The sequence below is a fragment of the Rhizobium binxianense genome (assembly GCF_028994275.1).
Classification (GTDB): Bacteria; Pseudomonadota; Alphaproteobacteria; order Rhizobiales; family Rhizobiaceae; genus Rhizobium; species Rhizobium binxianense.
In genome coordinates, this window is sequence record NZ_CP118713.1 from 4,392,654 (window position 1) to 4,449,025 (window position 56,372).

Sequence of the window (56,372 nt, forward strand, 5' to 3'; positions counted from 1 at the left end):
CCGGTGCCGGCAAGGCCTCTCTCAGGAGCCAGAACAACCGCTCGGTCCGCCAGATCGTTGAGCGCTTCAACCTGCGCAAGGCGCTTGTCGACGACAATACGGTCAACAAGCTGCGTGCCGCCGGATTCCGCTCGGAGAATGCGCTGAATACCTTCCTTGTCGCGCGTTTCCTGCTGCCCTTTCTCTTCCTGGCGCTCGCCGCCTTCTGGGTCTTCGGCCTCGGCAATCTCGCCGAAAGGGGCATGCCCATTCGCCTTTTCGCCGTCATCGGCATCGGTTACCTCGGCTTCTACGCGCCGAACATCTATATTTCGAACCGCATGAGCAAGCGTCAGCACTCGATCAAGCGCGCCTGGCCGGATGCGCTTGATCTGATGCTGATCTGCGTCGAATCCGGCATTTCGATCGAAGCCGCGATGCGTCGCGTGTCGGAAGAGCTCGGCGAGCAGTCGCCGGCGCTGGCCGAAGAGATGGTGCTGACCACGGCCGAACTCTCCTTCCTGCCGGACCGCCGCGCCGCGCTCGAAAATCTTGCCACGCGCACCCAGATCGAGCTGGTGCGCTCGGTCACCCAGGCGCTGATCCAGGCCGATCGCTACGGCACGCCGGTCGCCCAGGCGCTGCGCGTTCTCGCCCAGGAAGGACGCGACGAGCGCATGAACGAAGCGGAAAAGAAGGCGGCCGCCCTGCCGCCGAAACTGACGGTGCCGATGATCCTGTTCTTCCTGCCGGTGCTGATCGCCGTCATTCTCGGTCCGGCCGGCATCCAGGTGGCAGACAAGTTCTGAGGCTTGCCGCCGTTAAATCGATTCCGATTTCAGGAATTATGCAGTAGCCTTCGATCGCAAACGAGGGTTCCCGGATGTCTTCTGCAGGCGTTTTCATCAGTATCATGGCAGCCCTGGCGGTCGGTGCCATCAGTCCCGGCCCGAGCTTCGTGGTCGTCTCCAGGATTGCTATTTCGCGGTCACGGCTGGACGGTCTTGCGGCGGCACTCGGCATGGGCGCCGGCGGTGTGGTTTTTGCCGTGCCGGCGCTCGCCGGTCTGACGGCACTGCTGTCGCAGTTCGAATGGCTCTATATCTCACTGAAGGTCGCAGGCGGTGCCTATCTCCTCTATATCGCCGTCAACATCTGGAGAGGCGCGGCGCAGCCGCTCGAGGTTTCCGACGCCGTCCATAGCCACCGCGCACCGATGCGCAGCTTCACGACCGCGTTGCTGACCCAGCTCAGCAACCCGAAGACCATCATCGTCTATGCCAGCCTCTTTGCCGCGCTTCTGCCAAGGACGATACCGCTTGATCTGATGATTGCGCTGCCGCTCGGCGTCTTTGCGGTGGAAGCGGGGTGGTATTCGATCGTGGCATTCGTTTTCTCGGCCCGCCACCCGCGGCGGCTCTATCTCGCAGCGAAGAGCTGGATAGACCGGGCCGCCGGTGCCGTCATGGGCGGCCTTGGCCTGCGTCTCATTCTTTCGGGCCTGAGTGCCCGTTAAGTGAGCGCTCGTTAAAGTGAGTGGCCGTTAAGAAGGCCGGACTGTTGACGACACAATCCGGATCATTCGGTCAGTTGGTATTGCTGCCGTCCGTCGCTCCCGGCGTCTTGTCCTTGGCGGCGAGTTTTTGCCAGGAATTCTGCTGGGAGAGCATGCTTCTGAGATAGGCGACATTGGCATCGGCCTGCTGTGGCGAAAGCTCACGCCGCGCGATCTGCTCGGCTTCCGGAAAGCGTCCCTGCAGGCCGACGACGAGGGCAAGATTCTGCCTGACGCGGCTGTCGGCTGTGGGTTGGCTGGCGGCCGAGCGCAGGTAGGTTTCGGCGGTGCGAAGATCGCCGGTCAGCACGTAGGACATGCCAAGGTTGGAAAGGATGGAGGGTTCGTTCGGCTGGATGTCGAGTGCATCACGATAGCGCTGTCTGGCGTCGCTTGCCTTGCCCATCTGGTCGAGGATCGCACCTTCGGCCGAGATCAGCTTCCAATCCGGACGGTCCGGCGTCTGGGCGCGGCCGATCGTGTCGAGCGCCTGCTGGAACTGGCCGGCCGCCGCCTGCGCCTTGCCGTAGGCGGCCAGCACATTACGGTCGCTGGGGTTGGCGATCGCCACCTGCTGCATGACGGCGAGCGCCTGCGTGTCGCGGCCGTTCATGCGCAGCAGATTGGCATAGCTGACGCCGGTGACGGGATCGCGCGGGTTCTTTTCATAGGCCTGGCCGAGCCGGTCCGTCGCCGCGCGCAGCTCGGTCGCGTCCATCTCTTCAACAGGTTTGGTGAGCTTCGGTACCGAGCCCGTCGTCATCCGGTCCTTGGTGGTCGAGCAACCGGCAAGTGCGAGCACGATCAGCGATGCCGCGGCACTCTGCAGGATACGATGGGTGAATGTGATGGTGAGCGAGGCAGGCATGGCGCGTTCCTGGATTCGGAAAATCGGCGCCTGACCTCGAACGCGGAACAGGGAAAGGTTTGACGCAATCTTCGCTCCAGCAATAGTCTGTTAACCCTAACAGACCGTTAAGGAACGATTCCTTACGACCGCCGAAGGACAATCATGGCCCCCTATCAGTTCATCGAGAGACCGACCCCTTTCAACACCAAGGGCGGTTCGACGCTGCCGATCTTTGCCGTCACGCCTGCCCATATCGAGACCGGCACGATCGATCCGATCGCGCTCGATTGGGCGAAAAGGGCGGGCTACAAGGCCGAAAGCGGGTCGCTGCTGTTGATCCCGACGGCCGAAGGCCATCTCGGCGGCGCGCTTTTCGGCCTCGGCACCAATCCATCCGAGCAGCCTTACATCACCGGCAGGCTCGCCCGTGCGCTGCCGGCCGGTGACTGGCACATCGAGACGGCGCCGCTGACGGCCAATCGCCTGGCCCTCGGCTTCGGGCTCGGCAGCTACCGGTTCGACCGTTACAAATCAGAAAAATCGCCGGCGGCGACGCTGATGATCCCCCGCGATGCCGACGGTGCCGATATCAAGCGCCAGCTCGCCGGCGTTTTCCTCGCCCGCGACCTCATCAATACGCCGACGAACGACATGGGGCCGAACCAGCTCGAGGCCATCTTCCGCGGCCTGGCCTCACATTACAAGGCGGAGGTGTCGGTTATATCGGGCGACGACCTGCTTACGCAGAACTTCCCGCTGGTCCATACCGTCGGCCGCGCCAGCGCCGATGCGCCGCGCCTCCTCGAACTGCGGTGGGGCAAGAAGGGCCATCGCAAGGTGACGCTCGTCGGCAAGGGCGTCTGCTTCGATACCGGCGGTCTCGACATCAAGCCTGCCGCCTCGATGCTGCTGATGAAAAAGGACATGGGCGGCGCGGCGAATGTCATGGGGCTTGCCCTGATGATCATGGACGCCAAGCTGAAGGTCGATCTGCGCGTCATCGTCCCCGTCGTCGAAAACGCCATCTCGTCCAATGCCTTCCGCCCCGGCGACATCTACCGCAGCCGCAAGGGCCTGACCGTGCAGATCGACAATACCGACGCCGAAGGCCGCCTGATCCTGGCCGATGCGCTGGCCTATGCCGACGAGGAAGAGCCTGAACTCTTGATCGACATGGCGACGCTGACGGGGGCAGCCCGCGTGGCCCTCGGTCCGGATCTGCCGCCTTTCTTCACCGATGACGGCAATCTGGCGCATGACCTGACCGAAGCGAGCCTGGAAACCGACGATCCGATCTGGCGCCTGCCGCTATATTCCGGCTATGAAAAGGATATCCGCACCAAGTTTGCCGACCTCACCAACGCGCCGGCCGGCGGCATGGCCGGGGCGATCACCGCGGCCCTCTTCCTCAAGCGTTTCGTCAGCAAGACGAAGAGTTGGGCGCATTTCGACATTTACGGCTGGGCCCAGTCCGAACGGCCGCATTCGCCGGGCGGTGGTGAGGCACAGGCGATCCGCGCACTCTTCCATCATATCCGCGAGAGCCTGCGCTAAAGCCATGCGCGAAACGCGGTGAGGCGTTGCGTGGTCACGCGCTGCGCCTCGCTGCCGATCGTTAAAATTTTATTCACCTTGCCGGGCGGCAATTCCCCACGGCCCTTGCATGTCCGCGGCAACTGCCGGAAAATGGAACGCTAGCGTAACGATCTTCCGGAGGGGCCGTGCCGATCGAACTGACCGCCTCGCAGGCTCTGGGGCTCTGGCATGGCGTGGCGCTCGATCAGGTCCGCCATGACGACCGCGATTTGACGTTGCGCCAGATGGCGATCCTGCTGCATATTTATCTGGTGCCGCCGCCGCATACGGTGCGCGGGCTTGCCGCGACGCTTGACGTCACCAAGCCGGTCATCACCCGGGCCTTGGACACGATGGGCGAGATGGGCCTGGTCGACCGGGTGCGCGACCAGGCCGACCGGCGCAATGTGCTTATCAAGCGCACCGTCGACGGGGCGCTTTACCTGGAAAAGCTCGGCGATCTCGTCCGCGATCAGGGCCGCCGGCTACTGATCTGAAGGGCGATCTGAAAGGAATGCCGATGACGATGCTCGACCGCCGCCTGCATGCCTACAGGCCCGATCTCGCGGAAGCGGGGCTCGAAGGCAAGGTCGAGGCTTTGCGCTTCGTCGAAGGTGCGGCGGCCCGCGTCGCCGTTCCGGTCGTGGGCTTGCGCCCTGAACCGGATCTTGCGCGCGGCATCGATACCGAACTGCTTCTCGGCGAAGATGTGACGGTTTTCGATCGCGCCGACGGCTGGTGCTGGGTGAAAGCCGCCTTGGACGGTTATGTCGGGTATCTCCGGCAAGCGGCGCTGTCGGAAGGCAGGCCGGCGCCGACCCATATCGTCGCCGTTCAGCGCAGCTTTCTCTATCCGGAACCGGAACTGCGCAAACCCCACCAGGCGATCCTGTCGATGGGAAGCCGCGTCCATGTCGCCGGCGAGGCGGAAGCGCGCGGCAATCGCTATGTCGTGCTCGAGGACGGAACGGCGATCTTCGCCAGGCACGTCCAGCCGATCGGCGCGCTGGATGGCGCCGATTACGTCGACATCGCAGCTCGTTTTCTGGAGACGCCCTATCTCTGGGGCGGACGTTCCGGCCTCGGCATCGATTGCTCCGGTCTCGTCCAGCTGGCGATGCTGATGACCGGCAGAGCTGCGCCCCGCGATACCGACATGCAGGCAGCCGGCCTCGGTGAGCCGATCGACCGCTCCGACATCCGCCGCGGCGACCTGGTGTTCTGGAAGGGCCATGTCGCCGTCTTCGAGGATCCGGAAACCATCCTCCACGCCAACGGCCACAGCATGACGGTGGCGCGCGAGAATTTCGAGGCCGCCGTCAAGCGCATCGGCTGGCTCTACGATCAGCCCACAGGCTATCGCCGCCCGATCAGCTGACTGCATAATTCCTTAAATCGGAATCGATTTAAGGATAAAATTATGCAGCAATTTAAAGTCTTACAGCGTGCTTTGCGCGTCTGAAAAGACGCGCGGCGCCGTAACCGGCCGCGGCCAGGATCGCACCCCGCCCGTCCAGTCCTCGAAGGCTTTCGATAGTCTCAGAACCCGCATGTCGTCGAAGCGCGGCCCGACGATTTGCAGGCCGATGGGCATGCCCGATCGGGAGAAGCCGCAATTGATCGAGGCGGCCGGCTGCTCCGACATGTTCCACGGCACCGTGAAACCGATATGCTCGAACGGCAGGGCCGGATCGTTGGTCGGCGATGCCCATTCGGCCGGATAGGAGACAATCGGATTGGTCGGCGACAGCACGGCGTCGACTTGCGTGAACAGCCGTCCGCAGCTTTTGCGCATCTCGATCGTCTGGTTGAAGCCCTTGACCGCATCGACGCCTGAGATGTCGGCGCCGCCTTTTGCCCAATCCCCGATATAGGGCAGGATGCTGTCGCGTCTGTTGTCGTCGAGCTCGGCGATATCGCCCCAGAGCCGGCACCGCCAGAAAGTGTCGAGCCCATCCAGCATCGCGCGTGTCAGTACCGGCTGGACGGATACGATGGTTGCGCCGGCCTTCTCGAAATGTTTCGACGCCGATTCGACCGCGACCCTGATCTCGTCCTCCACCGCAAGCCCGCAGCCGGCATCGAGCATCAGCCCGATCCTCATGCCCGACATGTCGATGTCGAGATCCATCCAGTTGAAATCGTTCGGCGGCAGGCTGGTGCCGTCGCGCCAGTCCGGCCGGGACAGCGTCGCCATCGAAAAGGCCGCATCCTCGACGGTGCGGGCCATCGGCCCGACGCAGCGCCCGACATAATAGGGATCGGCAGGAATGCGCCCATGGCTCGGTTTGAAGCCGAAGATGCCGGTCCAGCCGGCGGGAAGGCGCACCGAGCCGCCGATATCGGTGCCGATATGCAGCGGCCCGTAACCGGCCGCAGCCGCAGCCGCAGCCCCGGCACTCGATCCGCCGGGATTCTGCGTGGCGTCCCAGGGATTGCGGCTGAGAGGATGAAAGCTCGAAAGCCCGGAGGACAGCATGCCGTAATCCGGGCAGGTGGTCTTGGCGAAGATCACCGCGCCATCCTCCCGCAGCCTGGCGGCGGCTGGCGCATCGGCGTCAGCCGGTATCAGCTCCATCGCCTTCGTGCCGAGCGGCACCGGCTGGCCCTTCGTGGCGATCAGCTCTTTCAGCGTCACCGGGATGCCGTCGAGGGCGCCGAGCGTTTCTCCCTTCGCCCAGCGCTCAGCCGATGCCTTCGCCTGCGCGCGCGCCGCTTCCGGGTCGTAGAGGTAGAGTGCCGCAATCGAAGGCTCCCAGGCGGCGATATGGTCTTCCAGGGAAAGCCAGTATTCGAGTGGGGAGAGGCTTTTATCGGCGAAGCGCTCCCTGAGTTCGCGGATGTTGAGGTTGGTTTCGGTCATGGTCTTTCGGGCTTTCGTCTTGGGAGGACATCAGCGGCTCGCCTCGCGCGGGTCGAGCAGATCGCGCAAACCGTCGCCGAGCATGTTGAAGCCGAAGACGGTGAGCGCGATGGCAAGGCCCGGCAGGACCGCCAGCCAGGGGGCGAGCGCCAGATAGGTCTGCGCATCGGCAAGCATCCGGCCCCAGCTCGGCGCCGGCGGCGCCATGCCGAGCCCGAGGAAGCTGAGACCCGCTTCGGTGAGGATCGCCAGCCCCAGTTGGATCGCCCCATGGACGATGATCTGGCTGACGATATTCGGCAGCACATGGCGCAGTGAAATCGTCAGGCGCGTATTGCCGATCGCCCGCGCCGCCGTCACATAATCGCGGCTCCAGGCCTGCAGTGAGGTCGCAAGCGTCACCCGGGCAAAGACCGGGATCATGAAGACGGCGATCGCGGTGATCGCGGTGAACCGTCCCGGCCCGAGAAAGGCGCCGAGCACCATGGCCGACAGGATCGGCGGAAGCGCGAAGATAACGTCGCAGATGCGCATCAGCAGCGCTTCGAAGGGACCGCGGATGGCTGCTGCCGAAATGCCTGATATCGAACCTAGCGTTCCGCCGATCGCAACTGCGGTGATGGCGATTGACAGCGAATTCCAGCACCCCGCCATCAGCATCGACAGCACGTCGCGGCCAAACTGGTCGGTGCCGAGCAGGCCGAAGGCAAGCGGTGGCTGCAGTTTGTGGATGATCTGCATTTTCGCCGGCGGCAGCGGCGTCCAGACGAGCGACAGCAATGCCACGCCAACCAGTAGGCCGATGATGACAGCCCCGGAGATCAAGTTCATTCGCCGGCTAAGTCTAAAGCTCCGGCGGCGACTGGGGATGGCGGTAGAAACGATCGGTACCATGCCTCAGGCCGCCTTTCTCATCCTGGGATCGATGACGAGATAGGAGAGGTCGACGATGAAATTCACCACGATGACCAAGCCTGCGAAGAACAGGACGACGTCCTGCATGACGATGATGTCGCGCTGCGAGAGCGCCTGAACGGCTAGCCGCCCGAGGCCGGGAAGGTTAAAGACGTTTTCCACCAGCACCGCGCCGGCGACAAGAAAAGTGAATTGCAGGCCAATCATCGTGAGGATCGGGATCAGCGCGTTCGGCACGATATGCCGCCACAGCACCGCAGCACGAGAGAGCCCTTTAGCCACGGCGGTGCGGGCAAAATCCTCATGCATCGTGTCGAGCACTGCTGAGCGCGCTACCCGCGTCAACACGCCCGCCTGCGGCATCGCCAGTGCGACGGCGGGCATAACAAGCGCCTGCAATGCCGGCAGAATACCGGCGCTCCAGCCCGGAAAACCGCCGGCCGGCATCAGTCCGAGCATCGTCGAAAAAAGGATGATCAACAGCAGCGCCACCCAGAAGGCGGGCACGGCGATGCTGATCTGCGAAAACAGCGTTGCGACGATGTCGAAGACACCGCCGCGGCGCGAGGCGGCCAGCACACCGAGCGGCAAGGCAATCGCCAGCGAAAACATGATCGCCATCAGCGCCAGCGGCAGCGTCACCGCCAGCCGCTCGACGATCAAACCCGCGACCGGGACGCCGTAGGTCAGAGAAGTGCCGAGATCGCCGGAGAACACGCCGGTCAGCCAGTACCCGTAACGCAGCAGCAGCGGTTGGTCGAGCCCGAGATCGTGGCGCAGCGCCGCCAGCGTTTCCGGCGTCGCCGAGGTGCCGAGCATGATCGAGGCCGGGTCGCCGGGCAGAAGATCCATGACGGCGAAGATCAGCAGCGATACGATGAGAAGCGTGACGAGGAGACCGGCAAAGCGGCGGGCGAGGAGTGGGATCATGCGCGCCACGCTTTCGATGTGGCCCGGCGGCTCCCCCGCCCTCCCTCATTCCTGTGCTCGTCACAGGAATCCAGCCACGGCGCGTCTGCACCGTGAATAACTCTTGTCCAGGCACACAAGTCTCGCGCGCCCAAGGACTTGGGCGCGCTGGATTCCTGTGACGAGCACAGGAATGATGGACGGAGAGGGCTGCGACCGGCATTGAGCGTTTCGCTATGCGGCTTCCCTTCGCTCATCCCATGCCTCTCAATCCGCCCGAACCCGCCGCCTACTCGTCCCAAGAAACCCCAGAGAGCACATTCGAGGGGATCGGCTCGTTTTCCCACAGCCCCTTCAGCTTTTTGTCCCAGACGCCAAGTTTCGGCATGACGAAGAGGTAAAGCGCCGGCACGTCCTCGGCGAGGATCTTCTGCGCCTCGCCATAGATCGCATTCTGCGCGGCGGGATCGGTGGTCTCCTGGACCTTCTTCATCAACGCGTTGAAAGCGGGGTTCTTATAATTGAAATAATAGGGATCACGGGCATAGATGTCGATGTCGAGCGGTTCGGCATGGGCGACGATCGTCATATCGAAGTTGCGGTCCTTCATGATGTCTTGGACCCATTTCGCCGGAAATTCGGTCGGTTCGATATTCATCGTCACACCGATCTCGGCAAGCATCGCCTGCATCACCTCCGCGCTGCGCGGCGCATAGGCCATCTGCGGCGATTTGATCGTGAAGGTGAAGCCGTTGGGATAGCCGGCCTCAGTAAGCAGCGCCTTCGCCTTTTCGACGTTATAGGGCAGCACGCCTGTCATGTCCTGATAACCCGGATCGTTCGGCGTGTAGTGGCTGCCGATCGCTGTGCCGAGGCCGGACCATGCGCCGTCGATTACCGTCTTGCGGTCGATCGCCAGCATCAGTGCCTGGCGCACACGTTTGTCGTCGAACGGCTTCTTGGCATTGTTCATGCCGGCAACGACCTTGAGCTCGGTATTGCCGATCCGGGTGACGAGCCTGGCATCGCCGTCGAAAGAACTCATCAGTTCGGGTGCTGCAAATTCCGGAAAGGCGTCGAGATCGCCGGATTTCAGCGCCGCCGCCTGCGCCTGCGGATCGGCGATGAAGCGGAAGGTCACCTTGTCGAGCTTGGCGGCGGCATCCTTGTTCCAGTAATCGGCATTCCTGGCGAGTTCGACCTTGTCGCCCTTCGCCCAGCCGGTGAATTTGAAGGGACCGGTGCCGATCGGCGTCGTCTTGTCGTCGGCCGCCGTCTTCGGGGCGACCATCACCGAGGCCGGCCAGCCGAGCCAGTAGATCAGGCTGCCGGTCGGCGCCGAGAGATGCAGCACGAGCGTTTCGGCATCGGGCGTATCGATCGAGGCGATCGAAGCGAAGAAGCGCTTCTGCGGATTGACCGAATCCGCGCCGCGGGCGCGGTCGAGCGAAAACTTGGCGCTCGCGGCATCGAAGGCCTCGCCGTCATGGAATTTGACACCGGTCTGCAGCTTGAACGTATAGGTCAGGCCATCGGGCGAAATCTCCCAGCTTTTTGCCAGCTGCGGCTGGATCTTGCCGGCTTGGTCGATCGTCACCAGCCCTTCGAACACATTCTGCCAGGTCACCTGGCCGATCGCGACCGGTGCTGCGATCGTCGGATCGAGGCCGGTCGGCTCGACGCTCATGCCGAGATTGAGGGTGGTCTTCGCCGCCTGGGCCGGCGTCAGCGCCGTCATCACCAGGCCGGCGGAAAGCGCGGCGCCGAGCGAAAGCCGCCGGACGAAAGGTGCAAACGAAAGCTTGTTCATCATGTTCCCTGTCTGGCCGCGTCGATGACGAAGGCCTTTTGCGGATAAGGTGACACCATACCGGTGCACACACAATGACGATTTTGTGTGCCCAGTGTAGCCGAAAAAGCTACACCTGAAATTCGCGGGCAATGCAAGCCGGAGGCATCAGTCTTTCGTCTCGCCTCGGCGGTGCGCTCGCTCGCGCATGAACCTCTCGATGAAGTCGAGCAGTTTCGTCGCCGCGAAGGACAGCTGTCGGTCCGGCGCGACGCAGAGATCGACATGGGTGCGGATACCGGTCTTGCCGGCAAGCGGAATGGCCAGGAGCTGACCCGCCTCGATCTCGCGGCGGACGGTCAACGCCGGCAGCAGCGTCGCCGCAGCGCCGCTGAGCACGAGTTCCTTCAGCATTTCGAGCGAACTGGTGACGAAGACCGGATCGAGGCTCAGCCCCTCTTTCTCGAACAACGCGTCGAAGGCCTGACGGAAACCGAAGGATTGATCCGGCAGGGCCAATGGGTAGTCGGCGAGTTTGCGGATAGGGATTTCGGCAAGGGCGGCCGCCGGATGCTGCGGCGTGACGATGAGATCATAGGCGATCTCGGAGCGCAGCCGCACCTTGGTGCCTGATATGACCGGCGCAAACAGCGTTACCGCAATATCCGCCTCGGCGCTGTTGACGGCATCGACCGCCTGCCGCGCGCTGGTGATCGTCACGGTGAAACGCAGCTGCGGATATTTCAGGCTGAATTCGGCAAGCGCCGGCGCCAAGAGATTGGCGACGGTGGCGCCGTTGGCATAGATGCTGACACGGCCGCGCTGCAGGCCCTTCAGGTCTTCGATCAGCTGCTGCACGTGATCGAGTTCGCGCAGCGTCCGGCCGGCACGGGCGGCGAGCAGCTCGCCGGCCGCAGTCAGCTTGACGCCGCGGGCACTGCGTTCGACCAGCGGCGCGCCGAAGTGATATTCGAGGTTCTCGATCTGCCGGCTGATCGCCGTCGGCGCGACGTTGAGGTTCTCGGCGGCCTGGCGCATGGAATTGGTCCTGACCAGCTCGTCGAAATACATCAGCGCCCGGATCTGCATTCACGTCTCTCCGCCATTCGGCATATTCGATCTGTCCGGGTTTTGACCCTATCCAATCAATCGGCGTTCGGGTAGCGGTCGCGCCAGGCCTTTTGCGCGCCCTCGACCGGCAAAGCGGTTGCCGTGTAGACGCCACGGGCGATCGCCCGCGCCATGACGATGGTGGCGAGGTGGCAAAGCTCCATCAGGCTCGCCATGTCGTCTCTTCGATGCTTGGCCGTCGATGCGGCAAAGATGGTATCACCGTCGAGCGGCAGATGCGCCGGCAGCAGCGCCCGGGCAAACCCGTCATGGCCGGCAAGCGAAAGCCGGTGCGCTTCGGCCTTCGTCAGCTGCGCGTCGGTAACGACGACGCCGATCGTCGTTGAAGGTGTGTTCATGCCTTTGAGCCGCATCCGGTGGTCGGCCACACCAGGCATGCCGAGCCCGCCGAATTCGCCGTCTTTTTCGAAAGGGGCCGCCCAGAAATGCGGTCCGTCGCCGATCGTTGCCGAGCCCAGCGCATTGACCGCGACAACAGCTGCGACACGATGCCCGGCGCTGCTGACGGCGCTGGCCGAGCCGAGTCCACCCTTGAAGGTGGCTGTCGTCGCCCCGGTGCCGGCGCCTGCGGTGCCGAGCGCGAATGTGCCCTTGGCGGCCGCCTTCACTGCCGCATAGCCCATGTCGCGATAGGGCGAGTGCAGCCCCCAATCCTTGTCGCCGCCGTTCAGCAAATCCATCAGGATCGCCTGCGGCACGATCGGTATGCGGACCGGCCCGACCGCAAAGCCGCGGCCGAGTTCGCGCAGGCGCGCCTGCACGCCGCCGGCGGCATCGAGGCCGAAGGCAGAGCCGCCGGACAGCACGAAGGCATCCACGGTGCTGACGGTCATCGACGGGTCGAGCAGGCCGGTGTCGCGCCCGCCGGGCGCGCCGCCGAGCACCGTGCCGGATGCGACGGCCGGTTCGTCGAAGACGATGACGGTGACGCCGGAACCGAGCACGAGATCGGTCGCATGGCCGACGGAAACACCTTCGATGTCGGTGATAAGGTTGAGAAGATCGGGCAACGGCGCGTCCTTACACGGAAAGGCCGCCGATAGGACTGCAATTGCCCTCAAAAAACAAGACCGGCCCCAAGTGGCGGGACCGGTCGGACATCTTGAAAAGCCGCGAACGCAATGCCGACAGCATGCCCTCAGGCATGAAGCGGCTTCGGATGACGGCGGGTCATCAGATCGTGGATGGCCAGCCGCACCTCATCCGGCGAGCCGAAACGCTGCTCGTCGAGGTCGTGGACATGGAATTTCACGGCGATGAACTTCAACCGATCTTCGTCGGGAATGACGATCCCGACGGGAACGCCTGCATATTCGATAACTTGCTTCTTCATAAATAGAACTCCTGCCGCGCGACATGCGCAGCCATGGCGAATTGACTTGTCTGGTACCGTTGAAAGGAGGACGAACGTCACATTCGACAGTTCGGGCGGGAGAGGGCGCCCGGACGGTCATTGCCAAGCACAGATCGCCCAAGCAGATCGGCGAGAATATCGATGTCTATCATGTCTCGTTCCTTGCGTTGGCGTTGCACTTGAGAGGTCCCGGAAGAGCCCGGGGCCGGTGATAGCTGCCTTTGGTAATCTACTAACTTGGTAGAGATTACCCGATAGCCCGTCAGAAACATATTCCGAAACGTGTCAAAATATCGACGATCCGAAAAAATTCATTCCGTCGTAGCCCGAACTTACAGAAAGAAACATATCAGCTCTTCGTAAAATTCGCATGACAGAATCAAAGTTTCATCGATCACCGCGGCAGAGATAGGAAGCCTTGCTGTCTCAGGCAATGGCCCATTTCATCAAAAATCGAAACGCCTCGAAATGACCGATTTGGTTTATTCAGGAAAGCCTCGTGTCACCAGCCTTCATCAAGCACCTTCTCCAGCATGTCGGCGAAGAAATCGGCGCTTTCGATACTGAGGCAGAGAGGCGGTTTGATCTTCAGCACGTTTTGGTGATCGCCGGTCGGCTGCATGATGACGCCGAGTTCGAGAAGCCTGTCGCAGATGGCAGCCGTCTCCGCCGTTGCCGGTTCCAGCGTTGTTCTGTCGCGGATGAATTCGAGGCCGAGATAGAGCCCCATGCCGTGCACGGCGCCGGCGATCGGATGGCGGTCGATCAGCGCAGCGAGCCGTGCCTTCAGGTGATCGCCGACCGTCCGGGCATTTTCCTGCAACTTCTCCTCCGCGATGATGTCGAGCACCGTCATGCCGGCGATGCAACTGACCGGGCTGCCGCCGGTGGAGGAAAAGAACGAGCCCTCCTTCTCCAGCGACTGGGCGATCTCCCGCGTCGTGATGACGGCGCCAAGCGGATGGCCGTTGCCCATGCCCTTGGCGACAGTGATGATATCAGGCACGACCCCTTGCTGCTCGAAACCCCAGAAATAATGTCCGAGCCTGGAATAACCGACCTGCACCTCATCGGCGATGCAGAGGCCGCCGCGGGCGCGCACCTCGGCATAGATTTGCTGGAGATAACCGTCCGGCAGCGGAATGCCGCCGGCATTGCCGTAGACCGATTCGCAGATGAAGCCTGCCAGACCTTCGCCGCCGGCGTCGATCGCCTCCAGCACCGGCGTCGCCATGCCGAGATAATCCGCTGCCGTATCGGGACCACGGAAGTCGCCGCGGTAGGTGTTCGGCGACACGACGGTATGCACCCAGTCGGGCCGGGTTGTCAGCGCCTGCGGATTGTCGGCGATCGAGGTGGAGACGGCGTCGCTTGCCGTCGACCAGCCATGATAGGCTTCGAGCAGGCAGAGCATGTTGCGCGCGCCGCTGTGGGCTTGCGCCAGCCGAAGCGCCAGATCGTTCGCTTCGGAGCCGCTGTTGACCAGGAAGACCGTGTCGAGGCCATCCGGAGCCAGTGCGGCGAGGCGTTCGGAAAATTCCGCGATCGCGGCATAGTGGAAGCGTGAATTGGTGTTGAGCCGCAGCCACTGGGCGCTGATCGCCGCCGCGAGCTTTGGATGGCCGTGGCCGAGAATGGAGACGTTGTTGACCATATCGAGATAGGCGCGGCCCTCGACGTCGAACAAATGCTCCCGCCAGCCGCGCTCGATCTGCGGCGGCGCCGCGTAATAGTTCTTCTGCGCTCCCGCCAGATGCGCCTGTCGCCTGGTGAGCAGCTCGGCGCTATCGGCAAGCGGCGCATCCGCTCCCGGCCCGAGAAGCAGCGAGGGAGAAGGGCAGAGCACCGACCAGGCCGCTGCCGCGCGCGGTGTGGCAAAGAGCGGCGGCTCGAGCCCGGCGACGCTGCAAAGTTGAACGCGCAGACCGCCGAGCGACGACGCCTCTCCGACCACCGCGCCGAGCGGGTCGCCCGCAGCAATCTCGGCTTCATCCTCGACCGAGAGGTCGAGCCCGTCGAGATGCAGGGTCACGCTGTCGCCGGCGAGCGTCAGATGCTGGTCCTTCCAGCTGATCCGGCCGGCAAAGGGTGCGGCGATCGCGCTGCCTGCGGCAAGGCAGATATCGATATGCAGGGCGCAGGTCGCCAGTGCCTTGGCGTTTCCCAGGCTCGCGCGGGAAAGCCGGTATTCGCCGTAGCGCGTCGCTGCCGTACCGTTTTCGGTTGCGGCGCGGGCAAGCAGTCGCCAGTCCATGTCGGCATTCAGCCAGTTGCCGGCGGAAAAATGCGGGCTCCGCACCCCAAGATCGACATAGGCGATCTCGGCGGGCTCGATGTCAGGCAGCAATGGCAGCCATCCCGATGCGTCCGGGGCGGCGACATCGGCGCCGGCTGCCTTGAGGATCGCGGCTTCCATGAGCTCGAAGGGCACGGACATCGCCGTATCGAAGATCGCCCACTCGCGGTCGAGATTGCCGCGGACATAGTCATTATCCGGATCGACCGAAATCTGCTGCTCACCGCTGGCAACAAGAATGACCGCACGGGCGACGATCAATGGCCAGAGCGCCTTCAGCTCCTCGTCGGTCAGCGGGTAGATCGCCTGATAGGCGGTAACGGCCGGCAGGATATGGAAAGGATCACCCTCTGCCTGATGCAGCAGCGAAGCGCAGGTGACGGCAAGGTCGCCGACCAGCCAGCCGCGGATGATGTCGCCGAAATCGATCACCCCGTCGGGGATGGTGTGGCCATGGGCATTGCGGCGGCCGACGACATTGTCGCCGGTGACGTCGTGATGCACCGCCTGCAGCCGAAGCGACGGCGCCAAGGGCTGAATGCGGCGAACGGCCATCACCATGGTCTTGGCGATCCGGTCGCGCGCGGCGCTGTCGGTGATGGCGGAAAGCAGCTGCACCGCGACCGGCCCGGCGCGCCTGAGATCCCATTGCAGGCTGCGGTCGAGACCCGGATGATTGAAATCGGCAAGCGCCTGCGCCAGCCTTGCGCAGAGCGCGCCGAGTGCGGCGACCGAAGCCGGCGCCACATATCTCAGCTCCGTCAGCCCCTGGCCTTCCAGATATTCCAGCAGCCGGACCTGGTAGCCTTGCCCGCGCACGGTCAGGACGACGATCTCGCGCCCGTCATTCGTGGCAATCACATTGGGAACACGTGGTGCATCCGGCTTGCTTTTGAGGTGATGGATCGCCGCATTCTGCGCTTCGAGTTCACGGGTCTCGTAGGCCGCATGGCAGATCTTCAGGACATAGCGGCCCCTATTGCTATCGACGCGATAGTTTCGATCCTGCTGGCTGCCGGGCTCGGCAAGCGTGCCGGAGAGGCTGTAGTGAGCAAGCAGGATCTCTTCCGCATCGGTGACGGTGACGTCGGGACGCGGCAGCGCCATGCGATCAACAAGCACCTCGTCGGTCATGGCACCCCTCCCGCATGATTCGATTACCTCACGCGATAATCAAATACTTGCCGCTGGCAGGCAACGGGAGATTGTCGTTTGCCAGCAAAAGAGATGTGAGGCCTGCCGGCGCTCAACCCATGCGTTCGGAGGCGTAGCTGCCGGGGCTGGCCGGGAAGACGACGGTGCGGTTGCCATTGATGAAGGTGCGGTGATGGATATGGGCGTGGATGGCCCGCGCCAGCACCTGGCTTTCGACATCGCGGCCGATCGAGACATAGTCGTCGGGCGACTGCGCATGGGTGATGCGCGCCGTGTCCTGCTCGATGATCGGGCCCTCGTCGAGATCGGCGGTGACGTAATGCGCGGTTGCCCCGATCAGCTTGACGCCGCGGCCATAGGCCTGCTTGTAGGGATTGGCGCCCTTGAAGCTCGGCAGGAAGGAGTGGTGGATGTTGATGATCTTGCCGGACATCTTGCTGCACATCTCGTCCGACAGGATCTGCATGTAGCGGGCGAGCACGATCAGCTCGGTGCCGGTCTGCTCGGCCACTTCCATGATCCGGGCCTCGGCCTGCACCTTGTTGGCCTTGGTGACCGGAATATGGTGGAAGGGGATGTCGTGATTGACCACGACCTTCTGGTAGTCGAAATGGTTGGAGACGACGCCGACGATGTCGATCGGCAGGGCGCCGATCTTCCAGCGGTAGAGCAGGTCGTTGAGACAATGGCCGAAGCGCGACACCATCAGCAGCACCTTCATGCGCTTCTCGCTGTCGTGGAATTCGTATTCCATTTCGAAGGGCGCGGCGACGGCGGCAAAATCGGCGCCGATCTCGGTGCCGGACAGACCCTCTTCGGAAATGAAGCTGACGCGCATGAAGAACTTGCCGGTATCGAGATCGTCGAACTGGCTGGAGTCGATGATGTTGCAGCCCTTCTCGGCCAGATAGCTCGAAATCGCCGCCACGATGCCGCGCGTCGATTTGCAGGATACCGTCAATACATAGCTTTTCATGTCTCTCCCTCTTCCCTCTGCAAGGCCGCCGCCGTGCTTAGATCAAAGCCCGGGCCGCGGATAGGCCGGCGCGCTTTCATTCGTGCGACAAATTGCAAGAGAAACCATCACGTTTCTGCAAGTTCTCTCATTGCCAAAGTCTGAAGCTTAGGAGAAGTTGCGCAAAAAACTGTACCGTCAGCGCCGCTTGGATGCGTATTCTCGCCTTCTGTGCCGAACTTAGGCCGGCGGGCGGCTCGCGAGGGCCGTTTTCCGGCGGGGTGTGGTGATCTCATGGATCATGGCGCCGCCGATCGACGAGAGCACCAGCGACAGGATCACGAAAAGCACCGGCTGCTGCAGGATGCCGATCGGCAGGCGGTCGGCGACGACCCTCAGGAAAGCCAGCGTGAAGGCATGGGTGATATAGATGCTGTAGGAGCAGTCGCCGAGATAGTTCAGCCATCCCACCACCGGCAGCCTGGAGAAATCGATGGAAACGGCGCCGTAGACGATGAAGATCGCCGGGATCCCCCAGGCATAGAACCGGCTTTCCGGCCGCATCAGCGCCTCGTTGATGAAGAGAAACGCAAAACCCAGGGCAAGTGCCGCCCATGCCCAGCGGCTCGGCAGCAGCAGCTTCTGCCCGTAGAGCCAGCCAAGCACGACGCCGGCGAGGAATTCCAGGATGATCGGTTCGCAGTAGAACCGGCTGGCCGTCGTTTCCGGCAGCAGCCGGCAGGCGATCAGGATGACGGCGAAGACGGCAAACATCGCCGGGATGCGGCGGACTTCCGAAAGCGGCAGCAGCAGCGCGAACACGAAGTAGAAGAACATCTCGTAATTCAGCGTCCAGCCCGGAACGACCACCGGCGTGATCGTGAGGGGATCGGCGGGATTGGCCCATGGCAGGAAGAACAGCGAGGCGATGAGATGCGGCAGGTCGAACACCGTCGATTTCAGCAGCGACGGGGCCACCAGCGCCACGATGGTCGAAAACAGCGTCGCCAGCCAATAGAGCGGCACGATCCTCCTGATGCGCCGGCGGGCGAAATCGACCGGGCTCATCGCCCGTCCGCTCGTCGTCAGCCACATCACGAAACCGCTCAAGACGAAGAAGATGTCGACGCCGGTTTCACCATAGACGAAGGCGGTGGCGTCGACCGCCGGATTGACCTTGGCAAGCTGCAATATCGCGTGGAAATAGACGACCATCAGCGCCGCGATGGCGCGCAGATATTGAAGCTGGACCAGCATCCGGTGTCTTGCTCCTCGGTCTCAACCATGCCGCTGCGGTCAACTCTCTACATCTGCCGGACCACCCTGCCGGATGCGCGGGCTGTCGTGGAAGCGCATATATCCGACGACGAACCAAAGGAGACCGGCAATCTTCATCGAAAAGACCGCGGTTCCCCCGATCATCATATTCAGAAAAATGAAAAGAGAAAGTGAATGGGCGCAGCGCCGCTGCGCCGCCGTGCGCCCGGCGGGAAAGAGGCAGACGAACAGCCATAGGGCGATGACGCCGAAGATCGTTGCCGCGTAGATCAGGTAGACATAGCCGCTGTCGGCGAATTCGGCGACCCGGTCGACCGAAAGCCCGAGGATGGCGAGCGGGTCGAGTTCCATGATCTTCTTCATCGTCAGGTTGATGCGGCCGGTGAAGTTGTCGCCGGTCGCATTGGGTTTCAAGGTGTAGACGAGAAAACCCGCAGCGACGATCAGCGGCATCAGCGCCAGATTGAAATTCCTCGGGATCTTCGGAAAAACGAAATAACCGACGATGCAGGCAAAACAGAAGATCAGCATCGTGCGTGTGTCGTTCGTCACCAGGATCAGCACGGCCGTGCCGATCATCAGCAGCCGGTCCCAGCGGCCGAGCTTTTCCCACATCGAGATCAGATAGACCGCGATCACACCGCAGAAATTGGCAAGCGACACCTGTTCGAGGAAGATCGAGGAGGAACGATGGTCGATGATGCCGAAGGAGAAACGCTCGGGAAAGCCGAGCGCATTCTGGAACAGACCCGTCGTGTTGTAGCTCAGCGGCAGCAGCCCGCGCGTATTGGCGAAATAATCGGACGGATGGACGATGCTGACATAGAACGGCACGCTGACGATCTCGAAGATCAGGAAGATCATGACGACAAGGCTTGCCCAGCGAAAGGCGAGCTTCATGGTCTTCTCGTTGCTCCAGCCGCCGAGGCCGGTGAAGCAGAAGATGATCAGAATGTTGCGGAAATGATCGATGAACAGCATGCGGTTCAGCACGCTGACATAGATGGTCACGACGAGCGTGAACAGCAGGAACAGGAAGGCCGGCAGGTCGGTCTCGTAGATCCCCTTGTGCAGGATGTAGAGGATGGCGCTCGCCATGATCAGGCCTTCGCTGGCGGCGACATGCGTCATCGACAGCGGCATGATGTTGTGGTTGATGAAGGCGAGAATGCCGTTATAGAGCACCGAAAGCAGACCGAGCCAGAGCACCGGGTAATCGACGCGCGACGCCTCGCCGGCAGCATCGAGCCGATTGCCGGCGACGGCAAAGGTCGCAGCTTTGTGGTCGCCGACCGCCATTCTCATTTCCCCACCGGCTTGACGGCGGAACACGTGCCGGGATCGGCCTTTGCCGCCTCGACCAGAAGCCGCATCTGCGGCCGCTCAGGGCCCTTTCGCGGCTGGACGTTGAACGGCTCGTCCGCCGGCCACCATTCGCCCGCCGCCCAATAAGACCAGCCGAGCCAGGCGTCGCTATTCCCGGACATGGTGGCGTAGATTTGGGTCAACCCGCTCATGCAGTCCTTGTCGGCGGAGGCACCGAATTCGCCGAGAAAGCCGCGCTTGTGGTTGCGCTTCAGCCAGGCGGTGACCCCGGCGATCGCCTCGACCGCAGCAGTCGAGCCTTCGCAGGTCGGGTGGGTTCCGGAGGAATCGACGTCGAGATACTGGTGGACCTCATAGGCGTAGAAATCGAGCGGATCGCGCACGCCGAGCATGACAGTGCCGTTGGCGCCGCCGATCACGTCCTTCTCCCAGCTGTGAGCGCCGCTCCACGACGTACCCGGCACCAGAATGAGATTGCGAGCGCCGACGGCGCGGATGCTGCGGATCGCCGCATTGGCGGCGGTGAGCCAGTCCGTCGCCTTGATGTCGTAGGGCTCGTTCATCAGGCCGAAGAGAACGCCGTCCTGATTGGCGAATTCGACCGCGAGCCTTGCCCAGAAATCACCGAAGGCGGCATTCGTCGCCGGCGCCGTGCCGACCTGCACCTTGTCGTAATAGCCGAAATTATGCGGGTCGAGCAGCACGGCCATGCCGTGTTTGCGGATCAGGCCGACGGTATCCTTGACCCGCTTGAGTTCGTCCTCGTCGAGCCGCCCGCCGAGCGCCGGCTGCAGCCGCTCCCAGCGGAACGGCAGGCGGATGATCGTCAGGCCCTTTTCGGCGAAATAGCGGATCGTCTCTTCGCTGGGATAGGTATAGTTGGTGCCGTAGGTGCCGTCGCGCTCGCCATATTCGCCGCCGGAAAGATTGACGCCGCGGTAACAGGGCGCCTCAGTCGCAAGAGCCGGCGAGGGGAAGAGAGCGGCGGCAAGCAGCAGCGCTGTCAGATGTCGTCTCGCCCTCATCGCTACCCCTCGCAATCGCCTCAAATCGCAACATTGGCGTCGCTGCGGATTATTTTAACGGTCCGTTAGCTAAGAATTTCTAAAGTCTCAGCACCTCGGCTTCAGTCTTTCACGCTGGGCGGGACACGAGTGCGCGTATGAACCAGTATGACAGGAACAGGGTAAGCCGGCTTCCCGGCTGGCGCAGTTTTGAGCCGTCTCAGACTGCGCCGGAAGGCGTGCGCATGCGCAGTCCTGTCGTCCGTCCGGACGATTTCGTCCCTCCGATGCCTGAACCCGCCCCTCCTGTCCCCCCTCCTGCTTTTGTGCCGCCGCCGGCAAGGGTTGCGCAAACCTGGCAATCCGAGCGTCCGGCGCCTCCACCTCTGAAACAGCCTGTCGCGGACGCGCCGTCGAACGCAGCGCCCGCGCCCGCCGCACCGCTTCTCGACCTCCGCTCCAGCGTCGCTGCGATCTGGAGCCGACGGCTGGTCGTCCTCGGTCTGGCGCTTCTCGGCGCCGTTGCCGGCGGGGCAGTGGCGCCATTCATCGGACAGAAATTCACCGCCGTCAGCAGCCTCTATTTCGATCCGCGCCAGATCGGTCTTGCCGATGCGGGTGGCCAATCTTCGGGACCCTCGCCGGAAATGATCTCGACGCTGATCGACAGCCAGGTGCAGATCCTGACATCGGGCAATGTGCTGCGCCGCGTCATCCAGGCCATGAAGCTTGACCAGGATCCGGAATTCACCGGCGGCCGCACCGATGGCGCCGCCGTGATCGGTACCTTGCAGAAGGCGCTTGTCATCACCCGCGAGGCCAGCACCTATGTCGTCTCGCTTGCCGCGACGACGAATGATCCTGAAAAATCCGCAAGACTTGCCAACCAGGTCGTCACCTCCTTCACCGAGGAGGAGAACAGCGCTTCGAACGGCATCTACGAAAACACCTCCTCGACACTCGACGGACGCCTCGACGATCTGCGCCGGAAGGTGCTGGAGGCCGAACAGGCCGTCGAAACCTTCCGCGCCGACAACGACATGGCCGCGACCGAGGGCAATTTGATTTCCGATCAGCGGCTCGTCTCGCTGAACACGCTGCTGGTGTCGGCGCAGGAAAAGACTATCCAGGCCAAGGCCCGCGCCGATGCCGTCGCCAATCTCCGCGTCGAAGACATCGTCGCCGGCAACCAGACGGAAGGCGGCGTCACCTCGCCGCTCGTCAGCCTGCGTCAGCAATATGCCACCCAGGCCGCCGCCGTCGGCAGCCTCGAAAGCCAGATGGGCACGCGTCACCCGCGCCTGCAGGCGGCCCGCTCCTCGCTGCAGAGCATATCGGGCGAAATCAGGGGCGAATTGCAGCGTCTCGCCACCTCGGCAAGGGGCGAATACGAGCAGGCCAAGTCAGCCGAGGACAGCATCGCCAAGGAGCTGGCCGTACAGAAGGCGCTGCAGGCGAGCACCTCGGACAAGCAGGTGGAACTGAACGAATTGCAGCGCAAGGCGACGGCGGCGCGCGATATTTACGAGACGGTTCTGAAGCGCTCCAGCCAGACGAGCGAGGAGCAGAACCTCAACCAGAGTAACATTCGCGTCATCTCGCCGGCCGAGCCGCCCGTCAAGGCCGATGGTCCGGGCAAGAAAATCCTGCTGGTGGCCGGCATCATCGGCGGTCTTCTCGCCGGTTTCGTCGTCGGCGCGGGTTTTGCGATCCTCGCCGGCCTTTTCGGCCACCCCGTCATCAGAAGTTATTTCAGGACGTCGCCTCCTGCCGCCGCTTGATGACGATATTCAGCTTTCCTACATCGTCAGAGCGGCCACCGACGCCGGCAGGAGAGTTGCCATGCGGCTTGTGATGATGCTTTCGATATTGCTCGTTGCCGTGTCCGGCCTAGCGCCCTCGTCCGCCTTTGCCGTCGACTGGACGAAATCCGGCGATTCGGGCGTTCAACCCCTCTATCCCTATAAGGGTCTGCCCGGCGTCAAGGCGCAGCCGGACAAGAAGGAAGAGGAATCCTACAATTGCCGCACCGAAACGGTCCAGATCCGCCGCCGTTATGACGAGATCTTCCGCTCCGGCGGCATGCCGACGCTGATGTATGTCTGCGAACGCGACGGCTTCATCTCGATGGACGACAAGGTTCCGCTGCGCGGCCACTATCAGCCGGTGCGGTGAGGTGTTTCAGGCGGTCAGCAAAGCCGCCGGATACGCCTGCCGGAAACGTTCGATTGGAAGCTCCATTCTCAGATAGTCGAAGCCGGCATTTGCTTCCGACCGATCGACGATCGAATATTTGACCATGCCCTCTTCCTCCGTGCGCCGCAGTGGCAGGCTTTCGGCCGGCGCAAAGCCCAGCCGCTTGTAAAGGCCGATCGCTTTTTCATTGTGGGAGAAGACATGCAGCTCAGCCGTTTCGACCCCGAGCCCGGAAAACATCCACTCCAGCAGTGCCCTGCCGCAATGGAACATCAGGTTTCGGATACCGCTCGCGCGGCCGCGGATGACGTTGTCGAAATCGGCCGAGCCGGGCTGGATGTTGCAGATGCCGAAATTGCCGAACCGGTATCCATCGGGATCGCAAATGACGAATAGGATGCGGTCGGCGGCGGGCAGGGAGATGGTTTCGAGCCACCGCCGCGTACGCTCCTCGACGGCGCTAAACTGGGTGAGGAAAAACGGCATCGACTGGTTGCGCCACGTCGTCAGGTCGTCGATCAGGCCGGGCTCGTCGAGCATCGACCTGTCGATGCATTGGAGGTCGCCCACGTGCCTACCGGTGTCGTCCCTGATCGGAAGTCGGAGCCGTCTGGCCGGATCCGCATTGTCCTTGAGGCTGACGATATCGACCTGCGTCATGAACGACGATCCCTGATTGTCCGCTCACGCCTTGCGGCAGATGCAATAGCCGCCCGGCGAGGAAGACAGCACGAGCTTGCCGTTCAGAACTGGATCGACTTCGAAGCGGTCGGTTTCTGCCAGATAATCGGTGACGGCCTTCAACGGCTCGTTGCCGCGCAGCCAGACCTTGGAACGTTTTGTGAAGGCCTGTTCCTCCGTCAGGTGGCCGATGAGCGTGTCGGCGACGACCAGGTAGCAGCCTTCCGTCACCAGCGGACCGTAGGCGCGGCATTCCGCCAGAACATGCTCGTAGGAATGGTCGCTGTCGAGTACCACCATCACGCGGGCGCCCGGCGGGATCTCCGCCTTCACGGCGGCAAGCACGTCGTCGTCGACGGAACCGCCCTGGATCATCTTGATCCGGTTCGACATCGGATGGGTTTCGATCGACTCGCGATTATGGGCGCGGATGTCGATGTCGACGCCGACAACCTTGGCCTTGTCGTTGCCCATGGCGGCGAGGATCGACGCCATGAAGATCAGCGAGCCGCCGCGCGCAATGCCGGTTTCGATGATGACATCGGGCTTGGTTGCCCAGATGACTTCCTGGGTCGCCAGGATATCGACCGGAAGCTGGATGATCGGCACGCCCATCCACGACCAGAGATAGAAATAGTCGAACTTGTCGAGCCCGATCAGCGTATTCAGCGATTGCTGGAAGCTTGCTTCGTCTTTACCGAGCGCAAGCGACATTTCCCGCTTGTGGGCCTCGAATTCGAGACGGTCGTCCTTGGTAGTCATGACTGTTCTTTGTCCTTCGCTCTATGGCGGTCCTAGGCCGACTGCTGCAATGCCGCGCTGTTGTGGTAAATCCGCCCGGCCGCCACATCGAGCAGCGTCGCCGCCACCCGGTCGATATCGGCTTCGCTCATGTCGTGATAGCTTGGCAGGTTGATCGCCCGCCCCGGAATGCTCCAGGCGTTCACGTTCTCGGGCCGGTCCTCGAACATGGAGAGGCTGGACAGGGGATAGAAAAAGACGCGCGCGTCGATATCGGCGGCCTCGAAGGCCTGCTGCATCATCTCGCGGGTAATACCCGTCGACGGATGCAAGACCGCGGTGGGCATCCAGGCGCCGTTGATCGTGCCGCTGTATTCCGGGTTCATCGAGATGCCGGGCAGGGCGGAAAGCCGTACCATGTAGGCGGCGAGGATTTCCCGCTTGCGGGCGACGAGCTCTTCGATGCGCTCGATCTGCGCGCAGCCAATGGCCGCCTGGATGTTGGACATCTTGTACTTGAAGCCGATTTCGTCGGGCCAAAACTGCTTGGTCTGGCCGCGTGCGCGGCCGTGGTTGCTGAGCGTCAGCACCCGTTCGTAAAGCGCGGCGTCGCTGGTGACGAACATGCCGCCTTCGCCCGTCGTCAGCGTCTTGGTGCCGTGGAAGGAGAAGGTGCCGAAGGCGCCCATCGAACCGGCGCGGCGGCCATGGGAGACGGAGCCGATCGCTTCGGCCGCATCCTCGATCACCGGGATGCCGGTGCGCTTGCCGATCTTGAGCAGCGCATCCATGTCGCAAAGATTGCCGTAGATGTGGGTCGCGATGATCGCCTTGGTCTTCGGGGAAATGTGCCGCTCGACCTCGCCCGGATCGATGCACCAGGAATCCGGCAGCACATCGACGAAAACAGGCTTAGCGCCGAGGTGGACGATCGGCGAGACGGTGGCGATCCAGTTGGTGTCAGCGAGGATCACTTCGTCGCCTTGGCCGACGCCGAGCGCGGCTAGGCCCATGTGCATGGCGCCGGTGCAGCTCGATGTCGCGATGGCGAAGTCGCTGCCGAGGTAAGTCTTGAAGTCGCGTTCGAAGCGGTTGATGTAGTCATAACAGCGTGCGCCCCAGCCGGTTGCTGCCGCGTCCGTGGCATAATCGGTTTCAAGCTGGGTGATGGAAGGCTTGGTGTAGAAGATCCTGTTTGTCATGCCGCTAATTTCTGTTGAATTGAAATCAAGACGCAGGCGCCCGCCACGACGCTAGTTTTTGAAACTGGCGCGAGGCTCACATGATGATGTGCCGGGCGAGATCGTGCTCGTGGAACACGAGATTGGGCAGGTAGCCGAGTGCTACGAAATATTCCCGATCGCGTTCGACGCTGACGAAGACGGCGGTGCTTTCCAGCGGGCTGTCGCTGAGTTCCTTTGTCACCTTCACCTTTTCGCTCAGCCCGAGCTCTCGCATCAGATTTTCGAGCGCTGCGATCTCCGTGAAACCGGCGAGAAGCAGCGTGTTGATCCCGATCGCCGAATTCACCTCGCTGACCAGCGTCTGAATGGCGACCATCAGGGGCAGCCCTTCTCGGAAGGGACGGATTTCCGGGTGATCGAGCATCCCGCCCCACATGACGCGGGTATAGAGCTCGTAGGCCTTGATGAAGTTCTTGCGCGCAGCCCAGAAGCGGAAGGCGACCGCCATGCGGTTGAGTGTGAAGATCTTGCACATCTCCTCATACCTGAGACGTGTCTCGGGCGTCAGGTTCACTGCCCCGCGCTTGACCCCGGTATAAAGGAAATATTCAAGCCCGCCGCGATACCGATCCCAGCTCGTCATGACGTCGTTGGTGCCTTCCTGTGGCCGGTCGCGAACGATCGCCGAATTGGCGATGGAGCGATAGAACGGACGCTGTAGGAACGCGATCGCGCCTTGATCGAGGAAATGCGCGAGGAACGGGAACGGATAGAAGCAGATGTCTCGCGGAATCCAGGCCGACCGCAGGGCCGATGCGCGGTAGATCGCGATTTCCGGAAAGATGTGGCGTTCGAAAATATACTGGAAGACCTCGGTGAAGCTGCCAAGCGCAAATTTTCGGTCTTCCTCGACATTGTAGAATTTCGTGATGTCGTTTTTGGCGACTTCGTCGTAGAGGAACCAGGGCGCATGGGCGCAAGTCACCTCCTGATTATCGTCGAGATATCTGACGGTGTCGGCCACCGCATCCGCGATGAGGATGTCGTCGTCGGCGAGATAGATGAGATATTCCCCTCTGCCGAGGCGGAGAGCGCTCGTGACATTGGCGTTGGCACCGGCATTGACCTCGCGCTTACAATAGCGGATCGGCAATCCGTGACCGATGAACTCCTCGACAACCTGCTGGGTGCCATCCGTGGAGGCGTTGTCGCAGATGACGATCTCGAAGGAGAAGCTGAACTTATAGTCGTTTCGGCAATATGTCAGCGCATTTCTGAGATAGGCTTCGCGATTATAGGTCGGGATGCAGATGCTGAGTTTGATGCCGCTCAAAGGCTTGTCTCCTGGCTGTAGCTTTCAAGCGCAACGTCGCGCTCGTTGATGACGCTGGGCCTGAATGGCCAGGCGATGGAAAAGGCGGGATCGTCCCAGCGGACGCCGTGGGCAAGCTCCGGCACATAGACTTCCGACATCTGGTAAAAGAGCTCGCAGTCGTCCTCGAGTGTCATGAAGCCGTGTGCGCAGCCGCCAGGGATGTAAAAGGCGTTGTGACGAGCAGCATCGAGCTCGACCGACGCCCATTGGAGATAGGTTGGGGAATCTCGTCTCAGATCGAGCGCCACGTCGAAAACCCTGCCGCGTGTAGCGCGCACCAGCTTGACCTCCGGTCGGGGATCGGCCTGGTAATGCATGCCGCGCAACGTCCCGCGCCTATGGTTCTGCGAGACATTGCACTGCGGGTAGACAGGTACGAGACCGTGGTCCTCAAAGCTCTTGGCATCGAAAGTCCGTGCGAAAAGCCCGCGTTCGTCGTAGCGCGCGTCGACTTCCACAACAAAAGCACCCGAAACCGCGGTCGGAAAGAATCTCATCCGAGTACCGTCAGTTCCGGCACCGCGACGACGAAGCGCCCGCCCCAGGCGCCGACCTTGCTGTTGGCCGCTACGACTTCGTTCTTGATATTCCACGGCAGGATGAGAACGTAGTCCGGCTTCGTCTCGTCCATTTTTTCCGGCGCGTAGATCGGCAGCTTGCTGCCCGGCAGGTAATGTCCCTGCTTGTGCGGGTTACGGTCGACCACATAATCGATGAGGTCGGTGCCGACGCCGCAGAAATTCAGGAGCGTATTGCCCTTGGCGGCGGCACCATAGGCCGCAACCGTCTTGCCGTTGCGCTTAGTTTCCTTGAGGAACGCCAGTAATCCATCTTTTATTGGAGCTACGCGGCTTTGGAAGGCCTCATAGGTTTCGATCTTGTCAAAGCCGGCGGACGCTTCGTCGGCGCGCACTTTGGCGACACTGGGGCCGCTCGGATGAGTGGCCGATGTCGTGCGGCAGGCGAGAACGCGCAGGCTGCCGCCATGCGTCGGCAATTCCTCCACATCGAATACCGTGAGGCCGTGCGCGGCGAAGGCCTTCTCGACGGCCAGCAGCGATAGATAGTAGAAATGCTCGTGGTAGACAGTATCGAACTGGATGTTTTCCATCAGCCGCAGCAGGTGCGGGAATTCGACGCTGACGATGCCGTCAGGCTTCAGCACGGCCGAAAGCCCGCCGACGAAGTCGTTGATATCGGGCACGTGGGCCAACACGTTGTTGCCGATGACTACGTCGGCGGCGTGGCCGCGCGAAACGAGATCCTCAGCCGTCGCCTTGCCGAAGAAACGCGCCTCTGTCGGTACCCCGATGCCGCGCGCGACCTCGGCGACGTTTTCGGCCGGTTCGATGCCGAGCACCGGCACGCCCGACTCGACGAAATGCTTGAGGAGATAGCCGTCGTTGCTCGCAACCTCGATCACTTGTGATGCCTCACCGAGGCCGAAGCGCTTGCGCGCCATGATGGTGAACTGGCGGGCATGCTCCACCCAGCTGTCGCTGTAGGAGGAGAAATAGGCATAGTGGCTGAAGATGTCCTCAGGCGGAACGAAAGCATCGGCCTGCACCAGCCAGCACTGCGAACAGACGAAGGCGCGCAGCGGATAGGATGGCTCCGGCCGCTTGAGCTGCTCTTCCGTCAGATAGGCATTGGCGAGCGGCGTCGAACCGAGGTCGACAAAGCGATGCTTCAACGGGGCGTCGCAAAACCGGCAATTGTGCGCTGTCATGATACTGCTTCCTCATATGCCGCGATCTGGCCGAGCGAGAAGGCGCGCATGTCTTCGCCCTCGCGGTTGGCTTTGTACCAGGCGACGGTCCAGTCGATAGTCTGTTGCAGGCTGAGGCGCGGGCGCCAGCCGATGGTGTCGAGCGCCAGCGCCGAACTCAGCGTCAGCGCCGGCGCTTCCGGCAGATGTTCGCCGGGCGCCAGCCGCCACGCGCCTTCGACGCGGTGTGCGCGTCCGAGCGCCTCTGCAAGTTCGGAAACGGTGGCGAAGCTTTCGGGATGCGGACCGAAATTCAGCGCATCCGGCAGATCGTGGCCACGCACCTCGGTCAGCGCTTGCGCGAAGCTGAGATAACCGCCGAGCGGTTCCAGCACATGCTGCCAGGGGCGGATCGCTTCGGGATAACGCAGCAGGATCGGCTGGCCGCCTTCGAAGGCGCGGATGAAATCGGGGATCAGCCGGTCTCTGGACCAGTCGCCGCCGCCGATGACGTTGCCGGCGCGCACCGTGGCGAGCCTGAGATCGCGCCCTTTGAAGAAACTGTCGCGGTAGCTCTGGCAGACGAGCTCGGTGCAGGCCTTGGAATTGCTGTAGGGGTCCTTGCCGCCGAGTGTATCGGTCTCGACGAACGGGATGCCGCTGCCGTTATTGGCATAGACCTTGTCCGAGGTGATGACGAGCACGGTCTTGACAGTGGGCGTCTGCCTGATGGCGTCGAGAACATTTGCCGTTCCCATGACGTTGGTCGAGAAGGTCTCGGCTGGGTTCTCGTAGGAGCGCCGTACCAGCGCCTGCGCGGCCATATGGATGACGATTTCCGGCTCGACACGCCTGGAGAGAGCAAGAAGCGCCTCAGCGTCGCGGATATCGACGATATGATGACCGCGATCGTCCCAGGGAGCGAGTTTGCGGTAGAGCGACGGTTCGGTCTCCGGCGCCAGCGACACGGCGGTGACCTCTGCGCCGAGCCGCTCCAGCCACAGGGAAAGCCAGGAACCCTTGAAGCCCGTGTGCCCGGTGAGGAAAACCCGCCGCCCCTTCCAGAAGTCCGTCAGGCCCATAGCTTCCACGGCGCCTTTCCGGAATTCCAGAGTTCTTCCAGATGGGTGCGCTCGCGCAATGTATCCATCGGCTGCCAGAAGCCGTCATGCTTGAAGGCGGCAAGCTGGTTGTTGGCGGCAAGCCACTCCAGCGGGCCGGCTTCCCAAATCGTGTCGTCGCTTGGGATGAGGTCGACCACGGAAGGGTCGAGCACGAAGAAGCCGCCGTTGATGCGTTGGCCGTCGCCTCTCGGCTTCTCCACGAAGGAGGTGATGAATTGGCCTTCGATATTCGTGGCGCCGTAACGTCCGGGCGGGGTTACCGCGCACATCGTCGCCTTCAGGCCGTGATCGCGATGGAAGGCGACTTCGGCGGCGATGTCGATGTCGCCGACGCCGTCGCCGTAAGTCATGCAGAAGGGTTCGCCTGGTGTCAGATGGTCGCGAATGCGCCCCAGACGGCCGCCAGTCATCGAATGCATGCCGGTATCGACCACGGTCACGCGCCAGTTCGGTCGTTTGCCGCCGTGATAATTGATACTGTTGGCGCCGAGATCGACGGTGATGTCGCTGTGGTGCAGAACAAGGTTTACGAAATATTCCTTGATCATATAGCCCTTGTAGCCGGCGCAGATGATGAAATCATCGAGCCCGTGATGGGCATAGATGTTCATGATGTGCCAGAGGATCGGCATGCCGCCGATTTCGACCAGAGGCTTGGGGCGAATACTGGTTTCCTCGGCAAGACGAGAGCCAAGGCCACCGGCGAGAATTACGACTTTCATCCCAAGCGAACTCCAGAGTGTCTAGTCAAGCTTTCCGTCCCTCTTTGAGCCGCCCGGGCTCCTTGCAGACGGAACGACAGTATTTCATCCTTGTCCCGGTATCCGATTTCGTTCTTGTGCGAGGCTTGCAGCGCTGGGACCGGCCTGCGGATTTCATGGATGCGGTGCCGACGGCAACGCCGTGATCGGCATTGGAACACCGTCGAGCGCTACCAGCGCGGGAAGCTCGCATGGGCGTTGTGAAAGGCGGCTTCGCGAGACTCTCCGTGGGTGCTCGGGAGGATGGATCGAAACTTCCAGAAGGCGCCCCGCCGGTTGACGGCATGCTTCTTGCATTGTTACTAATATTCCAACCTTTGGGGAGAAAGTGCCATGCAATGGAACACATCGGCGGATTTTGCGCCTCTTGTTCTCTTTCTCGGCGGCCGGCACAAGCGCAAGATCGTCAGGACGCTCCGCGATGCCGCCGAAGTGCTGATGGTGGACTGGCCGTTTGAAGACGGCGAGGAATATGTCGTCGCCGTCAAGGCTTGCGCTGATGCCATCATCGGCCAGATCGGGATGGACGAACTGCGGGAATTGCTTCTCAGCGCCGCCAGAGAAGCCGGTGTGGGGGTTCTAACCGTTATTCCCGACAGCCGGAAGGGGACGCCCCATATGGCCGCGTGAAAAGGGGCGTCGCCCCATTGACCTTCGCTTGAAGCACGATCGCCAGCCTCGACGGACCGCTTCGACGCTATCAACAAAGTGTCTGGATGGAATGGGACGTCATTTCGACATCAGCCAATAAAAAAACCCGGTAAACCGGGCTTCTTTGGGTTGTTTCCGGACCGCTTAGGGCGGTCTGAAACGAGAATGGTGCCCAGAAGAGGACGGGCCAAAATCGTGTCATTGTTATTGAATTTCATACCGTTTTTTGTATTTTGTATGGGCTGCTGTGTGTCATTGCTGTGTAGCAGTTAAGCCTCGACCGCTCAAGATGAAGCGCGCCGTACATACTCAGTAGTAGCTTGGCGTCGCTGCCGCCTGTGGATTCACCCTGAAATGTCGTCCTTTGTCTCGGCCAAAGCGTCGTTGAGAGCGTACGCCACGTTGTTCCGCAGGATGAAGCGAGTAATAGAACTTGCGCTTTGTGCCGCAGTAATAAGACGGAAGCGGATTGCTTCGGCCCAAGGCTTCTCCTCGGGCAGATCACGATGGAGGTTTCCATGGGCGTATCGCGTTTTCAGAGCGAGCAGAATGCTGCGTTGGTGTGAAGGGTGCATGGCTAGCAATGAAGTAACAAATTCGTCTGGATCGATTTTCGCTAAAACCGGCACGTTATAGAGGTCACCAGCATGTTGTCCGATGTTGAGTCTGCGGAAGAATAGAGCCGGGTCCGATTTCATATCCGCAAGAATTCCGGCCGCCAGATCAGGCAAACGGTCCTGTGCCGCAGCTTTTCTCTTTTCCAGCAGGTACTGAGAGCCTTCTTGGAACTGCGGCGTGGACGCGTCATGAAACCCCAACCCGTCGTTCCCAGTGCTTCTTGTCTCGAAATAATCCCCATGCTGCAGCGGCTCGATACGACCGCTCCGATACAGATCATCGGCATAAGCTTTGCACTCGTCGATGATCGTCTCTAAACTGCGCGCTATTACCTCGATGCGCGCTAACCAAAGCCTTAAGCCAAATACATGCAGGACTACGCCCGACTTACAGTAATCGCGCTCGGCAAATGCAGCTTCCATCTTATTGAGTGCTGCGTTGAAATCATGTTCAGACCGCTCAAATGCGTGCCAAACCGTACGCCAAGGTTCCTCATCCGCAACCGTGATGAAGAATTCGCTTGCGTTGAGGTCGGCATTTATACGTGTTTCGTCCACGCGCCCCTTGGTCAGAATGTCAGTTAGGGTTTCGTCCGACAGCAACGACGACCCAAGTTCCACTGATGGGTATCGGGCTTCCGCGAGTGAAATGGCGGGCAAGGGAGTAGCTTCTTGAGATCTCCGCATTCGCGCGCTGATTAGCTGATTCCAACGCCCGTCGATGTCCGCTGCAGCCAGCCTCCCGGCTTTGACCTCAAACGATAGCGCAAAGAGAAGGCCCAGTAGAGCCTTCATTGCCTCTTCATGGTCTCGGTGCCTTGCTGATAGCGCGATGAAGAGGCGCTCGAAATCCCAGATTGTTTGCTGAAGAATGCGAAGATTGTTGAACCCGGCCTGGTGATAGAGTTCCGCAACATATCCCGAATGCTTCTGCAGAAAGGTTCGTGTCAACAAGTATTCCGTATTGCTGAGAAATTCCGACAGCGCTTCATCAAAAGCCGATTGCAACTTGAGTGTCTTGCCTATTAGCTTCTCTCTGACGCGCGGATAGTCGCCTGATTTGTCAATTTCGTCCTCGTTGGCAATGATTACGACTTTGCGGTCCTCATGTTCGACGAAGTGATTTATGTAACCGAGAACACTGTTGACCGGCGCCACGCATCGCTCAAGGTCATCGAAAATGAAGACATCGGCTCGCGTCCTTCCAAGTACATCTTTCGCACCTATTTCAGTGCTGACATTGAAAAACCTCGCACCAGTCTTCAGTATTTCGCCCGCTAGGCGGGCTGTCTTGCTGTCGAGCAAGGGATAAGCGGCGCGGAAAAGCGCGTGGTCAATTTCAGCCAACGATGTGAGGCCGTAGAGGCTTACGTAGGCGCACGAGGTTCCCGCCTCTGTCAGCGGCTTCATGAATTGCTTGACGAGAAAGGTTTTGCCGATGCCCCAAGGACCATCCAAAAGGACGGCCTAGTGCGGCGGTTTGGTGAAATTTACATAATACTTGAGGAAGGACTTAACGTGCTCATCAGGGTCCATGAAGATCTCATGTTTGCAGACTCATCGCATTAAGAGCCGCAATTCGTTGGTGGAGGAAGTGCCGTTATGAATTGTGTTAAGTTAGGTGACATCAAATAAGATAGGGGCGTGTGGCGATGTTCAGCGGCTGGGCGTCGATCGGCGATGGCTGACGGGGACTGTTCCGCGAAGGACCAGTGGAGACGCGCCAATTGCGGGTCACGAATTTGAGCATGGGGCTGCGCCTTTACATCCCGTCAACCGCTGATAGACATAGATGTATCATTCAACGCGTTGCTGTCGGAACCATGAAACGCCTTATTGACTTACCACATGACGAAGCGCGTCTTTTTTTTCTCAGGGGCTCAAGTTATTTCAACGGGGACTTTCCTGAATACATAAATTTTCAACCGGTGCTTCAGAGTGTCTCTGACGCCTTAAATGGCGGGTTATATACCGATTACAAGAAACATGATCCTGGCCGCCAATACGGCGTGAACTATAGCTTTGTCACGAACAAAGACGGTCGCTTTGCCTGGCGACCTTTCGAACTAATGAACCCCGCAATCTACGTATCTTTGGTCAATCTGATTTGCAGAGCGGAAAGCTGGGGGCACATTCAGGGCAGCTTCAAAGATTATGAAGCAGGGACCGTGGAATGTAGCAGCGCCCCTATGGTCTCGAATAGTGCAGAAACCGACAAGGCCGTTCAGGTTCAAAGTTGGTGGCAACGTTTAGAGCAACGGTCGCTCTTAAGTTCGTTGGAGTTCAGCCATGTTCTGCATACTGACGTTTCAGATTGCTACGGCTCGCTTTACACACACAGCGTCTCGTGGGCACTGCACGGGCTTAGTGTCGCAAAGCAAAAAGACAACGCTAGCAAGCTCGGAAATGACATAGATCGGCACATTCAGTCGAGCCGGTACGGTCAAACAAACGGTATCTCTCAAGGATCCGTTCTGATGGACTTCGTTGCGGAAATGGTGCTCGGATACGTTGATAAGCTTGTATCCGGCGACCTGCCCGCTTCGACGGACTATAGGATATTGCGCTATCGTGATGACTATAGAATTTTCACTAATAGCGACGAGAAGGCGGAATCAATTCTAAAGCTGATCAGTGAAAAGCTGCGTTCGGTCGGTATGAAGCTGAACACGAGTAAGACGTCGTTGACAACCAACGCCGTTTCTGGATCCGTGAAAGACGACAAGTTGGCGGGGATTGAGCTACAAGATCTGGGCGACGCGAACGCCAAGACCGTTCAAAAGCAGCTTCTACGACTTCACGCGTTCGGTCGAAGATTTCCTAACAGCGGTGCATTGCGTCGATTAGTAGGTGAGTTCCACTCAAAAATCACAAAACAAAAGATTACGCCTGACGACCTTGAGGTCCAAATTGCAATTGCTACCGACATTGCATTTGTTTCGCCGCTCACCTTCCCTGCGGTCGCGGGGATTCTCAGCCACCTGATATCGCTGGCACCCTCTCAGGATGATAAGGTCCGTTTGTGGGCGCTCGTTCAAAAGAAAATGGCACGTGTTCCGCACAACGGATATCTTGAAATATGGCTGCAGCGCGTCACGAAGCCTAAGACGGTGGGTATTGAGTTCATCAGCGGCGAGCCGATCTGCAAAATCGTAAACGGCGAACACGTGGTCCTGTGGAATAATGATTGGGTGTCAGGGAAAAAACTTTTGGCTGCGATGGATGTTTCTCAGATCATTATTAAGCAGCCTGAGGAGGCACCAGAAGTAATGCCTTCCGAGGAAATCGAACTGTTTAACAAGAACGCAATCATGTACTAGTAGGAGAAATTGCGCTTCTCGGCGACGATCATAACCGACTCAAGCTGTTTCACGAGACGTTCGAGCTGGATGTGCAATGGCATGGAGAAGCTGCACCCTTGAAAAACAAACTAGCCTAACGAGGGGCCATAAGCTTCGTCAGGTAAGCCAACGTATCCGCCAGCTGTGATATGACAGGCGCTAGGTCAGGGGTTGATGCCGGTGCAGGAGATTGACTGCGGCGGTACGAAATGAATGCCTTGATGATCATCTCGCATACCTCGGGTGTCTCGATTGCATCCGCCAACGTGGCGAGGCGAATTGCCTGACCTTCGTTCAAGTAGAACTCTTCTGTTGGCCCTCTATCCTTCGGCCCAGCAGCCTTCAGCACAGTGCTAAGTACACCGTAGCGTGCCAACTCTTCCGACTTGCCTTTGATGACGTCGCGTATTTACCGCACGCCCATAGCCGAGCCACGCGCCAAGCTCGATGTCGAGAATACGAGGCTCGTCATTGATCATATGTATCGTAACGGAAGGCGTCATGGTCGGATGTTTCCTTGAGAATCGCAGCGCGCGCTCTGCGTAGCCCTACAGAAGGCAACGTGAAGGGGGCGAAATGCGCGGAGTGCAGGAAAGCAAAAGGCGAGCTTATGGCCCGCCTAGTGGGTGGTTGAAGGTCCAGCGGACTGCGTCACGCGCTGGCGAGTTCGTCAGGGACCGCGCACGGCAGCTTTCTGCTATGCACCACGCCCCAGCCTTTCGCGATGAAAAGTGCGCGCCTCGCAGTTTCCAGATAAAAAGAAGAACGGCGGATCTCGATGGTGAGCGACGCGACTGAGACTGTCACGTGGGTTAATTGACCTTGCCCCGTTGAAATAATCCATTTTGAAGTAAGCTCTGGCCCATTGAGAGGACCAGGGAATGAAGCGCAACCGTTTCACAGACGAACAGATTATCGGCATTCTGAAGGAGCACGAGGCGGGCACGCCGGTCTCGGAGCTTTGCCGCAAGCACGGCGTCAGCGATGCCAGCATCTATAAATGGAAAGCCAAGTTCGGGGGCATGGAGGTGTCGGAAGCCAAGCGGCTGAAGACGCTGGAGGACGAGAACACGAAGCTGAAGCGGCTTCTGGCGGATGCCATGCTCGACAATGCTGCTTTGAAAGACCTTTTGGGAAAGAAGTGGTGACGCCCGCAGCAAAGCGGCGAGCTGTCGCGCATCTGGTGGACCAACATCGGATGAGCGAACGGCGGGCGTGTAAAGCCATCGGCTTTTGCCGGATGACAATCCGTTACGAAACCAGACGCGACGACGATCATAGCCTTCGCGAGCGAATGAAGGCGTTGGCGCATGAACGTCGCCGCTTCGGCTATCGACGCCTTCATGTGCTGCTCATGGAGCGTGAGGAGGTGAGGCGGCGCGTCCAGCCGAAAATCGACGCGATTATTGCGGCGTGGAAGACAATGATACAACTGGCGAGGCGGGAACCTTGCCAGTCAATAAGTTAGCGCACCCGCTGGCTAGTATTTCTCAACCATCGTGATGTCATGTCCATATTGGCAAGGGCCGAGGCTTCTCATTGAGACAATGAAGCTTTTTCCTATCGTAGAGGTGCTAGCGTTTGAGCAGGCAGTTTCAGGGCTGCTAGACCAGTTGGCCCATAGATCGTTGTTAGAACCGTCTCGAATCATGTCAGTTCTGGCGAAGACGGTCACAAGGTAGGGACGAACAACCTCTCCCGTCTTCGAGTCTCTGTATTCAGGAATTACCACGTTGTCGCTCATGCTTGACCTCCCAATAATTGAAACAACCTAAGGTAATGCAATCCAAAGAGCCTTTGTCAATAGCAGGCTTTGCAGTCAATCGGGTTTTATCACTTTGGTAAGCTTCGCGCATTGTCATCACGGCCGCACCGAAGAACTGGCGAAACATCGGGAAAGAAGTGGTTGTTGAGATGGGGTTGGACCCTAAGGGGATAGTTGCGCCTCAACACATCTCGGCTCAGGGCTTAAACCGTTAGAGAAAGGAATGCAGAACGAAACCTTTCCGGTTGATTGATTTACAGTCCAAAACTCCGGCACTGCAAATGGCTGATCTGGCACTCGTTGAAGTATAGCCAAAGACGAATTCGAAATATCGTAGTTTCCAGGTAACTTTGTGCACGTAGCTCTAATGGTCTCAGGCTTCAGATGCATTGATCCTCCGCAAAGATATAGAGAATTTTTTTTCCTATCAATCATATATGCCGAAAACTGGCTCCTAGGCATCGCGCTTGGAATGAAAGCATTACTTGATATCGGAATTACTTCATACGAAGCAAGCGTATCCGCGTCAACGCTTGAAGATATACATAAAGCCATTGCCGCTAAGATCATTGCTTTTTTCTTCATCGCCCCCCCCGGGATAGGTGTCAACCTTTAGACTATTAATTCTGTTTTCACTAGGCTACATACCATTGATATGTGACACTGCTTCACAGCACAAGATTGCGTCGGGGAGATTCACGCGGTGGTTTCAGGATATAACCAGAAGCGACGACACCCGCTCTACGGTCGTGGCGCGCAGTTCGTTGCCTCCTACTAATGACGACGATGGCGTCATCACTAACCCGGCGCAGCCGTGGCAGCGCGCCTCCTGTATGACGCGCTGCGTTCTGTGTTGCTGTCGCAACTTTATGCGTCTGTCAGTTGCTCGGCCTTAGGCACGCTGTCGGCCAGCCCTTTGAGGTCGAGCTTTGAGATAGCCTTAAGCATCTCCGATGTTTCCGCATGTTAGTATCCGTTCGCATCGCTTTCGGCAGAGTGGCCTTGAATTGCATTAACCAATAGGATGTTGCACCCAGAGCGGTGAGGAAGCTCTGACTTAAACCAGTGCCTGAACGAATGCGTGGGTCCCTTGCGCGGGTCCGTAATGCCCAATCCTCGTACCCAAGTTCCAACGCGATTGCTGACACCTTTCGACGGGTGCTTCTGGTCGTCTCGCAGCTGAACTGCCGCCTTCCCCCTGCTGCCGCCGTAGAACAATGGCCCCTTGCCGCGTGTCTTTACGAACTCAAGGAAGCCATCTGCAATAAGGTCAGGGTGTAGTGGTACGATCCTCTTCGATCCTTCGTTCTTAAGCGACCCGCCGTCCGGTGCGGTGGTGATATTGATACAGTGGTTACCCGCATCATCGGTGATGCCAAAGCTGCGCTATCTCTGCGACACGAGAGCCCGTCTGCGCCTGAAGCCACGGTATCCAACGGAGGTGCGCGAGCTTTTCCTTGCGTGCGGCGTTCAATATTATCGCGACTTCTGTACGACTGAAAGGCAAGCGCTTTGTCCCCGCCACCGCCTTCTGCGGAGCCTTCACGCCGTCGAAGGGATTGCGGGTGATGCCAGTCGTCTCGCTGTTACTGAGGCCGAAGCGGTAGAGCGTGTTGAGCGCGGCTAGGTAGGTTGTCGAGATCTTCTTGAGGCCTTCGGCTACAAGCGCGTCTTTCCAGCGCAGAGCGTCGACAGTTCAACCCGGTGCGGATCATCATGCCCCACGAACTGCTTGAAGCGCGCCACGTAGCCGCGCCATGTCGAGATTGTAGAAGCAGCGCGCCTATCCGCCGCCTTCCAACGGTCGAAGAGGTCGTCAAAGGTCTTCACGTGCTCTTCGGTGCCGCGTTGCCGACCTGCAGAGGTCCTAGCTTTCCACGCGGGATATTGAGCCGCGTAGGGGTCGACCGCGTAGTTTCCGTGGCTGCGCTGCCCCAACGTTTCCATGACACGCCTCAAAGTCGCCGGTAGCCGGTCGACCAGATCGCGGTATGACTTCTCTGACAGCACCAAGGCGCGGGCGGACAGGAAAGCGCTAAGGTCGAGGATGCGGCTAACACGTGTGACGGCGGCGGTTCTGCCTTGGGGCGTCAGCGTTAGACTGCCCACCTCGGCATCACTGATCATTTCCTCCCACTCTGAAAGCTCGCTCCACTCTTCTACCCCACCATCGACGACGATCTTATGGCGCGCCGGGGGATCGGCCTCATACTGGGCAAGGAGTGCTTTGTGGATCTCGCCTAACAAAGAGGTGATTTCCAGATGGGAAAGATCTTCAGGCCCGCGCTGCGCGGCATCGAGGAATGCTTCGACATGGCCTAAGGCTGCGGCGTGACGAACTTTAGCCAGCCGCGATGCGGGAGCGCCGAGGGAAAAGGTGATCATATCCCCTAGCGTGACCGTTACCATGTAGGTGGCGCTGTCCGGTGCTGTCGTTTCGGGAAGGTAAATCGAGAGCTTTTTGCCGCGCAGAACCGGCAGGAGGGCGGTAGGAACGCGCTTCTTAAATTGCTCGTTCTTCGTACCGGCGCGCTTCATAGGTCGGGAGATCCGCATTACCATTGTGGGGCGCTCCTGTGTGACACTGAGGAGCAGTCAACCCCTTGAAACGCTAAATGAATAACGATTTCAAGGGGGACAAAAACGGATGGTGCCCAGAAGAGGACTCGAACCTCCACACCCTTTCGGGTACCAGCACCTGAAGCTGGCGCGTCTACCAATTCCGCCATCTGGGCGACGGAGAGCGATGTAAGGGGGCGGCTTCTGACTGTCAACTGGGTTTTTGAAGTTTTTCTGACAGTTGACGAAAAAGCAGCCGGCCGCCTGCGGGGAGCGGCCGGAGGCCGGGCATAGCGCTCCGATCGGCACGCCCTATATAAAGGAAATATCGAAAGGAATGCATCATGCCCTTTTCCCGCGCCCTTCTGCTCGCCGGTCTTTTAGCCGGTCTCGCGCCCGCCATGGCGGCTGCCGATTCGCTGAAGCTGGGCAAGCCGGGGGTCGGGCCGCTCAACACCGGATCGACGCTTTGCGATTTTCGCGGTTGCTTCGGTTTCGGGCCGCAGCAATGGCATCGCCCCGCCTATGTCCAGCCGAATTACCGGCCGCGGGGCGCGGGGCCGACCTATTACCTGCCGGGCGCCGCCGGGCGGCCGCAGCTGACCTATGATCCGCCGCCAGTGCGCCGCGTGCAGCCGCAGGATCCGAACAAACATATCGCCTGGTGCACCAACGAATACCGATCCTACAATCCGAGGACGGATCACTTCCTCACCTATGAAGGCGTCTACAGGGTCTGCCGCTCGCCCTATCGCTGAGACTGCTGCGGTCAGCTTTCCAGCGAGGCGCGGTCGACATGGCCGAGATCGCGGCCGGGCTCGACGATATCGCGAACCCTTTGCTTCAGCTCCTTCGGCCCGGGAAAGCCGCCGTCGCGCTTGCGTTCCCAGATGAGATCGCCGTTGACGCGGATTTCGAAATTGCCGCCGGTGCCCGGGATCAGCGCCACTTCGCCGAGACTGTCGGAAAAGGTGTGCAGCAACTCCTGTGCCATCCAGGCGGCGCGCAGCAGCCAGTTGCAATGGGTGCAGTAGAGGATCGAGACGCGGGCTTTTTCTGTCATGGCGATTTCCTTTCGTTCGGGTTGATGTAAGCCCTGGTGCAGGCCCGCGCAATCGGTCCCGCACAAGCGTCTTGCGCGCCGCGGTCCGGCATGGTCTCCTCTTGTCGTCATCAGTCGGGAAAAGCCTATGCGAGTCGCCGTCGTCGAAAATATGCGCAATACCGGTCTCGGCGCGCTTGCCAGAGCGCTCGACGAGGCGGGAGCTGAGATCGAGTGGTTTCGCGTGTGGCAGGACGGCATCCTGCCGCAGAATATGTCGGACCATGACGCGCTCGTCGTCCTCGGCGGCGAGCAGAGCGCGCTGGATGACGAGGCGCATCCGTACCTGCCGGAGCTCGCGCGGCTTGCGCGCCGCTTCGGCGATGCCGGCAAGGCCGTGCTCGGCATCTGCCTCGGCAGCCAGATCCTCGCCCGTGCCTATGGCGCCGACAATCTGCTGGGCGCCGCCCGCGAGTTCGGCTGGCACAGGATCGGCGTTACCGCCGAAGGCAGGATAGATCCGCTGCTGTCGGCGCTCGGCGGCGAATTCACCATCTTCGAATGGCATGCCGATACCTTCAGCCTGCCGGAGGGCGCAGTCCGTCTCGCCACGAGCCCTGTCGCCGAGAACCAGGCCTTCCGCATCGGCCGCGCCGTCTACGGCACCCAGTTCCATTTCGAGGCCGACACAAGTGTCGTGGAGGAGTGGAAGGCCGATTTCCCCGAGACGATCACGCGCATCGCCCCCGGCTGGCTGGAAAACCATACCGAACTGGCGGCAAGGCATGGCGATGCTGCCGATGCCGCCGGTCTTGCCATCGCGCGTGCATGGGTCAGCCTGATCGAACGGCAAGAGATCGTGATGCTGTCGCAGGCCTCTGCGTGATAGGCGACGCGATGCCGGCAAGCGAACGCGAGAAGATGGCCGCCGGCGAATGGTATTGCTGCCTCGATGACGAGCTCGACCTCTTGCGCCGGCAGGCGCGCCGGGCCGTCCATGCGCACAACACGCTGCCGCCGGACGAGCGCGGCGCGATGGCGTCGGCCCTGAGGGCGCTCTTTGCCCAGGCGGCGCCGAATGTCTTCATCGAGGCGCCGTTTCATTGCTCCTACGGCATCAATATCGTTCTCGGCGACCGCGTCTATTTCAATGCCGGTTGCACCATCCTCGATTCCGGCCGGGTGATCATCGGCGACCGCAGCATGTTCGGCCCCGGCGTGCAGATCTATTGCGCCGAGCATCACAAGGAGGCAGCCCTTCGCAGCCAGGGCATCGAGATCGCCCGGCCGGTCGTTATCGGCAACGACGTCTGGGTCGGCGGCAGCGCAGTCATCCTCGGCGGTGTCACGATCGGGCAGGGCGCAATCGTCGGCGCCGGCGCGGTGGTGACGAAGGACGTGCCGGCCGGCGCAACCGTGGTCGGCAATCCGGCCCGCATCAGATAACGCCCAGTGTTGGGCCGGAACGGACATCGTTTGCCGGCTACAAACCATCGCCGGCCCGCGCATCGTAGCGCTGCCGCGCGGCGATGATATCCGCCTGGTTCTGCTCGGTCCACAGCACCAGCGAACGGATCGTCTCGTGCAGGGTGCATCCAAGCGGCGTCAGGGCATAATCGACCTTCGGCGGCACGACGGGATAGACGGTGCGCTCGATGATGCCGTCGCGCTCCAGGTGCCTGAGCGTCGTCGTCAGCATGCGCTGGCTGATGCCGTCGATATTCCTCTTCAATTCGGTGAAGCGAAGCGTGCGTTTTTCGAGCAGCGCAATGACGAGCAGCGACCACTTGTCGGCGATGCGGTCGAGGATCTGCCGAACCTCGCATTCCTCACGCGCATCCCATTGCAGGACGTCATAGTCCTTGCCTGGCAGGACGTCATCGTCCTTGCCGGTGCGGCAAATGTCACTCGGTGAGTTTGAAGTGCCTTCTTCCATGGTGCCGGATCATGTCTTAACTAAGCTTCGGTTACAAGAGGGAACTGAGGCATGAAAAGTAACTTCACGCCTCGCCCGTTGTTTCAGCGCGTCAACCGAAGGAACGGATTTCATGTCCAACCCATCTTCCCAGACCAAGACAAGTGAAGGCCGCATGAGCACCCGCGCAGTCGGGGCCCTGATCGTGCTCTGCGGCGCGATCTTCCTCGAAGGCATCGATGTCGCAATGCTCAATATCGCGCTGCCGGCGATCCGCGCCGATCTCGGCTTGTCGACAACGACTCTCAGCGCCGTCGTCAGCGCTTATGTGCTGGGTTATGCCGGCTTCATGCTGCTGGGCGGCCGGGCCGCCGATATGTTCGGCAAGAAGCGGGTCTTCCTGACGGCGCTGGCAATCTTCCTCGCCTTCTCCGGCCTCGGCGGTTTCGCGAGCGAGGGCTGGATGCTGCTTCTCGCCCGCTTCGTCACCGGCGCCGCCTCCGCCTTCATGACGCCGGCCGGCCTGGCGCTCATCACCGCCAATTTCCCCGAAGGACCGCAGCGTAACCGGGCGGTGATGATCTACGCCTCGACGGCCTCGGCCGGCTTCTCGCTCGGCCTCGTCGCCGGCGGCCTGCTTGCTGCGATCGACTGGCGCTGGGTGTTTTTCGCGCCGGTGGTGTTGGCGGCGATCCTGCTTGCCGTCGGCCCGCGGCTCATCACGGATAGAGATGCGGGTGCCGACCGCGGAAAATTCGATATATCAGGCGCGATCGCGCTGACCGGCGCCATGCTGCTGGCGGCCTATGGCGTCATCCGGCTCGAGCATCCGGGCGAGGGCACGGGATGGACGATCGCCGCCTTTGCAGTGAGCGCGCTGCTCTGGCTTGCCTTCATCCTGATCGAGCGCGGCTCGTCCACTCCGCTGGTGCGGCTCGGCATCCTGCGCTCGGCCGCGCTGATTCGCGCCAATCTCGGCGCGCTGCTGTTTGCCGGCTCGTTTTTCGGCTTTCAGTTCATCGCCTCGCTTTATCTGCAGGAGCTGCTCGGCTGGACGCCGATGCAGACGAGCTTGGCGCTGATGGCAATCGGCATCGATGCGGTGGTCGCGCCGATCCTGACGCCGCGGCTCGTCGACCGCTTCGGCAATGTCCGCGTCATCCTCGCCGGTTTCCTGTTGGCGCTCGCCTGCTATGGGCTGTTCTTGCGCATGGGCTTCGACTGGACCTATGCCGCCATGTTCCCGTCGATGCTGCTGCTCGGCCTTGCCTTTGCGCTCGGCTACGGCCCGCTGACCATTGTCGCTACCGAGGGTATCGCCGAGGACGAGCACGGGCTTGCCGCCGGTTTGGTCAATACGGCAATCCAGTTCGGAGCCGCACTCGGCCTTTCCGGCGTCAGCGCCATAGGCGCCTATATGCTTGGTGACGAAGTCTCTCCCGAAGCCCGGCTGGAATCCCTGCGCGTGGCACTTCTGGTACCGCTCGCCGCCGCCGCGCTTGGCGCGCTGGTGATGGCGACCGGCTTGCGTGGCCGCGACGGCTCCCGCCGCGAGGCCGTCGCCTGACGGCGCTTGGCAAGGCCTCACTCGTGGCCTTGCCATCTCGACAGCGGCGTAAGCTCCGCTAGATGAGAAGGCGAAACAGGGAGGGAAATCATGAGCGAGCCGAATTTACCCATGGAAGGCGGCTGCCGCTGCGGCCGGGTGCGGCTGAAAATCAGTGCTGCGCCGCTGCTGACCATGGCCTGCCATTGCACGGGGTGTCAGAGGATGACCGCGAGCGCCTATTCGCTGAGCACCGCCATCCCGAGCGAAGGCTTCGAGGTCACCAAAGGCGAGCCGGTCATCGGCGGTCTGCACGGCGTCACCAAGCATTATTTCTGCCCGCATTGCATGAGCTGGATGTTCACCCGGCCGGAAGGCATGGACTGGTTCGTCAATCTGCGCGCGACCATGCTCGACGACCCCAGCTGGTTCACCCCTTTCATCGAGACATGGACGAGCGAGAAACTGTCCTTCGCTGAGACCGGCGCGGTGCACAGCTACGCGGAGCTGCCCGCGATGGACGCGTATGAGGGGCTGGTGAAGGAATATATGGGCAAGGGTTAATCTCAGAAGCCCCGGAAAAGAAAATCGACGGCAGCCACGATGCGGTCGCTGTCGGCGGTAAGATCCGCGACCACGCCTGCGATTTCCTTGATGGAAATCGCACCGGTGAATTGGGTGGCCATCACGTATGGCATGTCATTGATCACGAATTGCGGATTGAGCTGGCGCATGATTTTGGGAAGAGCTTCCAATGGAAGCATTGGCACCATGGTCCGCGTCGTCAACTCGCCAAGCAAATCGGACTGCAGATCAAGAGCAAGCGCATCGGAATGCGTGAGATTATAGACATGAAATCAGCCATCAGAACTGTCGATATTTCTGAAACGGCAGGCCGTGCTTTTTGACATAAGCATTGGAAGCGGCAATAGCCTCAGCGTTCTCGATACGCCACAGCCGCTCGCGCTCCGCCTTTATGGCCTTTGCGATCCCATCTTCCGCCGCCCGGGATATATTGATGCCGAGCGCGCGTGCCTGGGACACGAGACCTTCATCAAGAGACAGGTTCGCTGCTTTTCTTGGCCGCTGAGCCATAACGATCTCCTTGGCCTTATGCGCAGATCATATGCGCATAAGATGCCATTGAGAAGCGTTATTCGTCGCCCATCTTCAACGCCGCGATGAAGGCTTCCTGCGGGATTTCCACCTTGCCGAACTGGCGCATGCGCTTCTTGCCGGCCTTCTGCTTGTCGAGCAGCTTGCGCTTTCGGGTGGCGTCGCCGCCGTAGCATTTCGCGGTCACGTCCTTGCGCAGCGCCGAGATCGTCTCGCGGGCAATGACGTTGCCGCCGATCGCCGCCTGGATCGGGATCTTGAACATGTGCTTAGGGATCAGTTCCTTGAGCTTCTCGCACATGTCGCGGCCGCGCTTTTCGGCGGCGGTGCGGTGCACCATCATCGATAGTGCGTCGACCGGCTCGCCGTTGACGAGGATCGACATCTTCACGAGGTTGCCTTCGCGGTGGTCGGTGAGGGCATAATCGAAGGAGGCATAGCCCTTCGAGATCGACTTCAGCCGGTCGTAGAAATCGAACACGACTTCGTTGAGCGGCAGGTCGTAGGTCAGCATCGCGCGCGTGCCGACATAGGTGAGCTCGATCTGGATGCCGCGGCGGTCCTGGCAGAGTTTCAGGATGCCGCCGAGATAATCGTCGGGCGTCAGGATCGTCGCGCGGATCCACGGTTCGTGGATTTCGGAGATCTTGACGACATCGGGCATGTCGGCCGGATTGTGAAGCTCCCGCTCCGTGCCGTCGGTCATGAACATCTTGTAGACGACGGAAGGGGCTGTGGCGATGAGGTCGAGGTCGAACTCGCGCTCCAGCCGTTCCTGGATGATTTCGAGATGCAGCAGGCCAAGGAAGCCGCAGCGGAAACCGAAGCCGAGCGCGGCCGAGGATTCCATCTCGAAGGAGAAGGAGGCGTCGTTGAGGCGAAGCTTGCCCATGGCGGCGCGCAGATCCTCGAAATCGGCGGCATCGACCGGGAAGAGCCCGCAGAACACCACCGGCTGCGCCGGCTTGAAGCCCGGCAGCGCCTGAGCCGTCGGCCGCTTGTCTTCGGTGATCGTGTCGCCGACGCGGGTGTCGGCCACTTCCTTGATCGAGGCGGTGATGAAGCCGATCTCGCCAGGGCCGAGGCTGTCGACAGTGACCATCTTCGGCGTCAGCACGCCGACGCGTTCCACCTGGTATTTCGCATCGGTGCCCATCATCCGCACGGTCTGGCCCTTGGTCAGCACGCCGTCGATGATGCGCACCAGAACCATGACGCCGAGATAGGTGTCGTACCAGCTGTCGACGAGCAGCGCCTTCAGCGGCGCCTTTTCGCCGCCGGGGCTCTTCGGCGCCGGCAGCTTGTGGACGATCGCCTCCAGCACGTCGGGAATGCCGAGGCCGGTCTTGGCCGAAATCAGCACCGCCTCCGAGGCGTCGATGCCGATCACTTCCTCGATCTGTTCCTTGATGCGGTCGGGTTCGGCGGCCGGCAGGTCGATCTTGTTGAGGACGGTGACGATCTCGTGGTTGTTGTCGATCGCCTGGTAGACGTTGGCGAGCGTCTGCGCTTCGACGCCCTGGCTGGCGTCGACGACGAGCAGCGAGCCCTCGCAGGCCGACAGCGACCGTGAGACTTCATAGGCGAAGTCGACGTGGCCGGGCGTGTCGATCAGGTTGAGAATGTACTTCTCGCCATTGTTCGCCTGGTAGTGCAGGCGCACGGTCTGGGCCTTGATGGTGATGCCGCGCTCGCGCTCGATATCCATATTGTCCAGCACCTGTTCGGACATTTCGCGCTCGGCAAGGCCGCCCGTCGTCTGGATCAGGCGGTCGGCCAGCGTCGATTTGCCGTGGTCGATATGGGCCACGATCGAAAAATTGCGGATATGGGAAAGCGGAGTGGTCGAATTGGTGCTCATGCGCGCCATATAGCAGCGCCGCCCCCTGCCGCAAAGCGGTAATTATCCCGCCGTTTACGCTATTTGCAGCTTATCGGACGCGTGTCAGACCGGCCACGTCTCCAGCCGCCAGGCTGAATCCCAGAACATCCATTCATATTGCGAGGCGCGGACGAAGACATCGGTCATTTGAGCACGCTCCACTGGTGATGCGAAGCGGGCGGCGATGTCGGTCAGCGCGATTACTTCGCGGGCACCGGCGGCAAATTGCGGATCGCCATAAGTGTTGATCCAGGCCTGGAACGCATTGCCGTCGATAACAGGCCGGTTCTTGATCGCTTCGCCGACGTGCCAGTAGATCCAGAAGCAGGGGAGGATGGCGGATAGCGCCACCGCGTAGGAGCTATGATAGGCGGTGGCGAGCAGGAAGTTGGTATAGGCAAAGCCGGCAGGCGAGGGCTCGGCCGCGTTGACATCCGCCGAGGTGATGCCGAACTGGGTAAGGAAGCCGGCATGCAGGCCCTGCTCGACGGTGATTGCCTTCTGCGCCGAACCGAGGAAGCGCAGTACTTGCGCATTGTCGGGCGCCTTGGCCGCGACGATGGCGAGGCATCGCGCATAATGCTTCAGGTAGAGCGCGTCCTGCAGGATATAGTGCCGGAAAACCTCGGGCGGCAGCGTGCCGTCCGAAAGGCGCTGCAGCAGCGGCAAAGCCTCGATTTCAGCCATGATGGGAGCGATCCTGTCCCAGGCGGCAGCCGTGAAGCTTCCCGTCTGTTCCGTGCTCGGCGTGCTGGCATCCATCATTGTCTCCCATCTTCGATTTGCGCTGTCATATATCGACGCCACGGCGGCGAAAGCAAGGCTGGTCGGCCAACTCGAAGGTGGTTGATTCCATCATCGGATAATGTATTTCTCTTATAGTGGAATCAAGGATGACGGATGGAACAGCAGCTCGAACAGGCGATCGGCATTCGCATTCGCACGCTGCGGCTGGAAAAGAGCCTGACGCTGGATGATCTTGCCGTGGCCTCCGGCGTCAGCCGGGCGATGATCTCGCGCATCGAGCGGGCGGAGGCGAGCCCGACCGCTGCGCTGCTGGCAAGGATCTGCGCCGCACTCGGCCTGTCGCTGTCGGCCTTCTTTGCGGAAGAGGGGCAGGCCTCGCCGCTCGCCCGCCGGCACGAGCAACAGGTCTGGCGCGATCCCGAGACCGGTTATCTCAGACGGTCTGTTTCACCGCCGGGCGCGGCTTCCGATGTCGATATCGTCGACGTTGAATTCCCGGCCGGCGCCCGCGTCAGCTTCCCCCCGCATGCCGCCTCCCATGGCATGACGCAGCATATCTGGCTGTTCGACGGCGAACTGGAGATGACGGCGGGCGAGACCGTCTACCGGCTGCGCCCAGGCGATTGCCTCTTCATGCCGGTCGGCGAGGGCCATGTCTTCCACAATCCCGGCAACGCGCCGGCGCGCTATTGCGTCGTGCTCGATCGCGGCGGCCGATAACAGCTTCATTTCAGGAGAACAGCATGCCCGACGTTCGTACCCTTTCCGCCGAGGAGGCCCGCGCCGCCATCCCGGCCCTTTCGCAAGTGCTTGTCGATTGCGTCGCGGGCGGCGCCTCCGTCGGCTTCATGCAGCCCTATGGGCCTGAAGATGCCGAGCCCTATTGGCGCGATGTCGCCGATGCCGTCGCTGCGGGCGGCAATCTGCTGCTGGTCGCCGAACTCGACGGCAGGATCGTCGGCACGGTGCAAGTGGGTGCCGCGCAGATGCCGAATCAGCCGCATCGCGGCGATCTGAAGAAGCTGCTGGTGCACCGCTCCGCCCGCGGCAAGGGGCTCGCCCGGCTGCTGATGGATGCCGCTGAGCGTGAGGCGGCAAGCCGCGGCAAGACCCTGCTCGTGCTCGACACCGCAACCGGCAGCGATGCCGAGGCGATCTATCCGCGCCTGGGCTGGCAGCGCGTGGGCGTCATTCCGGATTATGCGCTGTGGCCGGAAGGCGGGTTCTGCGCCACCACCCTGTTCTACAAGCGGCTTACCTGATTGCGCCGGCCCCGCTCATGCCGGCCTGGCGAAGACCGGAAGCGCGCCGCCAAGCGTCGTGTCCGCCGTCCATTGCGCCGCATTCCAGCCGAATTGCCGCGCCGCTTCGACGTTCACTGCCATATCGTCGATGAAGGCGATCTCGCCGGGCAGCACGCCGGCCCGCTCGGTCGCCAGCCGGAAGAAATCTGGGGAAGGCTTGCTGTGTCCGAGTGCTGCGGAATAGATGATGTCCTCGAAATGCGCGCTAAGGCCGATCTGGTCCATCAGGTAGCGCGCCCGCCTATGCTCCTGGTTGGTCGCCAGCAAGAGAGTGATGCCGCTTTGCCTGAGAGCAGCGAGCTCTTCGAGCAGATTGCGGTCGAGACGGGAATCGTTTTCGAACCAGTAGTCGATCAGTGTTTCGGCGCTGAGGTGGGGCGCGATCTTTGCGAGAACGCCGGCGAGCCTCGGCTCCAACGCCTCGCGGCCGATGATGATATCGCGCCAGTGGGTCTGAAAGAATTCCTGCTGCAGCAGGTCGACACGCAGGCCGAGATCGCGCTCCAGATAGGTGAAGTGAGGCAGGCCATCCACCGGACGACCATGAATGAGCACGCCGTCGACATCGACCATCAGCACTTTCATGCGGAAAATTTCCTCGTTCTCAAAACACCGGCGAAGGTGGCGACATCCGCCTGGACGTTCAAGACGTGGCGCCACTTTTTTGTCGCGGCCGAGCCGTGTAAATCTCCATTGTCAATCAAGGGCAGGATCTGAAATGCGCGTCATCTATTCCGAGGATCACAAGCTGCGCGATGCGAGGACCGAGCTGCACGCCGGCCAGCTGGTGACGCCCTTCGAGGCGCCGTTTCGCGCCGAATGGATCCTGGCGGCGGTCAAGGAGGCGGGCCTTACCGACGTGGTGGCGCCCGATGCGCACGGGCTGGAGACCGCCCTTAAGGTGCATGATCCCGCCTATCTGGATTTCCTTGCCACCGTCTGGGAACGCTGGGTGGCGGCCGGTTTCACCGGCGAGGCGATCGCCAATTCCTTCGCCGTTCGCCGCACCAGCCAGCGTGTACCCGACAATATCGTCGGCGCGATCGGCCATTACGCCAATGCCGCCGACACCTCGATCACCAAGGGCTCCTACGAGGCGGCGATCGCTTCCATGCGCTGCGCGATCACAGGCGCCGACTGGCTGAATGCCGGCAATCGCTTCGCCTTCGCGCTCTGCCGCCCGCCCGGCCACCATGCCGGCATCGATCTCTTCGGCGGCTATTGTTTCATCAACAATTCAGGCGTCGCCGCGCAGCGGCTGCTCGACCATGGTGCGAGGAAAGTCGCGGTGCTGGATGTCGATTTCCACCACGGCAACGGCACGCAGGATCTCTTCTATCACAGAGGCGATGTTTTCACCGCATCGCTGCATGGCGATCCGATGCATGCCTTTCCCTATTTCCTCGGCCATACCGACGAGGAAGGCGAGGGGGAGGGCGAAGGTAGCAACCGCAACTATCCGATGCCGCCCCATACCCCCTGGGAGGTCTGGTCTTCGGCCCTTGCCGATGCGCTCACCCGCATCAAGGCCTTCGGCGCCGAGGCGATCGTCGTGGCACTCGGCGTCGATACCTTCGAGCGCGATCCGATCTCCTTCTTCAGCCTCACCTCCGACGATTTCACCCGCATGGGCGCGATGATATCAGCCGCCGGCCTGCCGGTGCTCGCCTGCATGGAAGGCGGCTACGGTGTTCCGGAGATCGGGCTCAATGTCGCCAATGTCCTCGAGGGTCTGGAAGCCTGATTACTGCCGATGACCGACGAGATCGTTCCATCCGATATCCCGACATCCCGCATGCTGAGCTGGGCGCGCAACTCCGCCATCTATCGGCTCGAGCGGCGGATGATGACGGAAAAGCAGCTCTTTGACGCGATTACCCGCAAGGCGAAGGAGAAATTCGCCGACATCAGCGCGGCACAGCTCAAGGCCGTTGCCGATTTCGCCGTCAAATTTGCCTATGACAACAAGGTGCTCGACGATAGCGCCTATGCCGAGATCAGCACGCGCTCTGCCGTGCGCGGCGGCAAATCGAAGCGCGCGATTGCCCGGAAGCTGACTGCCAAGGGCGTCTCCAGCGACAAGGTCGAGGCTGCGCTCGGAGAGGCTGACGATCTCTATTCCGCAGCGATATTCGCCCGCAAGCGCGCCTTCGGTCCCTTCCGCCGCGTCGAGCTCGACGACAAGCGGAAGGCCAAGGAGCTTTCGGCTTTTGCCCGCAACGGCTTCAGCTTCGACATCGGCAGGAAGGTCTTCGAGATGAGCTTCGAAGATGCCGAAGAGGTCATCCTTGCCGGCCGGCTCTGAGGCGTGAACTCGATCCCCTGCCGCCGGCCGATCCCTGGCATTTCCCAGCATCAGCGCTCTTGATCCCGGCATGAAAAGTTTGAATTTGGTTCTCCGCCCTCTTCGGCTTAGAACCGCGCCAGGATCGGGGGGCACATGGACAGCAAGACTATCGAGACCGGGACGGATGGTGCAGCCGTGATCGCGCAGCCAGGTATGGCGTCGTCTTCGGGCGGCGTGGCGGCCGGCGCGCTGATGTGCCTCATGTCCATGTCGTCGATCCAGTTCGGCGCGGCATTGTCCTCCTCGGCCATCGCCACATATGGACCGGCCGGCGCCTCCTGGCTGCGGCTTGCCTTTGCGGCCACCATTCTCGCCATCTTCGTGCGGCCGCGCATCGTCAGCTACACCAGGGCGCAATGGACGAGCGCTCTGGTCCTCGGCACGACGACGGCGCTGATGACCATGAGTTTCTTCGCGGCGATCGAGCGCATTCCGCTCGGTCTCGCCGTGGCGATCGATTTTCTCGGTCCGCTGTCCGTGGCGACCATCGGCTACGGCCTCGGCCGGCGTCTGATCTGGCCCTTGCTTGCCGGGCTTGGCGTTCTGGCTCTTGCGCATGACGGCGAAGGCTGGGTCGGCAATATCGAGGGTATTGTCTTTGCGCTCGGCGCGGGAACCGGTTGGGCGATCTATATCGTCCTGACGAAAAAGATCGGTGCGAGCTTCAAGGGGCTGGAAGGGCTTTCCATGTCGCTGATGGTTGCCGCACTGGTCGCGACACCCTTCGGCTTTGCCGGTGCCGTGCCGGCGCTCGATGCCTACGGCCTGATTGAAATGGCGGGCCTTGCCATTCTGGTGCCGCTGCTGCCCTACACCCTGGAGCTGATCGCCTTGCGGCGGATGCCGACAACCTCCTTCGGTATTCTCATGAGCCTCGAGCCGGCGATCGCCGCACTCGCGGGTTTCGTCATCCTGGCCCAGCCGATGACGCTTCTGCAGATGGCCGGAACGGCCTTGGTCGTCGCCGCAAGCGCCGGCGCCACATTTTCTGCAAGGCAATAAAAGATCAGCTCGTCTTTTTCGTCGGATCGTCGAGCGCCGGATTGTAGAACAGCGACAGCGTCAGGCTCCTGGCGATCCGTTCCGCCGTCGCCATGAACCAGGCCTTGGCCTCCGGCGAGGGAGCGACATCGTCGAGCGTTGCGGCAAACAGCGACAGCCATTTGGGAAAGAGATCGGGCGTCAGCTTCTGCACACCGGTATGCGCCTGCACCGGCTTGCCGCCATAGGCGCCGCTGCGGAAGGCCACCGCCGACCAGAAGCTTTTCATCTTCGCCATATGCTCCGGCCAGCGGCCGGAAAGCCTGGCGTCGAACACCGGGCCGAGATCGGGATGCGCCAGCACACGGGCGTAAAAGGTCTCGACCAGCCTGTCGATGAAGGCCGCGTCGACACCCATTTCCCGCATTTCGGCCTCCGCCCTTTCGCGGATCGCCGCGACATGGGCAGGGCGGCCCTGAATGTCATTGTCCATTCCAAAACCCCGGCGCCGCGTGATGCGGCAGCCCTCATATAGGTGTTTATCGCCACCAGCCAAAGTCGTCCGTGCCGCTTGCGGCAATCTGTCAGCAGCCTACAGCGCCGCGCGTCTTTTCGAGAAGCGCAAAGGACGCTGTAGCACTTTGAGTCGCCCCCACGCCCTTGACCGCCAACGCCTGCTTCTTTAGATTTAGAATAATTCTAAAATTTGGAGAAGATCATGCTGGCGCGGTTTTTCAGATCCTCGAAACGATCGTTTGAGTCGCTGTCCGAGCAGGAGATCCTCGCTTTGGCGATCGCCTCCGAGGAGGACGATGCCCGCATCTATCTCGCCTATGCCGACAGGCTGCGCCGCGAATTTCCGGCCTCTGCCAAAGTCTTTGAGGATATGGCCGAGGTCGAGGACACGCATCGCAAGTCGCTGTTCGAAATTCATCGCCAGCGTTTCGGTGAGCGCATTCCGCTGATCCGGCGCGAGCATGTGCAAGGCTTTTATGAGCGCAAGCCCGACTGGCTCAGGGCAAACCTGTCGCTGGATGCGATGCGGCAGGAGACCGAGGCGATGGAGGAGCAGGCATACCGTTTCTATGTCGAGGCGGCAAAACGCACTTCGGATGCCTCGACGCGCGAACTTCTCGGCGATCTCGCGCTTGCCGAACAGGGGCATGAGGATATCGCCCGCATGCTGGGCGACAAACATACGCCTGAGGATGTCAAGCGCGACGAGAACGAGGCGGTGCATCGGCAATTCGTGCTGACCTATGTGCAGCCGGGTCTGGCCGGGCTGATGGACGGCTCCGTCTCTACGCTGGCGCCGATTTTTGCCGCCGCCTTCGCCACGCAGGATACCTGGCAGACCTTCCTCGTCGGCCTGTCGGCCTCCGTCGGCGCCGGCATCTCGATGGGTTTCACCGAAGCCGCCCATGACGACGGCAAGATTTCCGGCCGGGGTTCGCCAGTCAAGCGCGGCCTTGCCTGCGGCATCATGACGGCGCTCGGAGGGCTCGGCCACGCGCTGCCCTATCTGATCCCGCATTTCTGGACGGCAACGATCACCGCCGCCGTCATCGTCTTCTTCGAACTCTGGGCCATCGCCTTCATCCAGAACCGCTACATGGAAACTCCGTTCCTGCGCGCCGCCTTCCAGGTGGTGTTGGGCGGCGGTTTGGTGCTCGGCGCCGGGATATTGATTGGGAATGGGTGAGGAGCGGTCGGCGAAGCCGAGCAATCGATCCAGCGAATCGATTGCAGCGACGAACGCCCTGAGCCCAAAGCGAAGGGCCGGGAAACGGCGCGGCACACCGAAGCCTCATCTCAGACCCACACACTACGATCAGCCCTCATCCTGAGGCACCCGGCAAAGGTCCTCGAAGGACGAGGGCGGCTGGCCGAATGCCGCAGAGGTTTCTGCACTTGCCGAGGCCGGTGGTTAGCCCCGTCCTTCGACGCCCCTTCGGGGCACCTCAGGATGAGATGGGTGTGCCGGCATTCTTGCCCTTCGCCTGCGCTCAGTGCATTCGCTCCCCTCGTCGCTTGAAGGGAGGAGAGGTGACGCCAACTCCCAAAAAGCAAAAGGCCGGCAAATCGCCGGCCTTTTCCCACATTCCCCGTCGTAATCCTTACCGCAGCGCGCCGACCAGAACGTCGCGGCCGTTCTCGATGGTGACCCAGCGGCCGGAATTGTAGCTCGACTGGCGCTTGACGAAGGAGTAGGGCGTTCCAAACCACGGCTTGACCTCGGAGGCGAGGTTGTCGAGCACGAAATCGCCCTCGGCGGTGCGCAGCGTCAGCACGGCATGGCCTTCGCCATCCGGCTTGCGCACGACGGTCATCAGCAGATCGGCGGCCGAAAAGCCGCGCTGGATCAGCATGCGGCGTTTCAACAGCGCGAAATCCTCGCAGTCGCCGGCGGTGGTCGGATAGGCCCAGACCTCGTCCTTGCCGTAGATTTCCTTGTCGGTCATCGGCGTGATCGTGCGGTTGACCGTGGCATTGACCGCACGCACCATCGACCACTTTGCGGCGGTCATGACGACCGGGCCGGAATTGCGGTTTGCACCGCACTCACTGCGGTGGATCTGGCAGAAATCATAGTGGCCGATCGGCTGTGAGGTGGCATTGCCTGTCACCATGGAAGCATTTCTGCTGGGGGCCGGTATGGCGGCCGTCGCCATCGCAAACATGGCCATCATGGCCACAAAAATACCCTTGATCCGCACGCCCGCTCTTTCCTCGCATCGCCCCTTATTTATTAACAAAGTGTTAATGGAGAGGGTCGAGAAGAGTCAATCGTTACTTCTTGGTAGGACCTTGCAACTCGCCGACATGGTTAAAATGCAACAAGCCTGTGGACGTATTCTGGGTCGGTACTCTTCAAGCGGGCATGGTTATGTCTGTCGATGAACGGACGATGCCTTTGACGGCGCTGATAAGAAGCGCGATATCGCCGGGGCGGGAAAGACGGTGGTCGCCGTCGCGGATGAAGGTCAGCACCACGTCGTCGGCGGGAAGATGTTCGACGAGTTTCATCGCATGCGCATGCGGCACGTCGGCATCTTTCATGCCCTGGAGAATATGCACCGGGCAGCCCGTTTCGATGATGCCGTCGAGCACCCGGTTTCGCCGGCCATCCTCGATCAGCGCCCTGGTATAGATGTTCGGTTCAGGGCTATATTGCGAGCGCTCTTCGAAATAGCCGCGCTCGGCAAGCGATTTGCGCTCCTTGGCCTTGAGGTTCGGCTCGATCAGCTCGGAGGTAAAATCCGGTGCCGGTGCGATGAGTACCATCCCTGCGAGCTTCGGGCCGCCCTGCCGCGCAAGTTCCTGCGCCAGCCTGAGCGCAATCCAGCCGCCCATCGACGAGCCGACGAGGATCACCCGGTCGGGCGCGACATGGCGGATGGCGGCCAGCGACTCCTCCAGCCAGCGCGAGATCGTGCCGTCGCCGAAGCTGCCGCCGGAAAGCCCGTGGCCGGAATAGTCGAGGCGGATGCAGGCGAGCCCAAGTTCCGCCGCCAGCCCATCGAGTTCCACTGCCTTGGTGCCGCTCATGTCGGAGCGATAGCCGGATAACCAGACGAGCGCCGGTGCATCGTTGCCGGCCTGCGCCGGGCGGACGATGATGGCGATCTCGCGCGCCGCCTCGCCTTCGCCGACCGTCAGGAACTGCGGCTGGGCATTGGGCATCTGATCGGGCATCGGCGAAACTCCTGTTGTTTTGGCCTATAAAACAGATTCTTGGCAGGCTGACAGCGGGTGATTTTTCCGCTAAAGGATGATATTGACTCCGTTGCAGCGATGACGCGACACGTTTGTGCACCCTGATTGGGAGCGCGAGGCTGCAACGTTCCGAAAACA

Annotated in this window: 54 protein-coding genes, 1 tRNA gene and 1 pseudogene (1 of these 56 only partly in view); 22 read left to right on the forward strand and 34 right to left on the reverse strand. The window is 61.1% G+C overall.

What is annotated here, in order from left to right:
- Both PO860_RS21390 and PO860_RS21395 read left to right on the forward strand, forming a co-directional pair.
- Positions 1-788, forward strand: partial view of a type II secretion system F family protein gene (locus PO860_RS21390; RefSeq protein WP_272784682.1) — the 3' portion only. Its footprint begins 199 nt before the window's first position; only the last 788 of its 987 coding nucleotides appear in the window; the start codon falls outside the window, past its left edge; the stop codon is at positions 786-788.
- A 74-nt stretch (positions 789-862) separates the two neighbouring features.
- Positions 863-1,495 carry a LysE family translocator gene (locus PO860_RS21395; RefSeq protein WP_272784683.1) on the forward strand — a complete coding sequence of 211 codons (633 nt, stop codon included), beginning with the start codon at positions 863-865 and terminating at the stop codon, positions 1,493-1,495.
- A 70-nt stretch (positions 1,496-1,565) separates the two neighbouring features.
- On the opposite strand, the gene PO860_RS21400 is transcribed toward PO860_RS21395, so the two are convergent.
- A complete protein-coding gene (locus PO860_RS21400; RefSeq protein ID WP_183610039.1) occupies positions 1,566-2,402 on the reverse strand; it encodes a tetratricopeptide repeat protein in 837 nt (278 codons plus the stop codon).
- Positions 2,403-2,546: 144 nt separating this feature from the next.
- On the opposite strand from PO860_RS21400, the gene PO860_RS21405 reads away from it, so the two are divergent.
- The 3 genes from PO860_RS21405 (at position 2,547) to PO860_RS21415 (ending at position 5,337) form a co-directional block, all read left to right on the forward strand.
- Positions 2,547-3,938: a leucyl aminopeptidase family protein gene (locus PO860_RS21405; protein WP_272784684.1), complete on the forward strand. Its 1,392-nt coding sequence runs from the start codon at positions 2,547-2,549 to the stop codon at positions 3,936-3,938.
- A 167-nt stretch (positions 3,939-4,105) separates the two neighbouring features.
- Positions 4,106-4,456 (forward strand): MarR family winged helix-turn-helix transcriptional regulator, encoded by a 351-nt coding sequence (locus tag PO860_RS21410; RefSeq protein WP_183610041.1) that lies wholly within the window; start codon positions 4,106-4,108, stop codon positions 4,454-4,456.
- Positions 4,457-4,479: 23 nt separating this feature from the next.
- A complete protein-coding gene (locus PO860_RS21415; protein WP_272784685.1) occupies positions 4,480-5,337 on the forward strand; it encodes a C40 family peptidase in 858 nt (285 codons plus the stop codon).
- Between the two features lie 60 nt (positions 5,338-5,397).
- On the opposite strand, the gene PO860_RS21420 is transcribed toward PO860_RS21415, so the two are convergent.
- From PO860_RS21420 to PO860_RS21475, 12 genes are all read right to left on the reverse strand, one after another.
- Positions 5,398-6,822: an amidase gene (locus tag PO860_RS21420; RefSeq protein WP_272784686.1), complete on the reverse strand. Its 1,425-nt coding sequence runs from the start codon at positions 6,820-6,822 to the stop codon at positions 5,398-5,400.
- 30 nt (positions 6,823-6,852) lie between these two features.
- Positions 6,853-7,716 (reverse strand): ABC transporter permease, encoded by an 864-nt coding sequence (locus PO860_RS21425; RefSeq protein WP_272784687.1) that lies wholly within the window; start codon positions 7,714-7,716, stop codon positions 6,853-6,855.
- Positions 7,717-7,719: 3 nt separating this feature from the next.
- Positions 7,720-8,667: an ABC transporter permease gene (locus PO860_RS21430; protein ID WP_183610045.1), complete on the reverse strand. Its 948-nt coding sequence runs from the start codon at positions 8,665-8,667 to the stop codon at positions 7,720-7,722.
- Positions 8,668-8,935: 268 nt separating this feature from the next.
- Positions 8,936-10,456 (reverse strand): ABC transporter substrate-binding protein, encoded by a 1,521-nt coding sequence (locus PO860_RS21435; protein ID WP_272784688.1) that lies wholly within the window; start codon positions 10,454-10,456, stop codon positions 8,936-8,938.
- Between the two features lie 147 nt (positions 10,457-10,603).
- Positions 10,604-11,524 carry a LysR family transcriptional regulator gene (locus PO860_RS21440; RefSeq protein WP_097617154.1) on the reverse strand — a complete coding sequence of 307 codons (921 nt, stop codon included), beginning with the start codon at positions 11,522-11,524 and terminating at the stop codon, positions 10,604-10,606.
- 56 nt (positions 11,525-11,580) lie between these two features.
- The gene (locus PO860_RS21445; protein WP_272784689.1) at positions 11,581-12,576 is read right to left on the reverse strand and encodes a P1 family peptidase; all 996 of its coding nucleotides are present in this window, start codon (positions 12,574-12,576) and stop codon (positions 11,581-11,583) included.
- Positions 12,577-12,704: 128 nt separating this feature from the next.
- Positions 12,705-12,899 carry a hypothetical protein gene (locus tag PO860_RS21450; protein WP_003544544.1) on the reverse strand — a complete coding sequence of 65 codons (195 nt, stop codon included), beginning with the start codon at positions 12,897-12,899 and terminating at the stop codon, positions 12,705-12,707.
- 523 nt (positions 12,900-13,422) lie between these two features.
- Entirely contained in the window at positions 13,423-16,350 is a 2,928-nt protein-coding gene (locus PO860_RS21455; protein ID WP_275037973.1) for an aminotransferase, read from the reverse strand.
- 112 nt (positions 16,351-16,462) lie between these two features.
- A complete protein-coding gene (gene purU / locus PO860_RS21460) occupies positions 16,463-17,347 on the reverse strand; it encodes a formyltetrahydrofolate deformylase (RefSeq protein ID WP_275037974.1) in 885 nt (294 codons plus the stop codon).
- 219 nt (positions 17,348-17,566) lie between these two features.
- Positions 17,567-18,583: an acyltransferase family protein gene (locus PO860_RS21465; protein ID WP_272782721.1), complete on the reverse strand. Its 1,017-nt coding sequence runs from the start codon at positions 18,581-18,583 to the stop codon at positions 17,567-17,569.
- A 39-nt stretch (positions 18,584-18,622) separates the two neighbouring features.
- Entirely contained in the window at positions 18,623-19,903 is a 1,281-nt protein-coding gene (locus PO860_RS21470; RefSeq protein WP_272782722.1) for a hypothetical protein, read from the reverse strand.
- A 2-nt stretch (positions 19,904-19,905) separates the two neighbouring features.
- A complete protein-coding gene (locus PO860_RS21475; RefSeq protein ID WP_272782723.1) occupies positions 19,906-20,955 on the reverse strand; it encodes a glycoside hydrolase family 5 protein in 1,050 nt (349 codons plus the stop codon).
- A 137-nt stretch (positions 20,956-21,092) separates the two neighbouring features.
- Between PO860_RS21475 and PO860_RS21480 the strand changes: the two genes are divergently transcribed.
- Together PO860_RS21480 and PO860_RS21485 are read left to right on the forward strand one after the other, a co-directional pair.
- Complete coding sequence (locus PO860_RS21480; protein ID WP_272782724.1) at positions 21,093-22,715, forward strand: GumC family protein; 1,623 nt, start codon at positions 21,093-21,095, stop codon at positions 22,713-22,715.
- 61 nt (positions 22,716-22,776) lie between these two features.
- A complete protein-coding gene (locus tag PO860_RS21485) occupies positions 22,777-23,109 on the forward strand; it encodes a hypothetical protein (RefSeq protein ID WP_272782725.1) in 333 nt (110 codons plus the stop codon).
- A gap of 6 nt (positions 23,110-23,115) precedes the next feature.
- On the opposite strand, the gene PO860_RS21490 is transcribed toward PO860_RS21485, so the two are convergent.
- From PO860_RS21490 to rfbF, 8 genes are all read right to left on the reverse strand, one after another.
- Complete coding sequence (locus tag PO860_RS21490) at positions 23,116-23,790, reverse strand: GNAT family N-acetyltransferase (protein ID WP_272782726.1); 675 nt, start codon at positions 23,788-23,790, stop codon at positions 23,116-23,118.
- Positions 23,791-23,814: 24 nt separating this feature from the next.
- Positions 23,815-24,573 carry a cephalosporin hydroxylase family protein gene (locus tag PO860_RS21495; RefSeq protein WP_183605308.1) on the reverse strand — a complete coding sequence of 253 codons (759 nt, stop codon included), beginning with the start codon at positions 24,571-24,573 and terminating at the stop codon, positions 23,815-23,817.
- A 32-nt stretch (positions 24,574-24,605) separates the two neighbouring features.
- Entirely contained in the window at positions 24,606-25,754 is a 1,149-nt protein-coding gene (locus tag PO860_RS21500) for a DegT/DnrJ/EryC1/StrS family aminotransferase (protein WP_183605309.1), read from the reverse strand.
- Positions 25,755-25,830: 76 nt separating this feature from the next.
- On the reverse strand, positions 25,831-27,069 hold the full coding sequence (locus tag PO860_RS21505) for a glycosyltransferase family 2 protein (protein ID WP_183605310.1): 1,239 nt from the start codon (positions 27,067-27,069) through the stop codon (positions 25,831-25,833).
- Positions 27,066-27,608, reverse strand: a complete 543-nt coding sequence (gene rfbC / locus PO860_RS21510; RefSeq protein WP_183605311.1) for a dTDP-4-dehydrorhamnose 3,5-epimerase — start codon at positions 27,606-27,608, stop codon at positions 27,066-27,068. Before rfbC ends, PO860_RS21505 begins: the two co-directional genes overlap by 4 nt.
- The gene (locus PO860_RS21515) at positions 27,605-28,840 is read right to left on the reverse strand and encodes a class I SAM-dependent methyltransferase (RefSeq protein WP_272782727.1); all 1,236 of its coding nucleotides are present in this window, start codon (positions 28,838-28,840) and stop codon (positions 27,605-27,607) included. Before PO860_RS21515 ends, rfbC begins: the two co-directional genes overlap by 4 nt.
- A complete protein-coding gene (gene rfbG / locus PO860_RS21520; RefSeq protein WP_272783174.1) occupies positions 28,837-29,901 on the reverse strand; it encodes a CDP-glucose 4,6-dehydratase in 1,065 nt (354 codons plus the stop codon). Before rfbG ends, PO860_RS21515 begins: the two co-directional genes overlap by 4 nt.
- Complete coding sequence (gene rfbF, locus PO860_RS21525; protein ID WP_183605313.1) at positions 29,892-30,665, reverse strand: glucose-1-phosphate cytidylyltransferase; 774 nt, start codon at positions 30,663-30,665, stop codon at positions 29,892-29,894. Before rfbF ends, rfbG begins: the two co-directional genes overlap by 10 nt.
- Before the next feature lie 372 nt (positions 30,666-31,037).
- Between rfbF and PO860_RS21530 the strand changes: the two genes are divergently transcribed.
- Entirely contained in the window at positions 31,038-31,334 is a 297-nt protein-coding gene (locus PO860_RS21530; RefSeq protein WP_273883737.1) for a DUF982 domain-containing protein, read from the forward strand.
- 365 nt (positions 31,335-31,699) lie between these two features.
- Here PO860_RS21530 and PO860_RS21535 read toward each other — a convergent pair whose 3' ends face one another.
- On the reverse strand, positions 31,700-33,382 hold the full coding sequence (locus tag PO860_RS21535) for a P-loop NTPase fold protein (protein ID WP_275037975.1): 1,683 nt from the start codon (positions 33,380-33,382) through the stop codon (positions 31,700-31,702).
- Between the two features lie 413 nt (positions 33,383-33,795).
- On the opposite strand from PO860_RS21535, the gene PO860_RS21540 reads away from it, so the two are divergent.
- Together PO860_RS21540 and PO860_RS21545 are read left to right on the forward strand one after the other, a co-directional pair.
- Entirely contained in the window at positions 33,796-35,292 is a 1,497-nt protein-coding gene (locus PO860_RS21540) for an RNA-directed DNA polymerase (RefSeq protein ID WP_275037976.1), read from the forward strand.
- A gap of 902 nt (positions 35,293-36,194) precedes the next feature.
- A pseudogene (locus PO860_RS21545) lies at positions 36,195-36,667 on the forward strand (transposase); the annotation flags it as partial.
- A 2,070-nt stretch (positions 36,668-38,737) separates the two neighbouring features.
- On the opposite strand, the gene PO860_RS21550 reads toward PO860_RS21545, so the two are convergent.
- Together PO860_RS21550 and PO860_RS21555 are read right to left on the reverse strand one after the other, a co-directional pair.
- A complete protein-coding gene (locus PO860_RS21550) occupies positions 38,738-39,616 on the reverse strand; it encodes a hypothetical protein (protein ID WP_273883732.1) in 879 nt (292 codons plus the stop codon).
- A 110-nt stretch (positions 39,617-39,726) separates the two neighbouring features.
- A tRNA-Leu gene (locus PO860_RS21555) sits at positions 39,727-39,813 on the reverse strand.
- A gap of 168 nt (positions 39,814-39,981) precedes the next feature.
- Here PO860_RS21555 and PO860_RS21560 point away from each other — a divergent pair.
- Complete coding sequence (locus PO860_RS21560) at positions 39,982-40,395, forward strand: BA14K family protein (protein WP_183605315.1); 414 nt, start codon at positions 39,982-39,984, stop codon at positions 40,393-40,395.
- Between the two features lie 11 nt (positions 40,396-40,406).
- Here PO860_RS21560 and PO860_RS21565 read toward each other — a convergent pair whose 3' ends face one another.
- Positions 40,407-40,700, reverse strand: coding sequence for an Rdx family protein (locus PO860_RS21565; RefSeq protein ID WP_275037977.1), 294 nt, complete (start codon positions 40,698-40,700; stop codon positions 40,407-40,409).
- Between the two features lie 127 nt (positions 40,701-40,827).
- Between PO860_RS21565 and PO860_RS21570 the strand changes: the two genes are divergently transcribed.
- Positions 40,828-41,565, forward strand: coding sequence for a type 1 glutamine amidotransferase (locus PO860_RS21570; RefSeq protein WP_273883731.1), 738 nt, complete (start codon positions 40,828-40,830; stop codon positions 41,563-41,565).
- A gap of 11 nt (positions 41,566-41,576) precedes the next feature.
- Positions 41,577-42,125 carry a sugar O-acetyltransferase gene (locus PO860_RS21575; protein WP_273883730.1) on the forward strand — a complete coding sequence of 183 codons (549 nt, stop codon included), beginning with the start codon at positions 41,577-41,579 and terminating at the stop codon, positions 42,123-42,125.
- A 37-nt stretch (positions 42,126-42,162) separates the two neighbouring features.
- Here the strand turns inward: PO860_RS21575 and PO860_RS21580 are convergent, their stop codons facing one another.
- The gene (locus PO860_RS21580; RefSeq protein ID WP_183605318.1) at positions 42,163-42,615 is read right to left on the reverse strand and encodes a winged helix-turn-helix transcriptional regulator; all 453 of its coding nucleotides are present in this window, start codon (positions 42,613-42,615) and stop codon (positions 42,163-42,165) included.
- A 154-nt stretch (positions 42,616-42,769) separates the two neighbouring features.
- Here PO860_RS21580 and PO860_RS21585 point away from each other — a divergent pair, with 154 nt between their 5' ends.
- Both PO860_RS21585 and PO860_RS21590 read left to right on the forward strand, forming a co-directional pair.
- Entirely contained in the window at positions 42,770-44,161 is a 1,392-nt protein-coding gene (locus PO860_RS21585) for an MFS transporter (protein WP_272782733.1), read from the forward strand.
- 90 nt (positions 44,162-44,251) lie between these two features.
- Complete coding sequence (locus PO860_RS21590; RefSeq protein WP_273883729.1) at positions 44,252-44,704, forward strand: GFA family protein; 453 nt, start codon at positions 44,252-44,254, stop codon at positions 44,702-44,704.
- Between the two features lie 2 nt (positions 44,705-44,706).
- Here PO860_RS21590 and PO860_RS21595 read toward each other — a convergent pair whose 3' ends face one another.
- From PO860_RS21595 to tenA, 4 genes are all read right to left on the reverse strand, one after another.
- Complete coding sequence (locus PO860_RS21595) at positions 44,707-44,952, reverse strand: CcdB family protein (RefSeq protein WP_342467069.1); 246 nt, start codon at positions 44,950-44,952, stop codon at positions 44,707-44,709.
- A gap of 52 nt (positions 44,953-45,004) precedes the next feature.
- Entirely contained in the window at positions 45,005-45,235 is a 231-nt protein-coding gene (locus tag PO860_RS21600; protein WP_183605320.1) for a type II toxin-antitoxin system CcdA family antitoxin, read from the reverse strand.
- A gap of 58 nt (positions 45,236-45,293) precedes the next feature.
- The gene (gene lepA, locus PO860_RS21605; protein WP_183605321.1) at positions 45,294-47,126 is read right to left on the reverse strand and encodes a translation elongation factor 4; all 1,833 of its coding nucleotides are present in this window, start codon (positions 47,124-47,126) and stop codon (positions 45,294-45,296) included.
- Between the two features lie 75 nt (positions 47,127-47,201).
- Positions 47,202-47,900, reverse strand: a complete 699-nt coding sequence (gene tenA, locus PO860_RS21610; protein WP_183605322.1) for a thiaminase II — start codon at positions 47,898-47,900, stop codon at positions 47,202-47,204.
- Here tenA and PO860_RS21615 point away from each other — a divergent pair.
- From PO860_RS21615 to PO860_RS21625, 3 genes are read left to right on the forward strand one after another with little or no spacing between them, the layout of a single operon-like run.
- The gene (locus PO860_RS21615) at positions 47,824-47,988 is read left to right on the forward strand and encodes a hypothetical protein (protein ID WP_275038359.1); all 165 of its coding nucleotides are present in this window, start codon (positions 47,824-47,826) and stop codon (positions 47,986-47,988) included. The genes tenA and PO860_RS21615 overlap by 77 nt on opposite strands.
- A 50-nt stretch (positions 47,989-48,038) precedes the next feature.
- Positions 48,039-48,605, forward strand: a complete 567-nt coding sequence (locus PO860_RS21620; RefSeq protein ID WP_272782736.1) for a helix-turn-helix domain-containing protein — start codon at positions 48,039-48,041, stop codon at positions 48,603-48,605.
- Between the two features lie 23 nt (positions 48,606-48,628).
- Positions 48,629-49,147, forward strand: a complete 519-nt coding sequence (locus PO860_RS21625) for a GNAT family N-acetyltransferase (RefSeq protein ID WP_272782737.1) — start codon at positions 48,629-48,631, stop codon at positions 49,145-49,147.
- Positions 49,148-49,162: 15 nt separating this feature from the next.
- Here the strand turns inward: PO860_RS21625 and PO860_RS21630 are convergent, their stop codons facing one another.
- Positions 49,163-49,774, reverse strand: a complete 612-nt coding sequence (locus PO860_RS21630) for an HAD family hydrolase (protein ID WP_273883728.1) — start codon at positions 49,772-49,774, stop codon at positions 49,163-49,165.
- 133 nt (positions 49,775-49,907) lie between these two features.
- Between PO860_RS21630 and PO860_RS21635 the strand changes: the two genes are divergently transcribed.
- The 3 genes from PO860_RS21635 (at position 49,908) to PO860_RS21645 (ending at position 52,538) form a co-directional block, all read left to right on the forward strand.
- Entirely contained in the window at positions 49,908-50,933 is a 1,026-nt protein-coding gene (locus PO860_RS21635) for a histone deacetylase family protein (RefSeq protein WP_273883727.1), read from the forward strand.
- Between the two features lie 9 nt (positions 50,934-50,942).
- Positions 50,943-51,494: a recombination regulator RecX gene (gene recX / locus PO860_RS21640; protein WP_273883726.1), complete on the forward strand. Its 552-nt coding sequence runs from the start codon at positions 50,943-50,945 to the stop codon at positions 51,492-51,494.
- Positions 51,495-51,629: 135 nt separating this feature from the next.
- Positions 51,630-52,538: an EamA family transporter gene (locus PO860_RS21645; protein WP_273883725.1), complete on the forward strand. Its 909-nt coding sequence runs from the start codon at positions 51,630-51,632 to the stop codon at positions 52,536-52,538.
- Between the two features lie 4 nt (positions 52,539-52,542).
- Here PO860_RS21645 and PO860_RS21650 read toward each other — a convergent pair whose 3' ends face one another.
- Positions 52,543-53,010 (reverse strand): group III truncated hemoglobin, encoded by a 468-nt coding sequence (locus PO860_RS21650; RefSeq protein WP_183605329.1) that lies wholly within the window; start codon positions 53,008-53,010, stop codon positions 52,543-52,545.
- A gap of 225 nt (positions 53,011-53,235) precedes the next feature.
- Here PO860_RS21650 and mbfA point away from each other — a divergent pair, with 225 nt between their 5' ends.
- Positions 53,236-54,219, forward strand: coding sequence for an iron exporter MbfA (gene mbfA / locus PO860_RS21655; protein WP_183605330.1), 984 nt, complete (start codon positions 53,236-53,238; stop codon positions 54,217-54,219).
- A 415-nt stretch (positions 54,220-54,634) separates the two neighbouring features.
- On the opposite strand, the gene PO860_RS21660 is transcribed toward mbfA, so the two are convergent.
- Positions 54,635-55,234, reverse strand: a complete 600-nt coding sequence (locus PO860_RS21660; protein ID WP_097617117.1) for a transglutaminase-like cysteine peptidase — start codon at positions 55,232-55,234, stop codon at positions 54,635-54,637.
- Between the two features lie 154 nt (positions 55,235-55,388).
- Positions 55,389-56,213, reverse strand: a complete 825-nt coding sequence (locus tag PO860_RS21665; RefSeq protein ID WP_272782740.1) for an alpha/beta hydrolase — start codon at positions 56,211-56,213, stop codon at positions 55,389-55,391.
- Between the last annotated feature and the right edge of the window lie 159 nt (positions 56,214-56,372).

Coding starts and splice junctions, on each gene's coding strand:
- mbfA (WP_183605330.1), top strand. CDS start 53,236: ATGCTGGCGCGGTTTTTCAGATCCTCGAAACGATCGTTTGAGTCGCTG.
- PO860_RS21550 (WP_273883732.1), bottom strand. CDS start 39,616: ATGAAGCGCGCCGGTACGAAGAACGAGCAATTTAAGAAGCGCGTTCCT.
- PO860_RS21500 (WP_183605309.1), bottom strand. CDS start 25,754: ATGACAAACAGGATCTTCTACACCAAGCCTTCCATCACCCAGCTTGAA.
- PO860_RS21440 (WP_097617154.1), bottom strand. CDS start 11,524: ATGCAGATCCGGGCGCTGATGTATTTCGACGAGCTGGTCAGGACCAAT.
- PO860_RS21540 (WP_275037976.1), top strand. CDS start 33,796: ATGAAACGCCTTATTGACTTACCACATGACGAAGCGCGTCTTTTTTTT.
- PO860_RS21600 (WP_183605320.1), bottom strand. CDS start 45,235: ATGGCTCAGCGGCCAAGAAAAGCAGCGAACCTGTCTCTTGATGAAGGT.
- PO860_RS21455 (WP_275037973.1), bottom strand. CDS start 16,350: ATGACCGACGAGGTGCTTGTTGATCGCATGGCGCTGCCGCGTCCCGAC.
- PO860_RS21590 (WP_273883729.1), top strand. CDS start 44,252: ATGAGCGAGCCGAATTTACCCATGGAAGGCGGCTGCCGCTGCGGCCGG.
- PO860_RS21645 (WP_273883725.1), top strand. CDS start 51,630: ATGGACAGCAAGACTATCGAGACCGGGACGGATGGTGCAGCCGTGATC.
- PO860_RS21435 (WP_272784688.1), bottom strand. CDS start 10,456: ATGAACAAGCTTTCGTTTGCACCTTTCGTCCGGCGGCTTTCGCTCGGC.
- PO860_RS21475 (WP_272782723.1), bottom strand. CDS start 20,955: ATGAGGGCGAGACGACATCTGACAGCGCTGCTGCTTGCCGCCGCTCTC.
- tenA (WP_183605322.1), bottom strand. CDS start 47,900: ATGGATGCCAGCACGCCGAGCACGGAACAGACGGGAAGCTTCACGGCT.
- PO860_RS21535 (WP_275037975.1), bottom strand. CDS start 33,382: ATGAAGCCGCTGACAGAGGCGGGAACCTCGTGCGCCTACGTAAGCCTC.
- PO860_RS21405 (WP_272784684.1), top strand. CDS start 2,547: ATGGCCCCCTATCAGTTCATCGAGAGACCGACCCCTTTCAACACCAAG.
- PO860_RS21485 (WP_272782725.1), top strand. CDS start 22,777: ATGCGGCTTGTGATGATGCTTTCGATATTGCTCGTTGCCGTGTCCGGC.
- PO860_RS21470 (WP_272782722.1), bottom strand. CDS start 19,903: ATGGCGGTCGGCGACCACAAAGCTGCGACCTTTGCCGTCGCCGGCAAT.
- PO860_RS21495 (WP_183605308.1), bottom strand. CDS start 24,573: ATGACTACCAAGGACGACCGTCTCGAATTCGAGGCCCACAAGCGGGAA.
- PO860_RS21430 (WP_183610045.1), bottom strand. CDS start 8,667: ATGATCCCACTCCTCGCCCGCCGCTTTGCCGGTCTCCTCGTCACGCTT.
- PO860_RS21585 (WP_272782733.1), top strand. CDS start 42,770: ATGAGCACCCGCGCAGTCGGGGCCCTGATCGTGCTCTGCGGCGCGATC.
- purU (WP_275037974.1), bottom strand. CDS start 17,347: ATGAAAAGCTATGTATTGACGGTATCCTGCAAATCGACGCGCGGCATC.
- rfbG (WP_272783174.1), bottom strand. CDS start 29,901: ATGGGCCTGACGGACTTCTGGAAGGGGCGGCGGGTTTTCCTCACCGGG.
- recX (WP_273883726.1), top strand. CDS start 50,943: ATGACCGACGAGATCGTTCCATCCGATATCCCGACATCCCGCATGCTG.
- PO860_RS21635 (WP_273883727.1), top strand. CDS start 49,908: ATGCGCGTCATCTATTCCGAGGATCACAAGCTGCGCGATGCGAGGACC.
- PO860_RS21480 (WP_272782724.1), top strand. CDS start 21,093: ATGAACCAGTATGACAGGAACAGGGTAAGCCGGCTTCCCGGCTGGCGC.
- rfbC (WP_183605311.1), bottom strand. CDS start 27,608: ATGAGATTCTTTCCGACCGCGGTTTCGGGTGCTTTTGTTGTGGAAGTC.
- PO860_RS21620 (WP_272782736.1), top strand. CDS start 48,039: ATGGAACAGCAGCTCGAACAGGCGATCGGCATTCGCATTCGCACGCTG.
- PO860_RS21515 (WP_272782727.1), bottom strand. CDS start 28,840: ATGACAGCGCACAATTGCCGGTTTTGCGACGCCCCGTTGAAGCATCGC.
- PO860_RS21615 (WP_275038359.1), top strand. CDS start 47,824: ATGATGGGAGCGATCCTGTCCCAGGCGGCAGCCGTGAAGCTTCCCGTC.
- PO860_RS21575 (WP_273883730.1), top strand. CDS start 41,577: ATGCCGGCAAGCGAACGCGAGAAGATGGCCGCCGGCGAATGGTATTGC.
- PO860_RS21570 (WP_273883731.1), top strand. CDS start 40,828: ATGCGAGTCGCCGTCGTCGAAAATATGCGCAATACCGGTCTCGGCGCG.
- PO860_RS21465 (WP_272782721.1), bottom strand. CDS start 18,583: ATGCTGGTCCAGCTTCAATATCTGCGCGCCATCGCGGCGCTGATGGTC.
- PO860_RS21565 (WP_275037977.1), bottom strand. CDS start 40,700: ATGACAGAAAAAGCCCGCGTCTCGATCCTCTACTGCACCCATTGCAAC.
- PO860_RS21420 (WP_272784686.1), bottom strand. CDS start 6,822: ATGACCGAAACCAACCTCAACATCCGCGAACTCAGGGAGCGCTTCGCC.
- PO860_RS21415 (WP_272784685.1), top strand. CDS start 4,480: ATGACGATGCTCGACCGCCGCCTGCATGCCTACAGGCCCGATCTCGCG.
- PO860_RS21580 (WP_183605318.1), bottom strand. CDS start 42,615: ATGGAAGAAGGCACTTCAAACTCACCGAGTGACATTTGCCGCACCGGC.
- PO860_RS21395 (WP_272784683.1), top strand. CDS start 863: ATGTCTTCTGCAGGCGTTTTCATCAGTATCATGGCAGCCCTGGCGGTC.
- PO860_RS21400 (WP_183610039.1), bottom strand. CDS start 2,402: ATGCCTGCCTCGCTCACCATCACATTCACCCATCGTATCCTGCAGAGT.
- PO860_RS21665 (WP_272782740.1), bottom strand. CDS start 56,213: ATGCCCGATCAGATGCCCAATGCCCAGCCGCAGTTCCTGACGGTCGGC.
- PO860_RS21650 (WP_183605329.1), bottom strand. CDS start 53,010: ATGGACAATGACATTCAGGGCCGCCCTGCCCATGTCGCGGCGATCCGC.
- PO860_RS21560 (WP_183605315.1), top strand. CDS start 39,982: ATGCCCTTTTCCCGCGCCCTTCTGCTCGCCGGTCTTTTAGCCGGTCTC.
- PO860_RS21425 (WP_272784687.1), bottom strand. CDS start 7,716: ATGGTACCGATCGTTTCTACCGCCATCCCCAGTCGCCGCCGGAGCTTT.
- rfbF (WP_183605313.1), bottom strand. CDS start 30,665: ATGAAAGTCGTAATTCTCGCCGGTGGCCTTGGCTCTCGTCTTGCCGAG.
- PO860_RS21450 (WP_003544544.1), bottom strand. CDS start 12,899: ATGAAGAAGCAAGTTATCGAATATGCAGGCGTTCCCGTCGGGATCGTC.
- PO860_RS21625 (WP_272782737.1), top strand. CDS start 48,629: ATGCCCGACGTTCGTACCCTTTCCGCCGAGGAGGCCCGCGCCGCCATC.
- PO860_RS21490 (WP_272782726.1), bottom strand. CDS start 23,790: ATGACGCAGGTCGATATCGTCAGCCTCAAGGACAATGCGGATCCGGCC.
- lepA (WP_183605321.1), bottom strand. CDS start 47,126: ATGGCGCGCATGAGCACCAATTCGACCACTCCGCTTTCCCATATCCGC.
- PO860_RS21630 (WP_273883728.1), bottom strand. CDS start 49,774: ATGAAAGTGCTGATGGTCGATGTCGACGGCGTGCTCATTCATGGTCGT.
- PO860_RS21530 (WP_273883737.1), top strand. CDS start 31,038: ATGCAATGGAACACATCGGCGGATTTTGCGCCTCTTGTTCTCTTTCTC.